Origin of the sequence: [Actinomadura] parvosata subsp. kistnae (assembly GCF_900323885.1) — a bacterium.
Classification (GTDB): Bacteria; Actinomycetota; Actinomycetes; order Streptosporangiales; family Streptosporangiaceae; genus Nonomuraea; species Nonomuraea composti.
In genome coordinates this window covers 1-56,605 of record NZ_OOHJ01000017.1, presented here as the reverse complement: position 1 = coordinate 56,605, position 56,605 = coordinate 1, and the positions used below count along the sequence as shown (strand labels likewise).

Here is a 56,605-nt window from a genome sequence, read left to right as displayed (position 1 = left end):
GCTGGCCTACTCAGCCATCCAGCAGCTCCAGGTCGACGGCGGGCGGTTCACGCCGGCGCCGAGCTACTTCGCGACCGCGATCGTGCTGCTGCTCATCGGCGCGACCTGCGACCTGTTCGACGGGCTCGTCGCGCGGCGCTTCCGCGCCTCCGCGATGGGCGCCGAGCTCGACAACCTCGCCGACGTCATCAGCTTCGGGTTCGCGCCCGCGTTCATGGTCGTGATCTGGGGCGGGTTCACGCAGCAGGTGCCGTTCACGGCGGTGCTGGCCGCGGCGGCGGCCGTGCTCGTCGCCGGTGTCGTACGCCTGGCCAGGTTCGCCTGCGTCAAGACCAAGAGCGGCGACTTCATGGGCCTGCCCATCCCGATGGGCGCCATGACCGTGATCTCCATCGTGCTGCTGTTCCAGCCGAGCATCTGGTCGCTGCTGGCCGTGCTCGGCGTGGCGTGGCTGATGGTCAGCCGCATCGAGTACCCGAAGCCGAAGGGGCAGCTCGCCGCCGTCGTCCTCGGCTGGATCATGGTGAACGTGGCGTTCCTGATGTTCTGGGTGGCCTGGCCCGAAGGGGGCGACCTGCCCATCAAGATCGGGGCGACCATGCAGATCGCGCTCGTGGCGGCCATTCCGTTGCGGGTGCTGTTCTACAAGCGCGAGCAGCGCAGGGAAGCCGAGCGCATCGGGCACTACAAAGGCTAACCGATCCGTAAGTGACGGGATTTTTCGTCATACTTCGGCTTTGATGGAGCCATGTCGGCCACGCCGCGCGAGCACACGCGCACGTACCATCTGGGCAAGCTGGCCACCGAGCTTGAGCAACGCGGGCTCACCGCCCTGCTGCGGGCCCATCCGCCCGCGTTGCGCATCAGCCACCCCGACACGCACATGCTGGCCGAGACCGTCGACTGCGTGCCCCTGTCGGAGGGGTGGTTCTACCGGTGGTCATGGGGTGAGATCGTCGGCCTGACCGACGATCCCGCCCTCGCGGCCGATCGGATCGTGCGGGTGCTGGCCGCCCGCCAGTGATCCGGACCACGCCGGTACGCGACCTCGCCGCGCAGCGGGGTCGCCGGTCGGCGGGTTCGCCGGTCAGGGCGTCGGCAGTCGGCAGCGGTGGTAGTCAGCGGCGTTGACGATCGTCAAGCGCCCTGCCCGCCAGGCGCCCTGCCCGAGAGGTGTCCTGCCCGAGAGGTGTCCTGCCCGAGAGGTGTCCTGCCCGAGAGGTGTCCTGCCCGAGAGGTGTCCTGCCCGAGAGGTGTCCTGCCCGAGGTGTTCGGCTGCGAAGGGCGCTGCTCTCCGAGGGTGAGGTGCGGGAGGCGTTCCGGCCGGGAGGTGTCCTGCTCGCGAAGGGCAAGGTTCGGGAGGGGTCCCGGGCTGGGAGGCGTCCTGCGGGTGAAGCTCGTCGCCACCCCGAGGCGTTCCGATGCGGAACGTACTGAGGGCGGTGGTGTCGTTCAGGCAGGAAGATGCGTGCGGCGCCGCCCCGTGAGGGGTGCGCCGCACGTCAGCGGACGGGCTACCAGCCCCTCGCCTTCCATTCTGGGAGGGCGGGGCGTTCCACGCCCAGGGTGGTGTCCTTGCCGTGGCCCGGGTACACCCACGTCTCGTCCGGGAGGCGGTCGAAGATGCGTTCCACCACGTCCGTGTAGAGGCGGGTGAAGCGTTCGGGGTCCTGCTGGGTGTTGCCGACGCCGCCGGGGAACAGGGAGTCGCCGGTGAACAGGTGGGTGCCGGCTTCCGGGCCGCCGTCGTACAGCAGGGCGACCGAGCCGGGCGTGTGGCCCCGCAGGTGGATGACCTCCAGGGTGACCGCGCCGACCGTGATCGTGTCGCCGTGCTCGACCGTGCGGTCGACAGGGACGGGCAGGGCGGGGGCGTCGAGCGGGTGGGCGACGACCTGCGCGCCCGTCACCTTGGCCACCTGCTCCAGGGCCTGCCAGTGGTCGCCGTGCTGGTGGGTGGTGACGATCGTGGAGACGGGCTGGTCGGCCATGAGGGCGAGCAGCCGGTCGGCGTCGGCCGCCGCGTCGATGAGCAGGCTCTCGCCGGTCTCGGTGCAGCGCAGCAGATAGGCGTTGTTGTCGTACGGGCCGACGGCGAGCTTGCAGATCGTCAGCGCGGGCAGCTCGCGCACGTCGGCGGGGCCGCCGACCTGGACGTCACCTGTGTAGGTCATGGGTAGTCCTTCGGGGGCGTCGCGGGTAGATCAGCGGGGGCCGGCATCGACAGCCACGGTGGCGGCACTGGAAGATCGACGCCCCCGGGACCTGGCACATGCGACTGCCCCGCGGGCAACAGACTAACCCCCTGTCCCTTGGACCTGCCGGTGAGCCAGGCCAGCATGTCGCGTGGCGTGCCGGTCACGGCCGGGCCGCGGCCGAGGCCGGGCCACACCTCGGCCCGCTCGCCGCCGTCGGCGTCGTGCTCCCGGAGCACGATCTGGCCGATGGTGCCGGGCTCCGCGGGCCAGGTGCGGCGGCAGTCGGCCAGCTCCCTGCGGACGAACGAGGCGGGCCAGTCCGCGGGGCCGTATCCGGCGGCCAGGTCCACGTGGTGGAAGCCGACCTCGCGCAGGCGGCGGACGAGCACGTACCAGGCGGGGTGGGGTGGCGGGCGCATGCCCTCCACCTGGACGGACCACGCGTGGGCGGGCAGGTCGCGGACGGCGGCGGCGAAGCGGGCGGCCCCGTCCTCGACGTCGGCGAGCAGCTGGGCCGCGGAACGGCGGCGAGCGGCCTCGATCTCGGCGGTCCTGGCCTCGTACGAGGGGTACTGGGGGGTGCGGACCCCGGTTCTCGCCCAGGTCAGGAGGTTGATGGAGGAGTCGGCGTTCCTGGCGAGGTGGGCCAGGACGTGACCCCTCGTCCAGCCGGGCAGGAGGGAGGGGGCGGTGACGTCGGCGTCGGAGAGGGACGCGGCCGTGGCCAGGAGCTGGTTGGTGGCCGCGGCGAGCTCGGCCTGCAACGCAGGGAGGACGGTCATGCCTGCGGATTTTCCCACCTAGGGTGGCTGGTGCCAGGGCGGGCATAAAACCGCAGGTCACGAGGTTGAATGTTGAAGGGCTCCGTCCTATGGGGAGTTGGCCGTAACCTGTGAGGGACGGATTTTCGCCGGCCCGCGATGCGGGCCGCCGAAATTGTCGGAGCCGCCGTCTACCATCCCCCGTGGACCTATCCGCCTTTCGACTTCCGGGATCGCCGTGGCAGACCGCCTCATCGTGCGTGGTGCACGAGAACACAACCTCAAGGACGTCTCGCTCGACCTGCCGCGAGACTCGCTGATCGTCTTCACCGGCCTGTCCGGCTCGGGCAAGTCGAGCCTGGCCTTCGACACGATCTTCGCTGAGGGCCAGCGGCGCTACGTCGAGTCGTTGTCGGCGTACGCCCGCCAGTTCCTCGGGCAGATGGACAAGCCCGACGTCGACTTCATCGAAGGGCTCTCGCCGGCCGTCTCCATCGACCAGAAGGCCACCAGCAAGAACCCTCGCTCGACCGTCGGCACCATCACCGAGGTCTACGACTACCTGCGGCTGCTGTGGGCGCGCATCGGAAAGCCGCACTGCCCGGTGTGCGCGCGGCCGATCGCCCGCCAGTCGCCGCAGCAGATCGTCGACCGCGTGATGGAGCTGGAGGAGGGCACCCGCTTCCAGGTGCTCGCGCCGGTCATCAGGCAGCGCAAGGGCGAGTACGCCGAGCTGTTCCGCGAGCTGCAGACCAAGGGCTTCGCCAGGGCCAGGGTCGACGGCACCGTGGTGCGGCTGGAGGAGCCGCCGACGCTGAAGAAGTACGAGAAGCACGACATCGAGGTCATCGTCGACCGCCTGTCGGTGAAGGAGTCGGCGCGGCGCCGGCTCACCGACTCGGTCGAGACCGCGTTGCAGCTGTCGGGCGGCACGATCACGCTGGAGTTCGTCGACCTGCCGGAAGACGACCCGGGCCGTGAGCGCTTCTACTCCGAGCACCTCTACTGCCCCTACGACGACCTGTCGTTCGAGGAGATGGAGCCGCGCTCGTTCTCCTTCAACTCCCCCTTCGGCGCCTGCCCCGAGTGCACGGGCCTGGGCACCAAGATGGAGGTGGACCCCGACCTGGTGGTGCCCGACCCCGAGCGCACGCTCGGCGACGGCGCCCTGCACCCGTGGTCCGGCGGCCACACCAGCGAATACTTCTCCCGGCTGATCGAGGCGCTCGGCCACGCGGTCGGGTTCACCCTCGACACGCCGTGGGACCGGCTGTCGAAGAAGGCGCAGAAGTCGCTGCTGTACGGCCACGACGAGCAGGTGCACGTCCGCTACAGCAACCGCTACGGCCGCCAGCGCTCCTACTACACGACCTACGACGGCGTCATCCCGTGGGTGCAGCGCCGGCACGCCGAGGCCGAGAGCGACGCGGCGCGCGAGCGCTTCGAGGGCTACATGCGCGAGATCCCGTGCCCGGCCTGCAAGGGGGCCAGGCTCAAGCCGGTCAGCCTCGCGGTGACGGTGGCGGGCAAGTCGATCGCCGAGGTGTCGTCGATGTCGATCGGCGAGTGCGCCAAGTTCCTGGCCGCGCTCAAGCTGTCCGACCGCGACATGCAGATCGCCGAGCGGGTGGTCAAGGAGATCAACGCCCGCATGGGCTTCCTGCTCGACGTCGGCCTCGACTACCTGACGATGGACCGCGCCGCCGCCACCCTGGCGGGCGGCGAGGCGCAGCGCATCCGGCTGGCCACGCAGATCGGCTCCGGCCTGGTCGGCGTCCTGTACGTGCTGGACGAGCCGTCCATCGGCCTGCACCAGCGCGACAACATGCGCCTGCTCGACACCCTGATCAGGCTGCGCGACATGGGCAACACGCTGATCGTCGTCGAGCACGACGAGGACACGATCGCGGCGGCCGACTGGGTCGTCGACATCGGGCCGGGCGCGGGCGAGCACGGCGGCCAGGTCGTGGTCTCCGGCACCGTCCAGGACCTGCTGTCCAGCGAGGAGTCGCTGACGGGGGCGTACCTGTCGGGACGCAGGAGCATCCCGATCCCCGCCAAGCGCCGCAAGCGCGACAAGAAGCGGCAGATCACCGTCAAGGGCGCGCGCGAGCACAACCTCAAGGGCGTCGACATCGAGTTCCCCCTCGGCCTGTTCACGGCCGTGACGGGCGTGTCGGGGTCCGGAAAGTCGACGCTGGTCAACGACATCCTCTACAACGCGCTGGCCAAGGAGCTCAACGGCGCGCGCACGGTGCCGGGGCGGCACTCGCGGATCAACGGCATGGACCAAGTGGACAAGGTCGTCCACGTGGACCAGTCGCCGATCGGCCGCACGCCGCGCTCCAACCCGGCCACCTACACCGGGGTCTTCGACCACGTGCGCAAGCTGTTCGCGGCCACGACCGAGGCGAAGGTGCGCGGCTACCAGCCCGGGCGCTTCAGCTTCAACGTCAAGGGCGGGCGCTGCGAGGCGTGCGCGGGCGACGGCACCATCAAGATCGAGATGAACTTCCTGCCCGACGTCTACGTCCCCTGCGAGGTCTGCCACGGCGCCCGCTACAACCGGGAGACACTGGAGGTCCACTACAAGGGCAAGACGATCGCCGAGGTGCTCGACATGCCGATCGAGGAGGCCCTGGGCTTCTTCGACGCGATTCCCGCGATCAAGCGGCACCTGCAGACCCTCAACGACGTCGGCCTGGGTTACGTGCGGCTCGGCCAGCCGGCCACCACCCTGTCCGGCGGTGAGGCGCAGCGCGTCAAGCTCGCCTCCGAGCTGCAGCGGCGCCAGACCGGCCGGACGATCTACGTCCTCGACGAGCCCACCACCGGGCTGCACTTCGAGGACATCCGGCGGCTGCTCGGCGTGCTCGGGCGGCTGGTCGACGGCGGCAACACGGTGATCGTCATCGAGCACAACCTCGACGTCATCAAGACCGCCGACTGGCTCATCGACATGGGGCCCGAGGGCGGCTCCCGTGGCGGCACGCTCGTGGCCAGCGGCACGCCGGAGGAGGTCGCGCTGGTGGATGAGAGCCACACGGGGCGGTTCCTGCGCAAGATCCTCGCACACTGACCGCACTGAGCGCAGCGAGCGCGCTGAGCGCACCTAGCGCACCTAGCGCACGAGCGCATTGAGCGGGCTGATCGGGCTCGTCGCGTGGCACCCGCCCGTCCCCGAGGGGCGGGCGGGCGTCAGGACGTGCGCCGGCGGCGCCGGGCGGCGGCGGTGCGCTCCAGCCACCACTCGGCGGCCAGCAGCGGCAGCGTCCAGCCGAGCCAGGCGGCCAGCGCGGCCACCGTGCTCACGTACAAGGACACGTCGCCGTGGAACGTGGTCGCGAGCTGCGGCTCCAGCAGGATCACGAACAGCACGCTGTAGAGCCGGTTGGTGATGATGGACATCGTCAGGGCGAAGCTGCGCACCATCCACCGGCGGTGATCGGCGAACCGCCGCCGCCTGGCCATCCGCCATCCCGCCAGCGTGCAGCCGAGCCACAGCAGCGCCAGCATGACGTCGCTGGCCATGGTGACCGGCCCGTACGGCGTCGCCAGCCCCACCGTCAGGCCCAGCAGCCCGCTCGGCAGGCAGCCGCCGAACACGTACACGCGGCCGATCCTGCGGTGCGCGCGCGGGAAACGGGCGCGGAACCACGGCCAGATCTGCAGGCAGCACGTGATCATCGCGATCGACCCGAACACCACGTGCAGGGACAGCACCACGAAGTGCGGCGGGAAGAAGTCGGGAGCGGGCACGCGCGACTGCGCGGGGTCCAGCGACAGGTACGGCGGCAGCGAGAACGCCAGGAACGCGGCCGCCACCACCATCAGCGGCGCCACCCAGGGCCGCCGCCACCAGCGCGGACGGGCGGGCTCGGAGGCGGGGGCGGCGGGCGGCCGTTCGGTCGAAAGAGTCATGACCGGAAGCCTGAGGTGCCCCGCTGACCACCGGCCTACCACCCGCTGACCGGACCGGGGGGTCGCGTCAATACGCTGGTAACGGCAGCACCCACGGGGGGCAAAAGGCGACACGGGGTGCGAGCACGGACGAACACGCACGATCGGGGGCGGAGCCATGTCGGAAACCGGGCTGGGACGTCGGGAGCTGCTGGGCACGGCCGGAGTGACCGCATGCGGGCTGGCGCTGACGGCCTGCGGCGCGGGCGGGGCGCAGGCCAAGCCGAGCCTCAAGGGCAAGGTGCTGGCGAAGACCGCCGAGGTGCCCGTGGGCGGCGGCAAGCTGATCGAGGACCTGAAGGTCGTGGTGACGCAGCCCGCGAAGGGCGTCTTCAAGGCGTTCAGCGCGTCGTGCACGCACAAGGGCTGCACGGTCTCCACTCCCAAGGACAACGTCATCAGGTGCGCCTGCCACGGCAGCGAGTTCGCCGCCGACAGCGGGCAGGCCACCAAGGGGCCGGCGTCCGCGCCGCTCGCCTCGTTCCAGGTCAAGGTCGAGGGCGACGGGATCGTGGTGGCCTGAACAGGTAATAGTGCGTAGTGAACCGGATTGGCCTCGGGCACGCTGAACCGGCGCGAGGGCGCTGGCCGTACCTGAAGTGAAAGCCAATCTGGGAGGACGCACCATGACGGAAACGACGCGCCGGACAGTGGTGTTCGGTGCCGGGAGCGCCGGGCTCGCGGCGGTTCTGACGGCCTGCGCGAGCTACGGCTCGCCGACCACGGACGCGGAGGTCGACGCACCCGCGGCCGAGGAGCCGTCGTCTGACGCGCCCAAGAAGAAGGGCGAGGCCAAGGGCGCCAAGGCGCTGGCCGACACCAGCGACATCCCCGAGGGCGGCGGGAAGATCTTCAAGAGCCAGAAGGTCGTGGTGACGCAGCCGACGGCCGGGGAGTTCAAGGCGTTCAGCGCGGTCTGCACGCACCAGGGCTGCACGGTCGCCACGGTGTCGAACAAGACGATCAACTGCCCCTGCCACGGCAGCAAGTTCAGCATCAGCGACGGCTCGGTGCAGGACGGCCCCGCGGGCTCTCCTCTTGAGGAGAAGCAGATCGAGGTGGACGGCGAGAAGATCAGGCTCGCCTGAGCGCCGGCCGGATCGGACAGAGGCTGACCGGCGGTGAGCAGGTCCGATGCGCCTGAGCGACGGTGAGAAGATCAGAATCGACTGAGAAAGGTCTCATGATTTTCTCACCTTGGTTCGCTTGGGTGAGCTGCATGGCAGATGACCTTCAGAGTCGCAGGGCGGTGTTCGCAAGCGTCGGAGCGGGTGGCCTGGCGCTCGCGCTCACCGCGTGCAGCGGCGGCACCGACACCGCGACGACCGCGGCACCCACCGCCGGATCCGGCGCGGAATCCAGCGCGCCGCAGTCGGGCGCGAGCACGTCAGCGTCCAGCGCACCGCAGGCAGGCGGCGCGCTGGCCAAGACCGCCGACATCCCCGTCGGCGGAGGCACGGTCTTCAAGGACCAGAAGGTCGTGGTGACGCAGCCGACGGCCGGGGAGTTCAAGGCGTTCAGCGCGATCTGCACGCACAAGGGCTGCCCGGTCGGCAGCGTCGAGGGCGACGCGATCGTGTGCCCGTGCCACAACAGCAAGTTCGCCATCACCGACGGCTCCGTCACGGCCGGACCGGCCGAGAAGCCGCTGGCCGCCCAGCAGATCAAGGTGGAGAACGACCAGATCATGCTGGCCTAGCCGGGGTGCGCCCGCCGTACGGTCGCGAAGAGTACGGCGGGCGACCTTGTCGGTAGGGGCTACTAGGCTGATTGCGTGGCGAGATCAGCGGCTAGCACCTTGAGCTTCCGGCCGAAGCCGGGCTCCATCCCCGAGTCCCCCGGGGTCTACCGGTTCAGGGACGCGCACGGCAGGGTGATCTACGTCGGCAAGGCCAAGAGCCTGCGTCAGCGGCTCAATTCCTACTTCGCCGACTTCTCCGCCCTGCACCCGCGCACCCAGACGATGCTGACCACCGCCGCCGACGTCGACTGGACGGTCGTCGGCACCGAGGTGGAGGCGCTGCAGCTCGAATACTCCTGGATCAAGGAGTTCGACCCCCGCTTCAACGTCAAGTACCGCGACGACAAGTCCTACCCTTACCTCGCAGTGACGATGGGCGACGACTTCCCGCGCGTGCAGGTCATGCGCGGAGCCAAGCGCAAGGGCACCCGTTACTTCGGGCCCTACTCCCACGCCTGGGCCATCCGCGAGACCGTCGACCTGCTGCTGCGGGTCTTCCCGGTGCGCACGTGCAGCAGCGGGGTGTTCAAGCGGGCCGGGCAGATCGGCCGGCCGTGCCTGCTCGGCTACATCGACAAGTGCTCGGCCCCCTGCGTCGGCCGGGTCACCCCCGACGAGCACCGCGCGCTGGCCGAGGACTTCTGCGACTTCATGGCGGGCAACACCGGCCGCTTCATCAAGCGGCTGGAGAAGGAGATGCGCGAGGCCGCCGCCGAGCAGGAGTACGAGCGGGCGGCCCGGCTGCGCGACGACATCCAGGCGTTGCAGCGGGCGCTGGAGAAGCAGGCCGTGGTGCTCGGCGAGGGCACCGACGCCGACGTGATCGCGCTGGCGGAAGACCCGCTCGAAGCCGCCGTCCAGGTCTTCTACGTGCGCGGCGGGCGCATCCGCGGCCAGCGCGGCTGGGTGGTCGACAAGGTCGAGGAGAGCTCGCCCGGCGAGCTGGTCGAGCAGTTCCTGCTGCAGATGTACGCCGAGGCGAGCCCCGACGCGATGCCGCGCGAGGTGCTGGTGCCCGCGCTGCCGCCCGACCACGAGGCCGTCGCCGAGCTGCTCACCGAGCAGCGGCGCGCCCGCGTCGAGGTACGCGTGCCGCAGCGCGGCGACAAGCGCTCCCTCATGGAGACCGTCGAGCGCAACGCCAAGGAGTCGCTGGCCCAGCACAAGATCCGCCGGGCGAGCGACCTGACCACCCGCAGCAAGGCGCTGCAGGAGATCGCCGACGCGCTCGGCCTCGACCAGGCGCCGCTGCGCATCGAGTGCTACGACGTCTCCCACCTCCAGGGCGAGAACGTCGTGGCTTCCATGGTGGTCTTCGAGGACGGCCTGGCGCGCAAGAGCGAATACCGCCGCTTCGCCGTCAAGACCAAGGAGGGCGACGTCGCCTCGATCCACGAGGTGATCATGCGCCGGTTCCGCCGCTACCTGGAGGAACGCTCCGCGACCGGCGAGCTGGCCGCCGACCAGGGCGGCACCGCCGAGGACGCCGCGGAGGACGCCGCGGAGGGCGCCGTGGAAGGCGAGGGCGCGCACGGCCCGATCGACCCCGAGACGGGCCGGCCGCGCAAGTTCGCCTACCCGCCCAACCTGCTCGTCGTCGACGGCGCCGGCCCGCAGGCCGCCGCCGCGCAGCGGGCGCTCGACGAGCTCGGCATCGACGACGTGTCGGTGTGCGGGCTGGCCAAGCGGCTGGAGGAGGTGTGGCTGCCCGGCGACGACCAGCCGGTGATCATGCCTCGTTCAAGTGAGGGTCTCTACCTCCTGCAACGGGTCCGAGACGAAGCACACAGGTTCGCCATCACCTACCATCGTTCCAAGAGGTCCAAGACGGTGAAGGAGAGCGCGCTCGACGGCGTGCCCGGCCTCGGGCCGGCGCGCAGGCAGGCGCTGCTCAAGCACTTCGGCTCCGTGAAGAAGCTACGCGAGGCCACTGCCGCCGAAATCTGCGAGGTTCCCGGCATCGGCCCGTCCATCGCCGAGGTCATCGTGTCGACGCTGAAGGGAGAGTCACCTTGATCTCGTCAGGATGCCAAGGTGGTCAAAGTCCGAGTGGAAGTACCTGGGTGGGGCGATGAGCACCGAGCCGGCGTTCGTCATCGTCACCGGCATGTCCGGGGCGGGGCGCAGCACCGCCGCCAAGGCGCTTGAGGACCTGGGCTGGTTCGTCATCGACAACCTGCCGCCCGGGCTGCTGTTCGCGATGGCGGAGGAGGCGGGCAAGGTCAAGCTGGCCGCCGACAAGGTCGCCGCCGTCGTCGACGTGCGCAGCCTCGCCTTCACCACCGACCTCAACGCCGCCATCGAGGAGCTCGAGGGGCGCGGCGTGCGCGTGCGCGTGGTGTTCCTGGAGGCCAGTGACGAGGAGCTGGTGCGCAGGTTCGAGAACGTGCGCAGGCCCCACCCGCTGCAGGGCGAGGGCCGGCTCGTCGACGGGATCACCCGCGAGCGGGGCATCCTGCGTGAGGTGCGCGCCAACGCCGACCTCGTCATCGACACCTCCACCCACAACGTCCACGACCTGCGCAACAAGATCGTCGCCTACTTCGGCGGCGAGGACCGGCCCGGGCTGCGGCTCAACGTCGTGTCCTTCGGGTTCAAGTACGGCCTGCCGGTCGACGCCGACCTCGTGGTCGACTGCCGGTTCCTGCCCAACCCGCACTGGGTGCCCGAGCTGCGGCCGATGAACGGGCTCGACCCGGCGGTCAGCGACTACGTGCTCGGGCAGCCGGGGGCCAAGGAGTTCCTCGACGCGTACGAGGAGGTGCTGCAGGTCGTCGCCGCCGGATACGCGCGCGAGGGCAAGAGCTACGCGACGCTGGCGGTCGGCTGCACGGGCGGCAAGCACCGCAGCGTGGCCATGGCCGAGCAGGTGGCCGCCCGGCTGCGCGACCGCGGCATGGAAGTACAGGTGAGCCACCGGGATGTGGGGCGGGAGTGACCGATGAAAGCCTCGAAGCTGCTCCGCCGCGTCCGGTGGAGAGCCGTTCGGAAGACGTGCCGCCTCCCGTAGGGGGCGGCGATGCACTGAAGGCCGCGGAGGCGCGGTGCGCCGGGCCCGGGTACGGGCCGTCGGTCGTGGCGCTGGGCGGCGGGCACGGGCTCTACGCGTCCCTGTCGGCATTACGGATGGTCACCGACCGGTTGACCGCCGTGGTCACGGTCGCCGACGACGGCGGCTCCAGCGGGCGCCTGCGCCGCGAGCTCGGCGTGCTGCCGCCCGGCGACCTGCGCATGGCGCTGGCCGCGCTGTGCGGCGACGACGAGTGGGGCAGCACCTGGAGCGAGGTCGTCCAGCACCGCTTCCGCAGCGAGGGCGACCTGCACGGTCATGCCGTGGGCAACCTCCTCATCGTCGCCCTGTGGGAGCTGCTCGGCGACCCCGTGGCGGGGCTCGACTGGGTCGGCCGGCTGCTGGGCGCGCACGGCCGGGTGCTGCCGATGGCGTCGGTGCCGCTCGACATCGTCGCCGAGGTGGAGCTCGACGGCGTCATCTCGACCATCCGCGGGCAGGTGGCGTGCGCGCTGACGCCCGGCCGGGTGCAGGCGATCTCGCTCGTGCCCGAAGACCCGCCCGCGCGGCCCGAGGCGGTCGCGGCGGTGCTGGAGGCCGACTGGCTCGTGTTCGGGCCCGGATCGTGGTTCACCAGCGTGCTGCCGCACCTGAAGGTGCCCGAGCTGGCCAGGGCGCTGCACACGACCAGGGCCAGGCGGCTCGTCACGCTCAACCTCGCCCCGCAGCCGGGCGAGACCGACGACTTCTCCCCCCAGCAGCACCTGGAAGTGCTCCGGCAGCACGCCCCCGACATGTCGATCGACGTCGTGCTCGCCGACACCGGGGTCGTGGACGACCCCGACGCGCTGGACAAGGCCGCCGCCGCGCTCGGCGCCCGGCTCGTCATGGCCGACGTCGCCGCCGCGGACGGCTCGCCGAGGCATGACCCACGACGTCTTGCCTCCGTCCTGGACGAGATTTTCCTCTCGAAGCGTTGATCCTGGTCGGCGTGGCGCGAAGGTGCGAGAGACTCGAAGGAGCCGGTCTGAATGGGGGAGAGGACTAACGCATGGCGATGACAGGTGTGGTGAAAGACGAGCTGAGCCGTCTGCCGGTGCTCAAGCCGTGCTGCCGGAAGGCGGAGGTCTCGACGTTGCTGCGGTTCGCCAGCGGCCTGCACCTGGTGGGCGGGCGCATCGTGATCGAGGCGGAGCTCGACACCAACGCCACCGCACGGCGGCTGATCAAGGACATCGGAGAGGTGTTCGGCCACAAGGCGGAGGTGCTCGTGCTCGCGCCCGCCGGGCTGCGCAAGGGCTCCCGCTACGTGGTGCGCGTCTACCGCGACGGTGAGGCGCTGGCCCGGCAGACGGGCCTGATCGACAACCACGGCCGCCCGGTGCGCGGCCTGCCCCGCCAGGTGGTCGCGGGGGCGGCCTGCGACGCCGAGGCGGCCTGGCGCGGCGCCTTCCTGGCGCACGGCTCGCTCACCGAGCCGGGCCGCTCCATGTCGCTGGAGGTCACCTGTCCGGGGCCGGAGGCGGCACTCGCGCTGGTGGGCTCGGCGCGGCGGCTGAAGATCCACGCCAAGGCGCGCGAGGTGCGCGGCGTCGACCGCGTCGTGGTGCGCGACGGCGACGCGATCAGCGCGCTGCTCACCCGGCTCGGCGCGCACGACAGCGTGCTGGCCTGGGAGGAGCGGCGGATGCGCCGCGAGGTGCGCGCCACCGCCAACCGGCTGGCCAACTTCGACGACGCGAACCTGCGCCGCTCGGCCCGGGCCGCGGTGGCGGCGGGGGCGCGGGTGCAGCGGGCGCTGGAGATCCTGGGCGACGAGGCGCCGGAGCACCTGGTGGTCGCGGGGCGGCTGCGGGTGGAGCACAAGCAGGCGTCGCTGGAGGAGCTGGGGCAGATCGCCGACCCGCCGCTGACCAAGGACGCCATCGCGGGGCGCATCCGGCGGCTGCTCGCCATGGCCGACAAGCGGGCGTCCGACCTGGGCATCCCCAACACCGAGGCCAACCTCACCGTAGACATGCTCGCCCCGTAGGGGGTTGGTGGACTTGTCTCTTTTACGGCAAGGCCACCCAAGGCCCGCCCGCCGCACGTGGCCGGGGTCTGTCCAGGGAGACGCTCCTCCGGTGGAGGTGGCGGGCCGCCGTGACGCGCGCAACGTGGGCCGTGGTCGTGGTCACCCGGCCCCGTGTGGCGCTGAGCCGAGGCGGTGGCCGATCGCGTGGCGCGGCCCGCACGTGGGTGGGGCAGGGCCGAGCGAGCATGCCTGGACAGGTCGAGTAGGCGCGGGTGTGCTGAGCTGAGCGGCCCGCCGGCGTGGTGCGGTGGTGAGGGCGGCGTGGGCGGGGTGTGCGTCAGTCGCGGGCCGGGTTGCGGGGGGTGAAGAGGTCGGCGGTCGGCTTGGGGGTGGGCTGCTGGGCGGGCTCGAACGGGGCCCGGTACTCCGGCTCCGCCTCCTGCCCGGGCTCCTGTGCGGCCTCCTGAGCGCGTTGTGCGCGGCGTACGCGGGCGACCCGGAGGGTGACCAGGGCGAAGGCGGCCACGGCCGCCACGGCGATGCACAGCCAGGCCGCCCACGTCTGCGTCAGCGTGCCCCGGTACAGCGACAGCGCGTCGCCGAGGCCGGCGTTGAGGTTGTCCAGGGTGACGTCCCCGAGTCCGGCCGGGCGGCCGGGGGCGCGCAGGGCGGCGCCGTCCATGACGGCCTTGCCGGTGACCTGGCCGGCCGCCACCGCGCCGCCTGCGTACAGGGCGGCGAAGGGGAGCAGGGCGAGGCTGCGCGGGCGGACGGCGCCGATGGCGAGCGCCACCACGACGGCGATCAGCAGCGACAGCGCGAGCGAGACGGGCAGCCCGCCCCCGAAGGACATGACGGCGCTCGGCAGGCGCTGCTGGAAGAGGATGGCCGCCCCCAGGCCGGCCGCGCAGAGGAGTGCGGCGAGCAGGCCCGTGACGAGCCCGGAGAGTAGGCCGGACCGCTTATGTGACATCTCAGCCCCCAGAGAATGCACGAATTTACTCCGACGAGTCGGGCACTTTACTCGAACCTCGCAAAACGTGTCGCCAGAACGGTGATTCGCACGGCGGGACCTGCAGTGGTCTAAACCAATTTGGGTCCGATAAGGTTCGTGGTTGAGGTTTCAGCCCGCCATCTGTTCGAGGAGATCGGTTCCCGTGAGCATCCGCGTAGGCGTCAACGGCTTCGGCCGCATCGGTCGCAACTTCTGGCGCGCTGTCGCCGCCAGCGGCAAGGACATCGAGATCGTCGCGGTCAACGACCTGACCGACACCGCGACGCTCGCGCACCTGCTGAAGTACGACAGCATTCTGGGCCGCCTGCCCTACGAGGTGAAGGCGTCGAGCGACGAGATCACCGTCGACGGCAAAGCGATCAAGGTCTTCGCGGAGCGCGACCCGGGCAAGCTGCCCTGGGGCGACCTCGGCGTCGACATCGTGCTGGAGTCCACGGGCCTGTTCACCGACGCCGCCAAGGCGAAGGTGCACGCCGACAACGGTGCGAAGAAGGTCATCATCTCCGCCCCGGCGAAGAACGAGGACGTCACCGTCGTCATCGGCGTCAACGAGAACACCTACGACCCGGCCAAGCACACGATCATCTCCAACGCGTCCTGCACCACCAACTGCCTGGCGCCCCTGGCCAAGGTCCTGCACGACACCTTCACCGTCGAGAAGGGCCTGATGACCACGATCCACGCGTACACGCAGGACCAGAACCTCCAGGACGGCCCGCACAAGGACCTGCGCCGCGCCCGCGCCGCCGCCCTCAACGTGGTGCCCACCTCCACCGGCGCCGCCAAGGCCATCGGCCTGGTCCTGCCCGAGCTCAAGGGCAAGCTCGACGGCTTCGCCATGCGCGTGCCGATCCCCACCGGCTCGGCCACCGACCTCACCGTCGAGGTCGGCCGCGAGGTCACCGTCGAAGAGGTCAACGCCGCGTACAAGGCGGCCGCCGAGGGCCCGCTCAAGGGCATCCTCACCTACACCGAGGACGAGATCGTCTCCTCCGACATCGTGACCGACCCCGCGTCCTGCATCTTCGACGCCGGGCTCACCAAGGTCATCGGCAACCAGGTCAAGGTCGTCGGCTGGTACGACAACGAGTGGGGCTACTCCAACCGGATCGCCGACCTGATCGAGCTCGTGGGCCGCGGCCTCTGAGCGCACGGCTGAACGGGAGCATGAGCATGCGCACGCTCGACGATCTCGACGTGAAGGGGCGGCGCGTGCTCGTGCGCGCCGACCTCAACGTCCCCCTCGACGGGGAGACGATCACCGACGACGGCCGCATCCGCGCGTCGGTGCCGACCATCAAGACCCTGGTGGAGCGCGGCGCGCAGGTCGTCGTCTGCGCCCACCTGGGCCGGCCCAAGGGCCAGGTCAACCCGAAGTACTCGCTCAAGCCCGTCGCCACGCGCCTGGGCGAGCTGCTCGGCCAGGACGTCGCCTTCGCCACCGACGTGGTCGGCGACAGCGCGGTGCGCACGGTCGAGGCCCTCCAGGACGGCCAGGTGGCCCTGCTGGAGAACCTGCGGTACGAGCCGGGCGAGGAGTCGAAGGACGACGCCGTGCGCGGCGAGTTCGCCGCGAAGCTGGCCGGGCTGGCCGAGTTGTACGTCGGCGACGGCTTCGGCGCCGTGCACCGCAAGCACGCCAGCGTCTACGACGTGCCCAATCTGCTGCCGCACGCGGCGGGCGGGCTCGTCGTGGCCGAGGTCGAGGTGCTGCGGAAGCTGACCGAGGACACCGAGCGCCCCTACGTGGTCGTGCTGGGCGGCGCCAAGGTCTCCGACAAGCTCGGCGTCATCGCCAACCTGCTGACCAAGGTCGACCGGCTGCTCATCGGCGGCGGCATGGCCTACACGTTCCTCAAGGCCCAGGGCCACGAGGTCGGAAAGTCGCTGCTGCAGGAGGACCAGCTCGACCAGGTGCGCGGCTTCCTCGACGAGGCGGAGCAGCGCGGCGTGGAGCTGGTGCTGCCCGTGGACGTGCTCGCGGCGGTCACCTACGCCCCCGATGCCGAGCACGACGTGGTCGCGGCCACGGCCATCCCGGCCGAGCGGGAGGGCCTGGACATCGGCCCGAAGACGCGCGAGCTGTTCGCCGCCAAGCTGGCCGACGCCAAAACCGTCTTCTGGAACGGGCCCATGGGCGTGTTCGAGTTCGACGCGTTCTCCGGCGGCACCAAGGCCGTGGCCCAGGCGCTGATCGACGCCGACGCGTTCACCGTGGTGGGCGGCGGCGACTCGGCGGCCGCCGTGCGCAGGCTCGGCCTGCCCGAGGACGGTTTCTCGCACATCTCCACCGGTGGCGGGGCCAGCCTCGAATACCTTGAGGGCAAGACCCTTCCCGGACTCGCCGCTTTGGAGGACTGACGTTGGTGCAGCGAAAGCCGCTCATCGCCGGCAACTGGAAGATGAACCTCAACCACTTCGAGGCCATCAAGCTGGTCCAGAAGCTGGCCTTCGCACTCAACGACAAGGACTTCGACAAGGTCGAGGTCGCCGTCCTGCCCCCGTTCACCGACCTGCGCAGCGTCCAGACCCTGGTCGACGGCGACAAGCTCAGGATCGTCTACGGCGCCCAGGACCTGTCCCAGTACGACGCGGGCGCCTACACCGGTGAGGTGTCGGGCGCCATGCTGGCCAAGCTCGGATGCACGTACGTGACGATCGGGCACTCCGAGCGCCGCCAGTACCACGGCGAGGACGAGGACATCGTCAACGCCAAGGTGCAGGCGGCCTACCGGCACTCGCTGACTCCCATCCTGTGCGTGGGGGAGCCGCTGTCGGTGCGTCAAGAGGGCGGCCACATCGCGTACTGTCTCGCCCAACTCGACGGCGCGCTGCGCAAAATCGCCGCCGAGCAGGCAAAATCGATAGTGGTGGCCTACGAGCCGGTGTGGGCGATCGGCACCGGCGAGGTGGCCACCCCGGAGGACGCCCAGGAGGCGTGCGGAGCGTTGCGAATGAGACTCGCTGAGCTCTACGACACCGAAGTGGCCTCCGGGATCCGTATCCTTTACGGTGGCTCGGTCAAGTCAGGCAATATCAAGGGGATCATGGCTCAGGCGGATGTCGACGGCGCTCTCGTGGGCGGTGCCAGCATCGACGCCGACGAGTTCGCGAAGATCTGCCGATTCTCCGATATGCCGGGCTAACTGAGCCGTTCTGGGGGTGCGACTTGACATCAGGTCGTACCCTCAAGAGGCAAGTCTGAATCGTCACGCGTAACAGAGCATTGAAGGAACAGGCATACCGTGGAAATCGGAATCTCCATCGCCCTCATCCTGGCGAGCCTTCTCATGATCCTGCTCGTCCTGCTTCACAAGGGCAAGGGTGGTGGCCTGTCTGACATGTTCGGCGGCGGTTTCTCGTCGAACTTCGGTGGTTCCTCGGTGGTGGAGCGCAACCTCGACCGGCTGACCGTCATCACGGGCACGATCTGGTTCGTCTGCATCATCGCTCTCGGCCTGCTCATGAGGCCCTGAGCAACAAGTTAACGCGTGACAGTGATTCTCCCCCCGTGTCCGTACGCGGGGCGATCGAGCGAGGAGTTCATCCGTGGGTAGTGGCAACGCGATCCGTGGCAGCCGAGTCGGCGCCGGCCCGATGGGGGAGGCCGAGCGCGGCGAGGCGGCTCCGAGAGTGCGGGTCTCGTTCTGGTGCGCCAACATGCACGAGACGCGCCCCAGCTTCGCCAGTGACGCAGCGGTCCCCGAGCTGTGGGACTGCCCGCGTTGTGGCCTCCCTGCCGGACAGGACGAGTCGGCGCCGCCTGCCCCGCCGAAGAACGAGCCGTACAAGACGCACCTGGCCTACGTGAAGGAGCGCCGGAGCGACAAGGACGGCAAGGCGATCCTGGAGGAGGCACTGGAGCGCCTGCGCAACAACAAGTCCCCCTGGTAGTTCTCAGGCGGTAGAGACGAGGAAGGGGCCCCGGGATTCGTGCCCGGGGCCCCTTCTTTGTGTCTAGGCCCGTTCGTGGACCGGCTCGCCGTCCACGAACGTCATCCTGACCTGGGTGGTCCAGATGTCGCCCGGCGGCAGCTCGAACGGGTCGCGGTCCAGCACCACGAGGTCGGCCGGGCGGCCCGGCTCGATGACGCCCGCGGGCGAGCGGTTGATCCAGGCCGACCCCGCCGTGTACGCGGTCATCGCCGTGGCCAGGTCGATGCGCTGGCCGGGCAGGAACGGCGTCTGCGCCGTCGGGTAGCCGGCGTGCACCGAGCCGCCCGGCTCCGTGCGGTTGACGGCCACGTGCATGCCCTGCAGCGGGTCGGCGTTCGAGACCGGCCAGTCGCTGCCCGCACAGAACCGGGTGCCGTGCGCCAGCAGGTCCGCGAACGGGTACTGCCAGGACGAGCGCGGCTCCCCGAGGTAGGGCAGGGTCAGCTCGTCCATCTGGGCGTGGTGCGTGGCCCACAGCGGCTGCAGGTTGGCCGTGACGCCCAGCGCGGCGAAGCGCGGCACGTCGGACGGCTCGATGATCTGCAGGTGGGCGATGTGGTGCCGGTTGGCCGGGTCCGTGCCCTCCAGGCTGTCGAGCGCCTCGCGCACCGCCCGTTCGCCGATGGCGTGGAAGTGCACCTGGAAGCCGTGCCGGTCCAGCTCGGCGACGTACTCCCTGAGCTTGGCGGGATCGACGTACGACAGGCCCGTGCCCCCGCACAGGCAGTACGGCTCCAGCGTCGCGGCGGTGAAGTTCTCCGTGATGCCGTCCTGCATGATCTTCACGGAGGTGGCTCTGAACCGGTCGAGCCCTTCGGCGGCGGCCCGGCGCGCCAGCAGGTCCTCGATCTGCTCGGCGCCCCGCGTGCGGTCCCACCACAGGGCGCCCACCACGCGGGCCCGCAGCCGCCCTGAGCGGGCCGCGGCCAGGTAGGTGGGGAGCTGGTCGTCGGAGCCCGCGTAGGAGCCCACGATGGCGTCCTGCCAGCCGGTGATGCCCAGCGAGAACAGGTGCCGCTGCGCGTCCGCCAGCGCGTCCTCCATGTCCTGGGGGGTCGGGCGGGGGGTGAGCAGGCCGACGAGGTCCATGGCGCCCTCGTGCAGGACGCCGGTGGGCTCGCCTGCGGCGTCGCGCTCGATGCGGCCGTCGGCCGGGTCGGGCGTGTCGCGGGTGATGCCGGCGCGGGCGAGCGCGGCGGCGTTGACCCAGGCGGCGTGGTGGTCGCGCTGGATCAGGTAGACGGGACGGTCGAGGAAGGCGAGCTGGTCGCGGTGGGGCAGCCCACCCGGGAATGCCGACATGTCCCAGCCGCCGCCATCAATCCACTCTTTATCGGGATTTCTCGTGGCATAGTCGTTGATCTTTTCTATGTACGCGTCAAGGCCGAATACCTCCGACAAATCGCACTTGGCGCGTTCGAGTCCGGCCTGGACCGGATGCAGGTGCGCGTCCGTGAAACCGGGCGTCAGCAGGCCGCCGCCGAGATCCACCGTCTCGTGCGGCTCCCGCGCCAGCTCCTTCTCGGGCCCGACGGCGGCGATCACGCCGTCGCGCACCAGCACGGCGGCGGCGCGCACGCCCTGCGGCGTGAAGACGCGCCCGCCGCGGAAAAGCAGGTCCATGGGGGGTGTATCCCTTCTAGTGTCCCGTGATCAGGTCGGCGAAGCGGGCCAGCACCGAGGTGCGCGGCATCGTCCGCTCCCGGTGGTCGGCCGCCCGGTACAGGCGGTACATCGTGTGCACGCCCAGCCACCGCAGCGGCTCCGGCTCCCACGAGCGCACCCGGCGGCCCACCCACGGCAGCGAGGTCAGCTCCGTCTCCTCGCCCAGTATCAGGTCACGCAGCGTGCGGCCGGCCAGGTTGGTGGTGGTCACGCCGTGCCCCGTGTAGCCGCCGGCCCAGCCGAGGCCGGTGGCCCGGTCCACGTGCACGGCCGAGCACCAGTCGCGCGGCACGCCCAGCACGCCGGACCACGCGTGCGCGATCGAGGAGGAGCGGGCGGCGGGGAAGAACTCGGTCAGCAGCCGCCACAGCGCCTCCACGGTCCACTCGTGGGTGTGGCCGCGGGCGTCCACGCGCGAGCCGTACAGGTAGGGGCGGCCGCGCCCGCCGAAGGCGATGCGGTCGTCGGCGGTGCGCTGGGCGTACATGTAGTAGTGGGCCATGTCGCCGAGCAGCTCGGCGCCCTGCCAGCCGACCTCGTCCCAGAACGCGGCGGGCAGGGGCTCGGTGACGATCATGGAGCTGTTCATGGGGAGCCACTGCCGGCGCAGGTGCGGCAGGCGGGCCGTGAAGCCCTCCGTCGCGCGGATCACGTGCCCGGCCGTCACCGTCCCGTACGGTGTGACGGCGCGGTGCGGGGCGATCTCGGTGACCGGGGTGCGCTCGTAGATGGGCACGCCCAGGTCGCGCACCGCCCTGGCCAGGCCCTGGGCCAGCTTGGCCGGCTGGATGCGCGCACAGTGGGGGCTCCAGGACGCCTCCAGGGCCCCGGCGACGCGTACGTGGTCCGCGGGGTCCACCAGGCGCAGATCGGCCTCCTCGATGCCCCAGGAGCGGGCCGAGGACACACTCTCGCGCAGCCGGGCGGCCTGGGCGGGGGTGCGGGCCACGTTGAGCACGCCGCCCTTGACCAGGTCGCAGTCGATGGACTCCCGCTCGCAGACCGCGATGACCTCGTCGATGCTGGCGTACATCTCGCGCTGCAGCCGCCGCGCCCCCGCGCCGTAACGCTCGTGCGAGCCCGCCAGGTCGCCGGTCAGCCAGCCGCCGTTGCGCCCCGACGCGCCGAACCCGGCGAACTCCTGCTCCAGCACCACCACGCTCAAGGACGGGCGGGCGCGCTTGAGGTAGTACGCGGTCCACAGGCCCGTGTAGCCGGCGCCCACGACGGCCACGTCGGCCTGGAGGTCGCCGTCGAGGCGGGGGCCGGGGGCGGGCAGGCCGGCGGACCGGTACCAGAAGGAGACGTCGCCGTTCACGTACCCGGACGACAAAGGAACACGCACGCTCATGGCGACATATCCTCCTATATCAGGATAAGTCGGCGCATCATGCGACGAAATACGCAATGAAACACGTCGTTAGCGGCCGTGTAACAGCCGCCGGGCATGCTCGGACGCATGGGATTCTTGCGCATCCGGACCACGGTGGACGAACGACCCGGCCGGCTGGCCTCCCTGGCCGCGGCCCTGGCCCACAGGGGCGGCAACATCCTCGGCCTGAGCGTGCAGACCGACACAGAAGGGACCGTCGACGAGTTCGTCGCCGACATCCCCGCGACCCCCGACACCGTACGGGAGGCACTCGAAGCGGCGGGGGGCCGTAACGTCACGGTCGTCCCCGCCACCGCGCACGAGCTGACCGACGAGCCCACCAGGGTCCTGCTGCTGGCCTCCCGGCTGCGCACGATGCCCTGGCGCCTGCCCGAGCTGCTGGCCGAGCTGCTGCGCGCGGACGACGCCCGCTGGGTCTATGGTGAGGCCGTGAGTGATCTTCCCGACCCGACGCTGCTCGTCGTTCCGGTCGCGCCGCGCCGGGCGGTCCGGCTGCGCCGCGCCGAGCTGCCGTTCACGCTGACCGAGGCGGCCAGGGCGGCCTCCTTCGCCCGGCTCGCCCAGCCCGCCCCCGAGGAGAGCGGCGCCGCCGACCGGGCGGTCAAGCTCGCCGACGGCGTCGAGGTCACCGTGCGGCCGCTCACCTCGATCTACCGCGAGGCCGTGCGCGACCTGCACGACCGGTGCTCCCCGGAGTCGCGCAGGTTCCGCTACTTCACCTCGATGCCGGCGCTGCCGCCGCGCGTGTTCGACCAGCTCTGCGACAGGAACAGGGGGCAGTCGCTGGTCGCCGGGCACGACGGGCAGGTCGTCGGCATGGCCAACCTCATGTTCACGAACGATCCCGGCACCGCCGAGATGGCCTTCCTGGTCGAGGACCGCTGGCAGGGGCGCGGTCTGGGCACGGCGATGGCCAGAATGCTCGTGCGGGCCGCCCGCGACCTCGGGTACGCCGAGGTCAGGGCGACGATGCTGGCCGACAACGTACGCATGCGGCGGCTGCTGCTCTCGCTGGGCGCCACGCTCGGCTACACCGAGGACCCGGGCGTCATCGAGGCCCGGCTGCCGGTCGGCGCGATGGTCTCAGCCTAGGGCCTCGTCCTCGCCGCCTTCGTCCTCCGCCTGGGCCGTGGGGGCTCGTCGCGCTGGATGCCCAGGTGGCGTTCGATGCGGTCGAGGCTCTCCTGGATCTGGGTGAGCCGCTCGCTCAGCATGGAGCCGCCGGAGAAGAACATCTCGGCCGGGCGCTCCTTGGAGCCGCGGCTCACCCGGTCCAGCACGCGCTGGCGCAGGTCGGGCAGGTCCGCCCCCGCGTCCACGAGCGCCTGGGCGGCCAGGCCCTCGCCCTCCCTGATCAGGCCGAGCAGGATGTGCTCGGTGCCGATGTAGTTGTGCCGCAGCTGCAGCGCCTCACGCAGCGACAGCTCCAGGACCTTCTTGGCACGCGGCGTGAACGGGATGTGCCCGCCGGGAGACTTGGCGCCCTGGCCGACCTCCCGCTCGATGAAGGCGCGTACGTGGTCGTACTCCACGCCGCCGCCCTCGAGCACCAGCGCGGCCAGGCCCTCGCCCTCACGGATGAGGCTGAGCAATATGTGCTCCGTGCCGATGTAGTTGTGGCTCATCGTCCGCGCCTCCTCCTGGGCGAGGACGATGACCCTGCGCGCACGGTCGGTGAAGCGTTCGAACACCGGGGGCCTCCGTTCGGCTGGGGCTGCCTCCACTATGCGCTAGGAAAGCGCGCATGTGGGGTATTTGTCCTGTGTGGATCTTGACGAGGTGGCGGACCGGCTCTACGCCCTGCCGCCGTCCGACTTCACCGCCGCGCGCACGGCCGAGGCCCGCGCCGCCAAGCAGGCAGGCGACGCGCGGCTCTCGCGCGAGATCGCGCGCCTGCGCAAGCCGACCGTGTCCGCCTGGGCGGTCAACCGGCTCGCCCGCGAGCATCCCGCCGAGCTGGCCGAGCTGCTCGACGTGGGCGAACGGCTGCGCGCCGCGTGGCAGGAGCAGGACCCCGAGGCGCTGGCCGAGCTGACCCAGCGGCGGGGCGAGGTGACCGAGAAGGTGGGGCGGCTCGCCCGGCAGGATGCCGAGCTGTCACCGGCGGCCGGCACGGAGGTGGACCAGACGCTGGACGCCGCGCTCGTGGACGACGGGGCGGCCGCGGAGGTGCGCCAGGGGCGGCTGGTCAAGCCGCTGCGCTACAGCGGCTTCGCGCCGGCCCCCGTGACGCGCGCGCCCGCCGTACGGAAGGGCAGGAGCGCCGAGGAGCGGGCCGGGGAGGAGGCGGAGCGGGCGCGGGCCCGCGAGGAGGCCGAGGCCAGGAAGGCGCGCGAGCGGCAGGAGGCGCAGGCCGCGCACCAGGAGTGGGTGCAGGCGCTGGAGGTGGCGCGGCGGGAGCACGAGGAGCGGGCGGAGAAGGTCGCCCGGCTGGAGAAGAAGCTCGGCAAGGCCCGCAGGAAGCTGGACGACGCCCGCCAGCGGCTGGAGGTGACCCAGCGGGAGGAACGCCGCGCCCGGCAACGGCTGGAACGCTGACCCGGGGCGTCAGAAGGGCGGGCGTGGCGGGGTGTCAGAAGGCGGGCGGTGGCGGACGGTCATGCGGCGGCGCGGGAGGGTGCGGCGGCGCAGCGCGAGACGGCGGCGGCGCGTCCACGACCGGGCCCGGGTCCTCTTGCTGCCCGCGATCCAGCGTGACAGCGCGAGCGGCCCGTACGCGGCCAGCACCGCGCCCACTTCGGCCGCCCGCCCGGCGGCCGAAGGCACGGCCAGGGCGGCGGCGGTCGTGAGGGCGTACACCATGGAGAAGCGGGCGGCGGAGCGGACGCGCACGGCGGCGCGCCGGAGCCGGGCGACCGTCCACCGGCGCGGGATCGCGCCGCTCACCAGGAAGGTCAGGGCGACGGCGCCGAGGTTCGTGGCGGCGGGGGACCAGGTCTCGCGCAGGCTCAGGTAGACCAGCGCGTACAGCGCGCAGGAGGCCACGTTGACGGTGGCGAACGACAGGAACGTGGCCTCGCGGAGCCGCGCCACGACCGCGTCGGGATGGCGGGGCGCCGGCTCGGGCCGCGCCACCTCCACGGCCGCGCGTCCCCTGCAGATCGACCAGGCGACCCTGGCCAGGCCCTTCAGGTCGTCCACGGCGGTCCTGACGACGCGGACGCGGGAGTCGGTGTCCTCGATCCAGTCGACGGGCACCTCGTGCACGCGCAGGCCGTTGTGCTCGGCGAGCAGCAGCAGCTCGGTGTCGAAGAACCACGAGTCGTCCTCGACCTTGCCCAGCAGCGGCCGGACCACGTCCGTCCTGGCCGCCTTGAAGCCGCACTGCGCGTCGCTGAACCGGACGCCGAAGCCGTGCCGCAGCAGCGCGTTGTAGCCGCGCGAGACGACCTCGCGGCGCAGCGAGCGGCGGGTGCGCGCGCCGGGCGCCAGGCGGGTGCCGATGGCGATCTCGGAGTGGCCGCTGGCGACCGAGGCGACCAGCGGGAACAGGGCGTCGAGGTCGGTGGACAGATCCACGTCCATGTAGGCGACGATGTCGGCCGAGCTGTCCTGCCAGGCGGCCCGCAGCGCCGCGCCCCGGCCGCGGATCTCCAGCCGGCGCGCGTGCACCCGCTCCAGCTCCCCGGACAGCGCGGCGGCGACCCGCCAGGTGCCGTCGGTGCTGCCGTTGTCGACGATGGTGATCCGCCACGGCAGCGGGAAGCCGCCGAGGTAGGCGGCCAGCGTCCGGACGCAGCCGGGCAGCGCGCGCTCCTCGTTGAGCACGGGGATGACGATGTCCACGCTGGCCAGGGCGGCCGCAGGCGCCGCGTCTCGCGCCTGCGGCCGCCGGCGGGCCGGCGCGTTGCTCACATGCCGGGCCACGGCCGGGCGGGCACGACGTAGAAGCGCTGGTTGGCGACGCCGTGGCAGCTCCACTGGACGATGGGCACGCCGTCGTTCAGGTGGCCCTCGCGCACGTCGAGGCACTTGCCGGCGGCGGTGTGGACGACGACCCGGCCCCGGCTGGCCGGCTCGAGGTGGAAGCGCTGGTTCGGGTTGCCGTGGCAGCGGAACTGGATGAGCGGCGCGCGGTCCTCGGTGCTGGCGTTCATGACGTCGAGGCACTTGCCGCTGAACGTCTGGATCGCCACGGAGCCGTCGGGCAGGTGGCGCAGTCTGAAGCGCTGGTGCGCCTTGTTGTCGCAGCCGTACTGGACGATCGGGGCGCGGTCGTCGGTGCTGGCGCCGGAGACGTCGAAGCACTTGTCGGCGTGGGTCTGGATCTCCACGACGTCGCCGCCGTACCAGGGGCCTGTGTCCGCGCCGGCGGGCGGGGCGGTGAACGTGGTGAGGGCGATCGCCGTGATGGCGCAACTCGCGGCGCCCGCGAGGGCGCGAGCGCCACGAGTGCTTCGAGCAGTGGTGCACAACCTCATAGTGGGTCCTTTTTTGTGAGGAATGCCGGTTGACGCCCGGCGACGTGAACATCGCGAATATCGCGCAGTCATGCTAACTGTGCCCCTCGCGAAAACGCCGGATGCGCACGCGTTGTATTCGTGGGTGTGTCCGGCGACGTTCCGTATAAAGCGGACATTTATCGACGTGTGCGGTCGATATGACTCTTTGCCAGGCTTTGAGGAGCCGTGTCGAGGGCCTGAGCTGCGGCAACAGTGATAATCGGTGTCGGGTCGGACGCGACGGGAAAATCTCCTGACCCGTGCAATCCGGCGACCCGTGGCCTTATCGCATCGCAATGGTGGAGAGACATGACTTGTACGGGTGCGCGCGTTCTGCGATTCGGTGAGGCGGCGAACGTGTGCGTTGATTTCCGAGATTTCCGTACGGTGTCCGGCGCCGGCGCCGTGCCGGGTCAGTGAAGGCGGTGACCGACGCATGCCGTCCCAGGAGCATCCGCCCGGCCTGAACCCGATGGGCAAGGACGACTCGGTCGCCGTCGTCTTCCCCGCGCGTCCCCGTCCCGACGACCTCGAACACGAAGTGGAGGCCCTGCTCGCCACCCTCGCCGAAGCGGGCCTGGAGCACCGCATCGTCATCGTCGGCGAGCCGCGCGGCGCCCCCGGCGCCCTCGACGCGCTCGCCTCGCGCTACCCCGACCGGGTGCTCACCGTGCGGCACGCGGGCCGGCCGGGCTCGGCGGAGGCCGAGCGGGCCGGCGTCCTGGCCGCGCTGGAGTGGACCGACATGCGCAAGCTCGTGCTGGTCGGCCCCGGCGACCGGATCGACGCCGCCGACCTGCCGGTGCTGCTGCGCGTCCAGCGCGAGGAACGGGCCGACGCGGTCGTCGGCACGCCCGAGCGGGGCCGCTCACGCTCCCGCCGCACCACCGTCCTGTCCTGGGCCGCGTGGGACCGTCTGCTGCCGCGCGGGCGCGCCCGCGGCTCCGCCTGCTCCTACCGGCTGCTCGACCGGTGGCTGCTGGAGGAGGCGTGGGGACGCGGCGGGGCGGCCGGGCCCTTGCCGATGGGCGGGCTCTCGGAAGGAGCGCTGGACGTGGCCGGGCGGCGGGACGTCCGGATCGTCGAGCTGCCGCTCTCGCGCCGCGGCGGGCACGGCCGCCCCCCGGTGCCGAGGGCCGTCTCGCGCTCCCGGGCGGGCCTCGGTCTCGGCACGAGACGCCCGGCCTGGCGGATGCCGCGCGACCGGGTGCTCGCCCTGGTGACCGTGGCGAGCGTGGTGCTGTCGATCCTCGCCTGCCTGTACCACGTCGGCCTGGGCTCCGTGCTCGCCTACAACGACAGCGGCTCGCACCTGCTCATCGCCCGCCGGGTGATCGACAGCCCGACCCCCGGCCTGGCCCAGCTCGGAGGCGTGTGGCCGCCGCTGCCGCACCTGCTGGCCCTGCCCGTCATCTGGCACGACGCGTTGTTCTACTCGGGGCTGGCCGGCTCGCTGATCTCCATGGTCTCGTACGTGGTGACCGTGCGGTACGCGTACCTGATCGCCGCCGGCATGGCGGGCACCGATCGCGCGCGCCGCGTGGCGGCCGGGCTCGCCGCGGCCGGGCTGTTCGCGCTCAACCCCAACGTGCTCTACCTGCAGAGCACCCCGATGACCGAGCTGCTGCTGTTCGCGTGCATCGCCGCGGCGGTGCACCACCTGGCGCAGTGGTGCCGCACCGGGCGCTACACGCAGCTCTCGCTCGCCTCGGCGGCCACGCTGCTCGCCACGCTGACCCGCTACGAGGGCTGGGTGCTGGCCGTGGCCATGACGGTCGTGGTGGCGTACGTGTCGGTGCGGCGCTGGCGGGGGCTCGCCCGGCTGGAGGCGCACCTGATCTTCTTCGGGTTCGTGGCCTTCGCCGGGATCATCGGCTGGGTCGCCTGGAGCTGGGTGATCTTCGGCGACTGGCTGTACTGGCACTCCGGCGAGTACGCCAAGCCGGCCCTGTGGGTCTCGCCCGACGACCCGAACATCGGCGCCCTGGGCGTCGCCTGGAGCACCTACGCCCACGCCCTGGTGCACGGCCTCGGCCTCGTCACCCCCCTCGCGGGCGCGGCGGGGGCGATCGCGTACGGCTGGCGGCGGCGGCTCCACGTCGAGGCCGTCGCCCCGTACACGCTGCTGATCTTCGTGCCGTTCTTCGTCCTCGCCCTGTACCTGGGACAGCGCCCCCTGCACGTGCCCGAGGTGCACGGCAGCTTCTACAACGTGCGCTTCGCCCTGGTGATGGCCCTGGGCGCGGCCGTCTTCGCCGGATACCTGGTGTCGCTGGCCCCGCTGCGCGCCCGCTGGGCCTGGACCGCCGCGACCGCCGCCATGGTCGCCACCGTCGTGGCGGTGCCCGGCACCGCAACCCTCGCCGAGCCGATGAACTGGCACGCCGGCCGCGACGAACGCGCCGTCACCAAGGCCGTCGCCTGGTGGCGGCAGCACTACGACGGCGGGCTCGTGCTCATGGAGAACCACGGCAACGAGATCGCCGTGTTCGACTCCCGCATCCCGCTCGACCGCATCGTCTACGAGGGCAGCTTCCGCCTGTGGGACCGGGCGCTGCGCGATCCCGCCGGCCGCGGGATCGGGTGGATCTACGCGCGTACCCTGCCCGGGCGGGAGGACAAGATCTGGCGGGCGCTTCACGACCGGCCCGAGCTGACACACGACTTCACGCTCGTCTACCGCGACGCCGTGCAGCACATCTATCGGAGGCGAGTGTGATGAGCACACCTCAACGCGCCCATCGCACCCCCGGCGCCCTTGATGAGGAGCTGAGCGCCCGGCGGCTGCTCAGCCGCGGGCAGGCCGTCTGCGCCCTCCTGGTGCCCGCCGTCATCGTCGCCGCCCTGGCCGCGCACCTGGCGTTCGGATGGGGGCCCTCGCCGCTGTGGTGGTGCCAGGCCGCCGTCGCGCTGGCCACCGCCGTCTACCTCGCCGTGCTCGTCTTCAAGACCGCCGTCGTCCTGGGCGCCTGGGAGGCCGCGGTCATCGACCTGGACGAGGCGGACCTGCACCGCCTGCCCCACGAGGCGCTGCCCGCCTACACCGTGCTGGTGCCGCTCCACCGCGAGGCGGCGGTGCTGCCGGCCCTGCTGGAACGCCTGGCCGGCCTCGACTACCCGGCCGCGTCCCTGCAGATCCTGCTGCTCGTCGAGGAGGACGACGAGGAGACCCGCGCGGCGCTGCCCGAGCTGGACGCCCCGTTCGAGGTCGTGCTCATCCCGCCGTCCACGCCGCGTACCAAGCCGAAGGCGTGCAACATCGGCCTCGCGCGGGCGCGCGGCGAGTTCGTCGTCGTCTACGACGCCGAGGACCGGCCCGAGCCGCGCCAGCTCCGCAAGGCCGTGCTCGCCTTCAGGGCGCTGCCGGGCCGGGTCGTGTGCGTCCAGGCCGAGCTGCAGTACTGGAACCCGTGGACCAACTGGCTGACCCGCTGCTTCGCCGCCGAGTACGCCGGCCACTTCAGCCTCATGCTGCGCGGGCTCGACCGCTACCGGCTGCCGATCCCGCTGGGCGGCACCTCCAACCACTTCCGCACCGACGCGCTGCTCGCCCTGGGCGGCTGGGACCCGTACAACGTCACCGAGGACGCCGACCTCGGCATCCGCATCGCCCGGCGCGGCTGGGACGTGCGCATGATGGTCTCCGTCACCGAGGAGGAGGCCAACAGCCGCCTCGGCAACTGGATCCGCCAGCGCAGCCGCTGGATCAAGGGATACCTGCAGACGTGGCTCGTCCACACCCGGCACCCGCTGCGGCTGTGGCGCCAGCTCGGCACGAAGCGGACGCTCGCCTTCCACCTCACCATGGGCCTGTCCACGGTCACCACCCTGGCCAACCCGTTCTTCTGGGGGCTGACCCTGCTCTACCTGTGCACCGGCACCCGGTACGTGCAGGCGCTGTTCCCCCCGCTCTCGCTCTACTGCGGCGCCGCCGCCATGGTGATCGGCAACTCCCTGATGGTCTACTGCATGATGGCCGGCTGCCTCGAACGCGGCCTGTTCCCCGCGGTGCGGGCCATGCTGACCATCCCGCTGTACTGGGCTCTGATGAGCGTGGCCGCCTACAAGGCGCTGTACCAGCTCGCCCGGCCCGACCGCCGGCACTTCTGGGAGCTGACCGAGCACGGCCTCGTGGACGGCGGCACCGCCGCGGACGACGACGACGATCTTCAGCCCACGCTGCGGTGATGCTAGGGTCGGCGAAACGGTCCGGTACCCCTCTGGAGTGGCGATGGCGACGTGGACCCCCTCATCCATGCCCGACCTGACCGGCAAAAGGGCGGTCGTGACCGGCGCCAACAGCGGCATCGGCCTGCCCACCGCGCTCGAGCTGGCCCGCCACGGCGCCCACGTGATCGTCGCGGCCCGCAACCCCGTCAAGGGCGAGGAGGCGGTCCGGCAGATCCTGCGCGAGGTGCCCGGCGCGCAGGTCGAGCTCGGGGTGCTCGACCTGGCCGACCTCGGCTCCGTCAGGCGGTTCGCGGCCGGCGTGGACGCCCTGGACCTGCTCGTCAACAACGCCGGCATCGGCCTCGTCCCTCGGCAGCAGACCAAGGACGGCTTCGAGCTGCAGTTCGGCACCAACCACCTGGGGCACTTCGCGCTCACCGGGCTGCTCCTGCCCCGGCTCGCCGAGAGGCCCGGCGCGCGGGTGGTGACCGTGTCCAGCGACGCGCACGCCGCCGGCCGCATCGACTTCGACGACCTCGGCCTGGAGCGCGGCTACGGCCGCATGTCCGCGTACGCGCGCTCCAAGCTCGCCAACCTGCTGTTCGCCCTGGAGCTGCAACGGCGGGCCGACCGCGCCGGCGTCGACCTCAAGAGCACCGCCGTGCACCCCGGCACGGTCGCCACGAACTTCATGCGGGTCGGGCCGCTCCAGCCGCTCGTGAGACTCCTCCTGAAGTCGCCCGCCACCGGCGCCGTGCCCTCGCTGTACGCCGCCACTTCGCCGGACGTGCGCGGCGGCGAGTACTGGGGGCCCGGGGCCAAGCCGATGCGGGCGTCGGCGACGGCCCGGTCGGAGGAGCTGGCGGCGCGGCTGTGGGAGGTGTCGGCCGAGCTGACCGGCGTCCACTTCGAGCAACTGGCCGCCCGCTGACGGACGGCCGGGCAGGACCCTACTTGACGGCGCGTGCCAGGTAGGCGCAGACGGGAAACCCCTCTCGCTCGTACGGGGCCGCGAGCCGCAGATACTCGGCCCGGACGCGCCCCGCCACCTCGGGCGGCAACTCGCCCAGCATCCCGAACCTCGGCCCGCCCGCCCCGATCACGTCCGTCCACCAGGACGCCGGATCCACCTGGTGCCGCCACCGCACGGCCTCCACCTCCGCCTCCCCGAACCCGGCCTCCTCCAGCAGCGCGAGGAACAGCGGCGGCGTGTCGTGGGCGCTGAACGGGCGGGCCGGCGGCTCGTACGGGATGCCGGCGGCGGCGATGGCCTCGGTGAAGACGCTCGTGGCCGTCATCTCGTCGGACTTCCACCAGCTCAGCGCGAGCGCCCCGCCCGGTCGCAGCACGCGCCGCAGCTCCCGCAGCGCCGCCGGGGCGTCGGGCACGTGGTTGATGACGAAGTTTCCCGCCACGCAGTCGAACCGGTCGTCCTCGAACGGCAGCTCGGGCAGCGCCGCCTCGCGGATGGTCGCGTACGGGTGCCGCCGGGCGATCAGCTCCAGCATGGCCGGGTCGCGATCGACGGCCGTGACCTCGGCCCCCAGCGCGAGCGCCGCCGCCGTCACCACACCGGTGCCGCAGCCCACGTCGAGCAGCCGCCGCGCGCGGCCGTCACGGGCCGCGGCCAGGAGGGGGCCGACGGTGTGGGAGCTGAGGTGGGCGAAGCCGCGATCGTACGCTTCGGCGTTGGTCACCGGCCCAGCCTAGGCGTTGCGGGCCCGCCCGGCCTAGCCCGCCGCCGAAACTTGACAATCTGACGTGAGATTCCCCCTGAAACCCTGTTTTTCCCCGAAATGCCAGCCTTAATGTCGTCCGCATGACCACCGACACCCACATCGACCCCTCCATCGACGCCTTCATCGACGCCCTCCCCAAAGTCGAGCTGCACGTCCACCTGATCGGCTCCGCCTCGGTCGCGACCGTGCTGGAGCTGTCGCGCCGCCACCCCGGCAGCGCCGTGCCCACCACGGAGGAGGAACTGCGCGCGTTCTACCGCTTCGTCGACTTCCCGCACTTCGCCCGCGTCTACCGGGCCGTCAACGCCCTCGTCCGCGAGCCGGAGGACGTCGCCACCCTCGTCCTCGGCCTGGCCCGCGACCTCGCCCCTCAGGGCGCCCGCTACGTGGAGCTGCAGGTCACCCCGTACGCCCACCACATGGTCGGCATGCCGATGCGCGAGGTCACCGAGGCCCTCGACCTGGCCGCCCGCCGCTCACTGACCGAGCACGGCGTCGAGATGGCCTACATCTTCGACATCCCCGGCGAGTACGGCGAGGAGGCCGCCAGGATCACCCTCGACCACGCCCTCCAGGAACCTCCCGCCGCCCTGGTAGGTTTCGGCATCGGCGGCATCGAACAGGAACGCGTCAAGTTCCGCGACGCCTATCGCTCCGCCTTCACCGCCGCCCGCGCCGCCGGCCTGCACAGCGTCCCGCACGGCGGCGAGATGACCGGCCCCGAGACGATCTGGGAGGTCATCGACGGCTACGGCGCCGAACGCATCGGCCACGGCATCAACTGCCTCGCCGACCCCCGCCTGGTCGCCCACCTCCGCGACACCCAGCTCCCCCTGGACGTCTGCCCCACCTCGAACGTCTGCACCGGCCAGATCGCCCGCATCGAGGACCACCCGCTGCCCCGCCTGCTGGAGGAGGGCCTGTACGTGACCCTCAACAGCGACGACCCGCCCATGTTCGCCACCACCCTGGCCGAGGAGTACCGGGTGGCGCACCGGGTGTTCGGGTTCGGGGTGGAGGAACTGGCGGGGTTCGCGCGGAACGGGGTGCGGGCCTCTTACTTGGGGGAGGCACGCAAGCGGGAGCTCCTGGCCGAGATCGACGCGCTGGTGGCCGCCGGCTGAGGGCCGGCTCAATCGACGGACCGGTTTCTGTGAGCAGCATGACGCGGCGGTGACGGCATGGCACAGTGAATCGGATCGAAAAACAGGCGCGGAATTGTGCGTACGACTTGGCTGGGAGGTTTTCTCATGGCTACTCGGGCCGAGTTGGTGGACGCGTTGCGCCGCGCTCAGGAATTGTCGGATCAGCACTGGCATTGCCTCGACCGGCCGCTGCTGCAGATGTCGGGCGGGCGCACGTGGACGGGGCCGGTCGCCGACGTGTTCGCCGGTGACCTCGCCCATCAGCGCGCCGAGCTGTGGAGGGGTTTGCGCGGGGTCATCGACCATCTCCATGAAACGCTCGCGCACGTCACCGTGATGAGGCCGGCCGACTGATGCCCTTTTCCTCCATAGACCCGCGCGAAATTCATCAACTCGGGCAGGGCGTACAAAATGCTGGAAAAGGGCTCGCGGAATGCGCGGTGCGGCTCCGGGCGATTCTGAACGAGGTCGAACTCGACCATCCAGGTGTCGCCGCGATCGGCCGCGTCGGGCAGTGGCTGATCGAGCAGGCGCCCGACCTCTACCGGCGGCGCGACCTGGCGTACGAGGCCGAGAAGGTCGACGTGGACGTGTTCGGCAACCCGCTGCCGGGCGCGATCGTGCCGCCCGGCGCGGTGCGCGTCGACGAGGCGCGGATCATCCCCGCCCAGGTCCGCGCGCAGGCGGCCCAGGCGGCCGGGCTGATGGAGGCCGCCGCGCGCGGTGACGCGGGCGCGGCGGACCGGCTCGCGGCCTTCGAGGAGCGGATGTCCGACCCACGGTTCGCCACCGCCCTGATCGAGAAACTCGGCCCTCAGGGGCTGGCCATCCTGCCCGCCGCCATGGGCTCGCGAGTACGCCGGGCGCTCGACGCCGCCGACGGCTCGGCGGAGGCGGTCCGGCGGCACAATGGCGACGTGCTCGCCATGCTCGGCACAGCCCTGGCCACGGCGACCGACCTGAGCAAGGGCGCGCACGTCACCCGGCGCTTCCTGGAGGAGCTGAAGAAGCAGGGCCGCGCCGAGGTGCCGGTGCCCGGCATGGGCGGGCAGCTGACGGTCCACGGCTACTGGGCGATCGGCCAGATCCTCGCGGCGGCGTCCAAGGCGCCCTACAGCGGGTCGTTCATGACCACGATCGGCCACGACATGATCCGCTGGGACCGCGACTTCCTCAAGGCCAACGGCGAGTGGCCCCTGGCCCGTGACACCGACGCCTACGACCTGCCCGCGCCCATGGACACGCGGCCGTTCCCCGGCTCCGGCGACATCGGCGTCGCCGACCCGGTCGCCGCGCTGCTGACGGCCGCCGGCACGACCAGGGAGAGCGCGCAGGCGCTCATCGGCAGCAGAGACCTCCTGACGTACCTGATGAAGGAGCGGCGCCCCCAGTGGGCGATGGGGGACCACGGCGCGTCGCTGGGAGCGGCCATGGAGGCGGCGATGAAGGGGCCGGACGCCCCGTCCAAGCGGCTGGCCGTCATGGCGACGCAGATCTGGTCCGACCTCGTCGCCCCGCACATGACGCTGAACGACGCCGGCGACGTCGAGATCGAGGACCCGTCCGAGCTCGACCGGCTCTCCGGCGCCCGCCTCGCCATGGGCCGCATCCTCGCCGAGCACACCGACGACATCGTGTTCGCACACTTCCAGCGGCCCCCGCGGCTGCCCGACGACCAGCTCGCGGGCGAGGTGGACGGCCGGGCCACCGCCCGGTTCAACTCGACGGACCTCGACCGGGTGCTGCTCGACGTGGCCGTGGACGACGAGGCGTACCAGGCACTCCTGCACGCGCAGGTCGCGCACCTGCGCGGCAAGATCGACTACGGGCTGGCGACGCGCGACCAGGATATGACCGACAACATGATCGTGCTCGACTCCGGGGCGCTCGGCCACCTGACTGAGGCGCGCAGGATGGCCCTGGTGAGCTGGGGCCAGGAGGCCGACGCGGCCGACGAGGCGCTGCGCAAGCTGGTCGAGGCAGGGGCCGGGCTGGTGCCGATCCCTTTCGCGCAGCAGGTCGGCAAGCTCGGGGTCAAGGCGGCCGACAACCTCTACGACAGCTTCGTCAGGAACGGCTACGCCAAGGCCGGCGACTGGCTGGTGGAGCAGAGCGGGCACGGCGGAGGCAAGGCGATGAGAGCCCACAGTGAGGCCGCGACGGATCACATAGCCGCCCGAGAGCTGGTGAAACAGATGCTCGCCTCATCCACCGTGGCGCACGGCGCGTATGAGCGCGTCGACCTTGATCAGCCCTTCGTGGTCGGCGACCCGCCGACAGTGAAGGACCCGCTCCTCATGAGCACAGACGAATATGAGAGTTTCGCCCACTGGATGGCGAAGAACACCACCGTACCGGCCGATCACGAGAAGGCGCAGCAGTCCGCCGCCACCGGCGCCGACACCCTCCAGGAGAACATCAAGGCGGAGATGGCCGGCGATGATTAGCCGTTCCGCGCGCCGGCTGTGCGCGGCCGGCGCGCTCGTGCTGGCCACCGCATGCACGCCGGACACACCTGTGCAGCCTCCGAAGCCGCGCCCCCTGCCCGTCCGGGGCACCGTGACCGACCGCCCGCCCTACCTCTGCTACTTCATCCCTCAGGCGGCTGTGGCGGAGCTGACCGGTTACACCGGCGCCTATCGGGCGGGTGACGACAAACGCGATCCTCAGGGCTACAGCTGCGTCATATCGAACGACGAACAAGGGATTTTCATCACCAGCTACGACGTCTCGTCCCCGCGGCGGATCATCGAGCGGTTCATGGAGTTCGCGAAGAATCGAAACCCGGCCGATCTCCCCAAGGAGCTCGGCACAGGGCTGATCAGCGACTTCGACATCCGCCTCTACCCGTACCGGACGATCGAGGCGTGGTTCCGCTGCGGATCCAAGAACGCGCTCATCGGCATCACCGTCAAACGCAACCCCGCCCGCGACCAGGACCACGACCTGGTGCAGCTCATGAAGATAGCCCAGCGGCGGTTCGCCGAGATGTTCGGATGCGATCTCGGCGAACCACCACCTCGCTGACAAGGTCAGGGTGAGGCGATCCGCCCGAGCCCCGGCGGGATCTTCCCGGCCGCCGCCCGGTCCAGGAGGAACAGGGTGCGGCCGCGGCCGCGGGCGCCGGCGGCCGGCACCTGGACGGGGCCGGACTCCGACAGGGCGAGGCGGACGGCGCCGGACTTCTCCTCGCCGGCCGCCACCACCCACACCTCGCGGGAGGCCTGGATGGCGGGCAGGGTGAGGGAGATGCGGGTGGGGGGCGGCTTGGGGGAGCCGTGGACCGCCACCACGGGGCGGGTGTCGTAGAGGGCGGGCATGCCCGGGAACAGGGAGGCCACGTGGGAGTCGGGGCCCATGCCGAGCAGCATGACGTCGAAGCTCGGCACCGGCCCGTGGTCCTCGGGGCGGGCGGCGGCGCGCAGCTCGGCGGCGTACGCGTCGGCCGACTCCTCGGCCGTCATGCCCGAGTCGGGGCCGCGCATGACGTGCACCCGGGCGGGGTCCACGTCGACGTGGTCGAGCAGGGCGGCGCGGGCGCCGGTCTCGTTGCGTTCCTTGTCGCCGTCGGGCAGGAAGCGTTCGTCGCCCCACCAGATGTCGAGGCGGCGCCAGTCGACGGCGTCTCGCGCGGGGGTGGCGGCGATGGCGGCGAGGGTGGCGATGCCGACGGTGCCGCCCGTCAGGACGATCGAGGCGGAGCCCTTGGCCGACTGGACGTCGACGAGCCGGGTGATGATCCGCGCGGCGACGGCCTTGGCCAGGACGTCGGCGTCGCGGTGCACGACGATGCCGGGAACGCTCATGGTCGTCTCCCCTTGAAGTGCCGTCATCCCTTGTACGTCCTCGCGAACCGCTTGACCGCGGCCTCGTAGATCTCGTCGGTGTCGAGCCTGCGCAGCTCCTCGGCCATCAGCTCGGAGGTCTGCCGCCGGGCGAGGGCGACGTTCCTGTCGGGCTGGCCGGGGCGGGAGAGCGTGGCCAGGCGGGCGTCGTTGCGGACGACCGCGAGCTCGCCCTCGCCGAGCTGCAGGCGCACGGCGGTCAGGCCGGGGCCGGGGGAGTCGACGACCTTGATGGTGGCGCCGAGCCGCTCCGACAGCCAGGCGGCCAGCAGCGGCGCGCTCGGGTGGCCGGCGGCGGCCTCGACGACGCCCTTGCGGACGCGGCCGACCGGCTGGTCGAACGCGGCGGCCAGGAGGCTGCGCCAGGGCGTGAGCCGGGCCCAGGCCAGGTCGGTGTCGCCGCGGGCGTAGCCGCGGGCGCGGGTGACGAGCGACTTGACGCCGCCGTCGTCGAAGCCCTTGGCGTCGGTGATGCGGCGCTGCGCCAGCGCCCCGATCGCGTCCTTGGACGGCACGTCGGGCGCGGCGCCCGGCCACCACGCCACGACCGGCGTGTCGGGCAGCAGCAGCGGGCTGACCACGGAGTCGGCGTGGTCGGTGAGCTCGCCGTACAGGCGCAGCACGACGACCTCGCCGGGCGTGTTCTCGCCGATGCGCAGCTCGGCGTCGAGCCTGATGGCCTCCTCGGGCTCCCGCTTGATCACGATGATGATGCGCGACGGGTGCTCGCGGGCCGCCTCGGTGGCGGCGCGCAGCGCGTCGTACTGGTGGCGCTCCTCGCAGACGACGACGAGCGTGAGCACCATGCCGATGGCGGGCGCGCCCATCTGGTGGCGCAGATGGGTGAGCTGGGCGGCGATCTTGCCGGCCGTGGTGTCGGTGAGCATGAAGGTCGTCATTTAGAGCCTCCTCCACACGCGGCCGTCGCGGGCCATCATCGCGTCGGCCGACTCGGGCCCCCACGAGCCGGACTCGTAGGGCTCCGGCTGCCCCTGCGTGGCCCAGAACTCCTCGATCGGGTCGAGGATGTTCCACGACAGCTCCACCTCCCGCTGGTGCGGGAACAGCGGCGGATCACCGATCATGACGTCGAGCAGCAGCCGCTCGTACGCCTCCGGCGACGACTCCAGGAACGACTCGCCGTAGGCGAAGTCCATGGACACGTCGCGCACCTCCATCGCCGTGCCCGGCACCTTGGAGCCGAACCGCACGGTGATGCCCTCATCGGGCTGGACCCGGATGACCAGCGCGTTCTGGCCGAGGATCTCGGTGTCGTCCTTGCTGAACGGCAGGTGCGGCGCCCGCTGGAACACCACGGCCACCTCGGTGACGCGGCGGCCGAGGCGCTTGCCGGTGCGCAGGTAGAACGGCACCCCGGCCCAGCGCCGGTTGGCGATCTCCAGCTTGATGGCGGCGTACGTCTCGGTGATCGACTCCGGCGAGATGCCCTCCTCCTGGAGGTAGCCGACCACCTTCTCGCCGCCCTGCCAGCCGGCGGAGTACTGGCCGCGCGCGGTGTTGAGGCCCAGGTTGGCGGGCAGCCGCACGGCCTTGAGCACCTTCTCCTTCTCGCGGCGCAGCGAGTTGGCCTCGAAGGAGGTCGGGTCCTCCATGGCGACGAGCGCGAGGAGCTGCAGCAGGTGGTTCTGGATCACGTCGCGGGCGGCGCCGATGCCGTCGTAGTAGCCGGCCCGGCCGCCGATGCCGATGTCCTCGGCCATCGTGATCTGCACGTGGTCGACGAAGCTGCGGTTCCAGATCGGCTCGTAGAGGTTGTTGGCGAACCTCAGGGCCATGATGTTCTGGACGGTCTCCTTGCCCAGGTAGTGGTCGATCCGGAAGATCGAGCTCTCCGGGAAGGCGGAGGTGGTGATCTCGTTCAGCTCGTGCGCCGACTTCAGGTCGTGCCCGAACGGCTTCTCGATGACGACGCGCCGCCACGAGCCCTCGGGCGCGTCGGACAGGCCGGTGCGCTTGAGCTGCTCCACCACCACGGGGAAGAACTTCGGCGGCACCGACAGGTAGAAGGCGTAGTTGCCGCCCGTGCCGCGGGTCTCGTCGATCTCGGCCAAGGCCATGGCCAGCGCGTCGAACGCCCCGTCGTCCGAGAACTCGCCGGGAACGAAATGGATGCCCTCGCGGATCTGCTTCCAGACCTCCTCGCGGAACGGCGTCCGGGCATGCGCCTTGACGGCGTCGTGCGTCAACTGGGCGAAATCCTGGTCTTTCCAATCGCGCCGGGCGAACCCGACCAGCGAGAAGCCGGGCGGCAGCAGCCCCCGGTTCCCCAGGTCGTAAATCGCCGGTAGCAGCTTGCGCTTGGCCAGGTCACCCGTCACGCCGAACAACACCATCACACATGGTCCCGCCACCCGCGGCAGCCGCTTGTCGCGCGGGTCGCGCAGCGGGTTGGCGGCCGCCACTTCCTCAGTGGTGGCGGTGCCCGCGACGGCCGCCGCCACGGTGGCGGCCTCCTCCGCGGGTGCTGCCGGGTCTGTCATCTCAAGCCTCCTGTGCGGCCTCGAGCAAGCGCGCGACACCCGCCGCGCGGTCGGTCAAATGCAGGCGTACGGCCGGTCGCCCGCGGGTCTCCAGCGCCCCCAGGTCCCCCAGCGCCTGGGCGAGCTGGAGCCGGCCCAGAGTGTACGGCCTGCCGGGCACGGCGACGTCTTCCGTCACCGCCCCCGTGATCTGCAGGAACACGCCGTTCTGTGGCCCGCCCTTGTGGTACTGCCCGGTGCGGTGCAGGAACCGCGGCCCCCATCCGAACGTCACCGGCCGGTCGGTGCGCAGCGCGAGCAGCGTCCGCAACGTCAGCGGATCGGCCATCATCCACGCGTCGGTCATCTGCTCGAAGTCGGCCCCGTCGGGGACGGGGGCGTCGAAGGCGGCCAGCCGGTCGAGATAAGCCGTGATCGCCAGGTAGCCGTCGCCGGGGATCGCGTGCAGCAGCTCGGCGAACAGCCCCGGCAGGTCCTTGGCCGTCGGCGCGCCGTAGACCTCGACCGGGCCGTCCACGAAGGCGGGCGCGCCGGCCGGCAGGTCGGGCAGGGCCAGCAGGGCGGCGGTGTCGTCGCCCGGCTCGGCCACGTTCGGCCGGTCGAGCGGGTCGACCTCCAGCAGCAGCGCGGCGACGGCGGCGGCGTACTCCCACACCAGGAACTGCGCGCCCAGCGGCCCGTCCACGCGCACGTCGCCGACGTCGGACTCGATGGCGACGACGAGCTCGTCGCCGGTCCTGTTGGGGTCGGCGCCGACGACCGGCAGGATGCCCCTGCCCTGCTTGCCGGTCGACTCGGCGACGAGCTGCTCGATCCAGTCGGGCAGCCCGAAGATGGGTGAGAGCTGGTCCTCCAGGACCAGCTTGTCGCGGCCGGCCAGCGCCGCGCCGCCGAGCGCCGCCCCCAGGTCGAGGCCCGGGTTGCCGCTGTCGAGCGACAGCAGCGGCAGCACCTCTTCGGCGTCGTCGAGCAGCCGCGCCACGTCGGCGCCCGCCAGCGCGGCCGGCACCAGCGCGAACGCCGACAGCCCCGAGTGGGGCAGGCCGGCGCCGGCGGGGGCGGGCACCAGCGCGAAGCCGCCGTCGGCGGCCCGCCGCGCCAGCGGCGAGCCCGGGTCGGTGACGACCACGACGCGCCCCGCCGGGTCGAGGCCCGCGTCGGCGAACAGCCGCTCGTAGATCCGCAGCTGGGCGTCGGTCTCCACGGCCGTGCCGCCCTGGTCGGCCACGACCACGACCGTGGACTCCAGGCTCTCGGTCAGCGCGCGGCGGACCTGCCCGGGGTCGGTCGTGTCGAGCACGGTGAGCGGCACGTCGCCGGTGGCGCAGATGACCTCCGCCGCCGCCGACGAGCCGCCCGTCCCGGCGAGGACCACGTTCGTGCGGCCCTCGGCGCGGGCCCTCGCCGCGAGCTCGCCCAGGGCGGGCAGCAGCTCGCGGGAGGAGCGGAGCGGCGTCAGCCGGACAGGCCGGCCGGGCGTCGCCTCCGCTTCGGCGTCCTCACCCCACACCGTGGGGTCGCCGGCGGCGAGCCGCGCGGGCACGCCGTCGGCGACGAGGCGCCCCGCGACGGAGGAGGCGGCCGAAGCCACCCCCTCCTCGCGGTAGGAGACCTCCATCACGGAACCAGGTTCTTGGTGACGCTCTCGAGCAGCTCGTTCCAGGACGCCTCGAACTTCTCCACGCCCTCGTCCTCAAGGACCTTCACCACGTCGTCGTAGTCGACGCCGGCGTCCTTGAGCGCGGCCATGGTGTTCCAGGCCTGCTCGTAGAACGGGCGGACGGTGTCGCCGGTGACGTTGGCGTGGTCGGCCGTGGCGTCGAGCGTCTTCTCCGGCATCGTGTTGACGGTGCCGGGGGCGACGAGCTGGTCGACGTACATGGTGTCGGAGTACTCGGGGTTCTTGACGCCGGTCGAGGCCCACAGCGGGCGCTGCGGGCGGGCGCCGGCGCCGCGCAGACGCTGCCAGCGCTCGGAGTTCATGACCTCCTCGAACGCCGCGTACGCCAGGCGCGCGTTGGCGATGCCCGCCTTGCCCTTCAGCTCCGGCTTGCCGAGCTTGTCGAGGCGCTTGTCGATCTCGGTGTCGACGCGGCTGACGAAGAACGAGGCCACCGACTCGATCGTGGCGAGGTTGAGGCCCTTGGCCTGCGCGGCCTCCAGGCCCGCCAGCCAGGCGTCCATGACCGCGCGGTAGCGCTCCAGGGAGAAGATCAGCGTGACGTTGACGCTGATGCCCTCCGACAGCGCCTGCGTGATCGCGGGCAGGCCCTCGACCGTGGCCGGGATCTTGATCATCAGGTTGGGCCGGTCGACCAGCCACCACAGCGCGCGGGCCTCGGCGATCGTCTTCTCGCTGTCGCGGGCCAGGCGCGGGTCCACCTCCAGCGACACGCGGCCGTCCACGCCGCCGCTGGCGTCGTAGACCGGGCGCAGCACGTCGGCGGCCCAGCGGATGTCGTACGTGGTGATCGCGCGGACCGCCTCGCCCACCTCGACGCCGCGTACGGCCAGGTCGTGGAGCTGGGTGTCGTAGGCGTCGCCCTTGCTGAGGGCGTTGGCGAAGATCGTCGGGTTGGAGGTCACCCCGACGACGTTCTTCTCGCGGATCAGCTGCTCGAGGTTGCCGGTGCGCAGGCGCTCACGGCTGATGTCGTCGAGCCAGATGGCAACGCCCTGGCCGGACAGCTTGTTGAGGATCTCGCTCATCTCTTCTTCAGTTTCCCGTCGTCTCGCCCTTGTCCTGACCCAGCTTGGCCAGGCTCGCCTTGGCCGCCGCCGCGACGCGCTCAGCCGTCAGCCCGAACTGCTCGTACAAAGTCTTGTACGGGGCAGAAGCACCGAAGTGTTCGAGGCTGACCACCTCGCCGCACTCGCCGACGTACTCGTGCCAGCCGAGCGCGATGCCCGCCTCGACCGCCACCCGAGCCCGGATCGACGAAGGCAGAACCGTCTGCCTGTATGCGGAGTCCTGCCCGTTGAACCACTCGACACACGGCATCGACACCACTCGCGTGGGGATGCCCTGCGCCTCCAGCAGCTCCTGCCCGTTCAGCGCGATCTCGACCTCGCTGCCCGTGGCGATGAGGATGACCCTCGGCTGGCCGTCGGACGCCTCGCGCAGCACGTAGCCGCCGCGGGCCACGCCCTCGGCGCTGGTGCCCTCGACGACCGGCAGGTTCTGCCTGGTCAGCGCGAGCGCGGCGGGGCGGTCGGTGTGCTCCAGCACGGCCTTCCACGCGTACGCCGTCTCGTTGGCGTCGGCCGGGCGCACCACGTCGAGGCCGGGGATCGCGCGCAGCGCCCACAGGTGCTCGATCGGCTGGTGGGTGGGGCCGTCCTCGCCGAGGCCGATGGAGTCGTGCGTCCACACGTACGTGACCGGCAGCTTCATCAGCGCGGCCAGGCGCACGGCGGGGCGCATGTAGTCGGAGAAGACCAGGAACGTGCCGCCGTAGGGGCGGGTGCCGCCGTGCAGCGCGATGCCGTTGAGGATGGCGCCCATGGCGTGCTCGCGGATGCCGAAGTGCAGCGTGCGGCCGTAGCGGTTGCCCTTGAAGTCCTTCGTCTGGAACTCCTCGGGGATGAAGGACGGCTCGCCCTTCATGGTGGTGAGGTTGGACTCGGCCAGGTCGGCCGAGCCGCCCCACAGCTCGGGCAGCACCGGGGCCAGCGCGTTGAGCACCTCGCCGGACGCCTTGCGGGTGGCGATGGAGGCGCCCTTCTCGAACGACGGCAGCGCGGTGGCCCAGCCGGCCGGCAGCTCGCGGCGGGAGATGCGGTCGAGCTCGGCGGCGCGCTCGGCGTTGGCCAGGCGCCACTCGGCGTAGGTCTTCTCCCACTCGGCGTGCTCGGCGCGGCCGCGCTGGGCGACGCCGCGGGCGTGCTCCAGCACCTCGGCCGGCACGTCGAACGACTTGGCCGGGTCGAGGCCCAGCACTTCCTTGGTGGCGGCCACCTCGGCCTCGCCCAGGGCGGAGCCGTGGATCTTGCCGGTGTTCTGCTTGTTGGGGGCGGGGTAGCCGATGATCGTGCGCAGCCGGATGAACGACGGCCGGTCGGTCTCCGCCCGGGCGGCCTGGAGGGCGTCGTAGAGGGCCTGGACGTCCTCGACGTACTCGCCGGTGGCGGTCCAGTCGACGCTCTGCGTGTGCCAGCCGTAGGCCTCGTAGCGCTTGACCACGTCCTCCGACAGGGCGATCTGCGTGTCGTCCTCGATGGAGATGTGGTTGTCGTCGTAGACGACGACGAGGTTGCCCAGCTTCTGGTGGCCGGCGAGGGAGCTGGCCTCGTGGCTGATGCCCTCCTCGATGTCGCCGTCGCTGACGAAGCACCAGATGTTGTGGTCGAACGGCGAGGTGCCCGGCTCGGCCTCGGGGTCGAACAGGCCGCGCTCGCGGCGGGCGGCCATGGCCATGCCGACCGCGTTGGCGATGCCCTGGCCCAGCGGGCCGGTGGTGGTCTCCACGCCCGCGGTGTGGCCGTGCTCGGGGTGGCCCGGCGTCAGGCTGTCCCACTGGCGCAGCCGCTTCAGGTCGTCCAGCGTCAGGCCGTAGCCCGACAGGTAGAGCTGGATGTAGAGCGTCAGGCTGCTGTGGCCGCACGACAGCACGAAACGGTCGCGTCCGAGCCAGTTGGGGTCGGTCGGGTCATGGCGCATCACACGCTGGAACAGCAGGTATGCGGCGGGGGCCAGACTCATGGCGGTGCCGGGGTGACCCGAGCCCGCCTTCTCCACGGCGTCCATGGCCAGGGCTCGAACGACGTCGACCGCCTTCTTGTCGAGGTCGGTCCATTCAAGGGCTGGCACGAGTTCGGTGCTCAAGTGCTCGATCTCCGGAATCTAGTTGTCATTGGATACGGCTGTCCCGCCCGGGCCGGCCGCGGGCGGCGGCCTGCCGCAGGTTGCGCTGCCCGCGCCATACACCGGACCATAACCGAGGGGTGCCGGTGATCGATTCCCATTACACCCTCGTGTGTCCATGCACGGCGCAAAGCCCCCCATTGGCCGGACCGGCCTCCCCTGCGACTACAGTTTGTTTGTTCGCAGGGGCGTCACCGGCGCCCGCCCATGGATCCGCTCTTATCAGAGGTTACGCGTTGACTTCCGACAGGCTGGAAGCGCCTTGACGGTGCTGACCAACAGGCAGGCGACGGCCCCATCACAGCAGGTGAAGGCGCCGCGCTCGATCGGCATGATCGTCAAGGCCTACATCGCGCTCACCAAGCCGCGGGTCATCGAGCTGCTGCTGATCACGACACTGCCGGTGATGTTCCTCGCAGCGGGCGGCCTGCCGCCGCTGTGGGAGTCGATCTGGGTCATGGTGTTCGGCACCCTATCGGCAGGAAGCGCCAACGCGCTCAACTGCTACATAGACCGCGACATCGACCAGAAGATGCGCCGCACCCGCCGCCGGCCCCTGGCCCGGCACCAGGTCTCGCCGCGCGCCGCGCTCGTCTTCGGGCTCGTGCTGGGCGTCGTCTCCACGGTGGGCCTGTGGGTGACCACCAACTGGCTGGCCTCGATGCTGTCGCTCGGCGCCATCCTGTTCTACGTCCTGGTCTACTCGCTGGTGCTCAAGCGGCGCACCGCCCAGAACATCGTGTGGGGCGGCATCGCGGGCTGCATGCCGGTCATGATCGGCTGGGCCGGCATCACCGAGCGGCTCGACTGGGCGCCGCTGGTGCTGTTCGGGGTGGTGTTCTTCTGGACGCCCCCGCACACCTGGACGCTGGCCATGCGCTACAAGGAGGACTACGCGGCGGCCAAGGTGCCGATGCTGCCCGTGGTCGCCACCGAGCGGCGGGTCATCGTCGAGTCGATCATCTACACGTGGGCCACCGTGCTGTGCTCGCTGGCGCTGTGGCCGGTGGCCGGCACCACGCTGTTCTACCCGATCGTGGCGGCCGTGCTGGGCGTGATGTGCCTGGTCGAGGCGCACCGCCTGCTCGGGCGGCTGAACGCCGGCAAGAGCGGCGTCGACCTGCGGCCGATGCGGTTCTTCCACTGGTCCAACGCCTACCTGGCGCTGCTGTTCCTGGCGGTGGCGATCGACCCGCTGCTCGCCTGACCCGCGGTGGGAGTCCCGCCGGGCTCCCCGCCCCCGGCCTCATGTCTGGACGGTGACGAGTGGCTATCCGACGCCGCAGGTCCGCACGGCCCCCGGCACCCTGATCCGTTAAAGTCACCCTATGGCGACCCGTGATCCACGCTGGGTGTTGAAGGACCGCCCGTCGTTCGCGTTGATCATCGGGCTGGTCCTCACCGGCATCTGCGCCCTGGTCTCGTTCTCCTTCGACGTCTTCAACGGCGCGCCGGTGCAGTTCTTCATCGCCCTCATGCTGGCGCTGGCCCCGGTGCCGCTGCTGCTGGCGGCCGTGCTGGCGCTCGACCGCATGGAGCCCGAGCCGCGCAGCAACCTCATCTTCGCCTTCGCCTGGGGCGCCGGCATCGCCGTGCTCGTGGCCGGCGTGATCAACTCCCTCAACCTGCACTACATCATCGACACCGCCAAGCTGTCGGAGGCCAGCGCCCGCAACCTCGCGGCCACCTTCGGCGCGCCCGTGGTGGAGGAGACGATGAAGGGCCTGGTGCTGCTGGGCCTGCTCAGGTTCCGCCGGGCCGAGCTCGACGGGCCCACCGACGGCGTCATCTACGCCAGCATGGTCGGCCTCGGCTTCGCCATGAGCGAGAACGTCAGCTACTACCTCGGCGCGCTGTCCACCTCCGGCGTCAAGGGCCTGGCCGTCACGGTGGTGCTGCGCGGCATCCTGTCGCCGCTGGCGCACCCCCTGTTCAGCTCCATGATCGGGGTCGCCGTCGCGTACGCGGCGCAGCGGCAGGGGCCCGAGCGCAGCACGTACGTGCTGGCCGGCTGGACGGCCGCGATGATCCTGCACGGGCTGTGGAACGGCCTGGCCTCCTACGGCGGGTTCCCCGGGCTCGTGGTCGCCTACCTGGCGCTGCTGGTCGTGCTGGTGGTGCTGATCGGCGTGGTGTTCCGCGACCGGCGCCGGATCGTGGCGCTCATCCAGCGCTACCTGCCGGCGTACGAGCCGACCAAGCTGGTCACCCAGGCCGACATCTACATGCTCTCGGCCTTCTCCCGGCGCCGCCAGGCCCGGCAGTGGGCCCGCGCCCACGGCGGCAAGCCGGGGCTGCGGGCCATGCGCGACTACCAGCTCGCCGCCACCGAGCTGGGCCTGCTGCACGAACGGGCGGCCCGGCACATGGTCGACGAGCACACCTTCCACGAGGAGCAGCGGGCGCTGCTGGAGTGCATGAGCACCGCCCGCGCCGACTTCCCGGTGCCGGAGGTGCACGCCCGCTCGGTGGCCAGGGGCTCACCGCCGCCCGGCTACGCGCCCGGCGCGCCCGGCTGAGCCAGGACGCGTTCCAGGGAGACCTCGCGCGGGCCGGGGAAGACCGGCTCGGAGTGCAGGATCATCGCGTCGGCGAAGGCCTTGGCGGTGGCGAGCAGCTCGCGGGCGGCGCTCGCGTACGTGGTCACGGCCCAGCGCCTGGCCGAGTCGTCGCCCGCCCCGAACGCCTCCAGCCCCGCCGTCCTGCACAGCGTGACCGCCCGTGGGATGTGGAAGTCCTGGGTGACCACCGTCACCCGCCGCGCCCCGAACACCTGGCGGGCCCGCACGCACGAGTCCCACGTGTCGAAGCCGGCGTAGTCGAGCACCATCACGGCGTCGGGCACGCCCTTGGCGCGCAGGTGGTCGCGCATGGCGGTGGGCTCGTCGTACTCGCGGCGGCTGTTGTCGCCCGACAGCACACCCCTTCTGGGCCGGGGGAGTGGCGGACACGACACCACATACCCTGGCATATCCGCTCAGACGACGGCGGCCGCTTCGGTGGGGGAGGGGCTGACGGAAGAAGACTCGGGGTCACGGGACCGCAGCGAGGTGGTGACCCGCAGCGCGGCGATCCACACCAGCGTCGAGCCGAGCACGTGCAGCAGCACCAGCGCCGCCGGCACGGCCAGGAACCACTGCGTGTAGCCGATGGCGCCCTGCAGCAGCTCCACGCCGAGCAGCGCCAGCGCCGCCCGCCTGGCCGCCCGGGGCGCCCCGGTCACGTGCAGGGCGAACAGCAGCGCGAACGTCAGCCCGACCACGACGTAGGCGATGTCGGCGTGCAGCCGGGCCACCGCCTCGATGTCGAGGTCGAAGCGCGAGGCCATCTCGTCGCCCGAGTGCGGCCCGGTGCCGCTGACGCCGACGCCGATCACCAGCAGCGCGAACACGGCCGCCAGCAGCGCGTGCCCGAGCCTGCGGACGTCGCGGTGGGTGATCAGCCGGGCCGGGCCGTCGCCCTCGCCGGCGCGGGCGTACAACATCCAGCAGGCCGCGATCAGGCCGCTGGAGATCAGGTAGTGCATGCCGACGGTGAACGGGTTGAGCATGGTGTTGACCACCAGCCCGCCCCACAGGGCCTGCGCGATGATGCCGATCGGCTGCAGCCAGGCCAGGCGCACCAGCGAGGCGCGGCGCGGCCGCATCCGCACGGCGGCCAGCCAGCAGGCGATGCCCACCGCCAGCACCAGGAACGTCAGCAGCCGGTTGCCGAACTCGACCGCCATGTTGAGCGGCGAGACCTCGGGGTGCATGACCGGGATGAAGCTGTCGGGCGTGCACCTCGGCCAGGTCGGGCAGCCCAGCCCGGACTCGGTGACGCGCACGCCCGCGCCGGTGACCGTGATGCCCGCGTTGACCACCACGGACGCCAACGCCCAGCCGCGCATCGAGCGCGTGGTCGGCGCCCAGAAGGACCGGATGAACCGCACGGCGGGGTTGGAGGTGTCGGTGGGTAGCTTCACGTCATCGATGGTAGGGGCCGATGTGGCCGGTCCCGCCACCGGGAACCGGCTTGTCCTGCCCCGGGCTTCTCAAGCCCGCAAGGTATGTGACATATTACTGATAGGAGGTGGTGATGTCCGACGTGATCGTCGTCGGCGCGGGAGTGGTGGGGGCGGCCTGCGCCTACTACGCCGCGCGGGCCGGCCTCGACGTGACCGTGATCGACCGGGGGCCCGTGGCCGGTGGCACGACGGGCTCGGGCGAGGGCAACGTCCTGGTCTCCGACAAGGAGCCGGGGCCCGAGCTGGAGCTGGCCGTGCTGTCCAACCGGCTGTGGCGCTCGCTGGCCGAACTGGGCGGGTTCGAGTTCGAGCCCAAGGGCGGGCTCGTCGTCGCCGAGACCGAAGAGGTCCAGCGGCAGCTCACCGAGCTGGCCGGCAAGCAGGGCGTCGAGCACACCCTCGTCCCGGCCCAGGAGCTGCGCTCCTTCGAGCCGCACCTCGCCGAGGGCCTGGCCGGCGGCGTGTACTACCCGCAGGACGCCCAGGTGCAGCCCATGCTCGCCGCCGCCACCCTGCTGCGGCACGGCGCCGACAGCTTCGGCCACGGCACGCTGCGGCTGCGGCTCGGCGCCACCGTCACCGGCTTCCTGCGCTCAGGGGACCGGGTGACGGGCGTGCGCACCACGCAGGGCGACGTGCTCGGCGACGCCGTCGTCAACGCGGCCGGCACCTGGGGCGGCGAGGTCGCCGCCCTGGCCGGCGCCCACCTGCCGGTGCTGCCCCGACGCGGCTTCATCCTCGTCACCGAGCCCCTGCGCGAGCCGCTCATCCGGCACAAGGTCTACACCGCCGCCTACGTCACCAACGTGGCCAGCGACTCCGCCGGCCTGGAGACCTCCGCCGTCGTCGAGGGCACCCCCGCCGGGACCGTGCTCATCGGGGCCAGCAGGGAACGCGTCGGGTTCGACCGGACGACGTCCGTGCCGGTGCTGGCACGGCTGGCCGAGCAGGCGGTCGCGCTCTTCCCCGCGCTGCGCGACGTGCGGGCCATCCGGTCCTACTGCGGGTTCCGGCCGTACTGCCCCGACCACCTGCCCGTCATCGGCGCCGACCCGCGCGTGCCGGGCCTCTACCACGCGTGCGGCCACGAAGGGGCCGGCATCGGGCTCGCGCCCGCCACCGGGCACCTGCTCGCCCAGCTCCTCGCCGGCGAGCGGCCCGACCTCGACCTGCACCCCTTCCGCCCCGACCGCTTCCCCGCCGCCGAGGAGGCCGCATGACCTTCCACATCACCGTCGACGGCCGGCCCGTGCCGGTCGTGCCCGGCCAGACGATCGGCGCGGCCCTGCACGCCGCCGGGGTCCGGTCGTGGCGCACCACCCGCTTCGGCGGGCGGCCGCGCGGGCTGTTCTGCGGCATCGGGGTCTGCTTCGACTGCCTGATCTCCGTCAACGGGCGGCCGCCCGAGCGGGCGTGCCTCCTGGAGGCCGAGCCAGGGGACGAGGTGAGCACGGCATGACGTCCGGAGCCATGCCTCACGACAGCGGGCCCCACGGCCCCGAGCCTTACGATCTTGTGGTGGTCGGCGGTGGGCCCGCCGGCGTGGCGGGCGCGCTCACGGCGGCGCTGGCCGGGCTGCGGGTGGCCCTCGTGGACTCCGGGCCGAGGCTCGGCGGCCAGTACTTCCGCCACCCCGCCGTGCCTGGGCGCGCGGCCGGGCTCGACCGGTTCCTGCGGCAGGCGCGGGCCCTCGACGCGCGCGCCGACGTGCTGCTGCGGCACCAGGTGTGGGCCGCGTCCCGCGAGCCGGACGGCGACCTCCTGATCCACTGCGCCACCCGGCACGCCGCCGCCCCGACCCGGTACGCCGCCACCCCGACCCCGAACCCGAGCGCGACGCTCCGCGACGCAGGCGCGATGCGCCGGGACGGCGGTGCGATGCGCGAGCAGGCCGGCGCGACCCACAGGGACGCCGCTGCGGCGGCCGGAGGTGCCGCTGGGGCGGGCCGGGAGGAGCGGGCGGTGGTGCTGCGGGCGCGGCGGCTGCTGATCGCGACCGGCGCGCACGACCGGCCGCTGCCGTTCCCCGGGTGGGACCTGCCCGGGGTGCTCACCGCCGGCGGCGCGCAGGCGCTGCTCAAGGGCGGCGGCGTCGTCGCCGGGCGGCGGATCGTCGTGTCCGGCACCGGGCCGTTCCTGCTGCCCGTCGCCTCCGGGCTGGCCGGGGCGGGCGCGCGGGTGCTCGGCGTGTACGAGGCGAACGGCGGTCTCGGGCTGGCCCGGCACCCGCTGCTGGCCCTGGGCAAGGCCGGGGAGGTGGCCGGGTACGCGGCGGCGCTGGCCCGGCACCGGGTCCCGTACCGGACGCGCCAGGCGGTCGTCGCCGCCCACGGGGAGCGCGAGGTGGAGGCCGTCACCGTCGCCCGCCTCGACCGGGACTGGAACGTGACCGCCACGCACGTCGTCGAGTGCGACACCCTCGCCGTGGGGTACGGCTTCGTGCCGCAGATCGAGCTGGGCACCCAGCTCGGCTGCCAGACCCGCCACGACGTGGACGGCAGCCCCGTGCTCACCGTGGACGCCACGCTCCGCACCACCGTGCCGGGGGTGTGGGCGGCGGGCGAGCCCGTCGGCGTGGGCGGCTGGCGCCTGGCCGAACTCGAGGGCCGCCTCGCCGGCCGCGCCATCGCCGCCGACGCCCGCACCGCCGGCATCCACGGCACCGCTCGCACCTTCCGCACTGCCGGCACCGCCGCGACCTCGGGCATCGCGAGCACCGCCGACACCTCGGGCATCGCGAGCACCGCCGACACCTCGGGCATCGCGAGCACCGCCGACACCTCCGGAATCGCCGGCGCGCTCCCCACCGTCGACGCCGAGCCGAGCGGCGCGCCCGCGACCAGCGGTGTGCCCGCGACGGGCGCCGACGTCGGTGGTGCGCGCGCGGCCGGTGCCGGAGTGGGCGGCGGAGGGGTGGTGGCGGTCGTGCCGCCGGTGTTCGCGCGCAGGCGGGAGCGGTGGCGGGCGTTCGGGGAGGCGCTGCAGCGCGCGTACCCTGTCAAGCCCGGCTGGCAGGGGTGGCTGCGGGACGACACGCTCGTGTGCAGGTGCGAGGAGGTGCCGCTGGCCCGGGTACGTGAGGCGCAGGCGCTCGGCGCCACCGACGCGCGCTCGGTCAAGCTGCTGGCCCGCCCCGGCATGGGCTGGTGCCAGGGCCGCATCTGCGGTTACGCCGTGTCCTGCCTGGCAGGGGAGCAGCCCCAGCCGCCTCGCCGCCCGATCGCCCAGCCCGTGACCCTCGGCGCCCTGGCCTCGCTCGCCGCCCCCGACGACCATCCCGCTCACTGAACCCCCCGCACACCTGGAGGACATCCCCATGGATCACCGCAGCAAGCCCTGGCAGGGCGTCATGGTCGCCACCGCGCTGCCCCTGCGCGAGGACCTGTCGGTCGACTACGACGGCTACGCGGAGCACTGCCGCTGGCTGGTCGCGAACGGCTGTGACGGCGTCGTGCCGAACGGCTCGCTCGGCGAGTACCAGACGCTCACCCCGCAGGAGCGCACCAGGGTGATCGAGACGGCCGTCGAGGCCGTGGGCGGCGCGAACGTGATGGCGGGGGCGGGCGCGTACGGCGCCGCGGAGTCGCGCCGCTGGGCGGAGCAGGCGCGCGAGGCGGGCTGCGGCTCGGTGCTGCTGCTGCCGCCGAACTCCTACCGGGCCGACGAGCGGGCCGTCGTGGAGCACTATCGCGAGGTGGCCAAGGCGGGCCTGCCGGTGGTGGCCTACAACAACCCCTACGACACGAAGGTGGACCTGACTCCCGCGCTGCTGGCCAGGCTGCACGAGGAGGGGCTGATCGTGGCGGTCAAGGAGTTCAGCGGCGACGTGCGCAGGGCGTACGAGCTGGCGGAGCTGGCACCGGGCCTGGACCTGCTGGTCGGCTCCGACGACGTGCTGCTGGAGCTGGCCGTGGCCGGCGCGGTGGGCTGGATCGCCGGCTACCCGAACGCGTTGCCCGCCTCCAACTCCGCCCTCTACCGTGCCGCCGTGGCGGGCGACCTGGAGACGGCGCTGCCGCTGTACCGGACCCTGCATCCGCTGCTGCGCTGGGACTCCAAGACGGAGTTCGTTCAGGCGATCAAGCTGTCCATGGACGTGGCGGGACGCCACGGCGGCCCGTGCAGGCCGCCCAGGCAGCCCCTGACCGGCGAGCAGGCGGCTATTGTGCGTGCGGCGACCGAGAAGGCACTGGCGGAAGGGCTGCGATGAGGACCAAGCGCGTTTTCCACGCCGTCGACTCCCACACCGAGGGCATGCCCACCCGGGTCATCACGGGCGGCATCGGCGTGATCCCCGGCGCGAGCATGGCGGAGCGGCGCGTCTACTTCCGCGACCACCTCGACCACATCCGCACGCTGCTGATGACGGAGCCGCGCGGCCACTCGGCCATGAGCGGCGCCATCCTGCAGCCGCCGACGAGGCCGGACGCCGACTACGGGGTGCTGTTCATCGAGGTGTCGGGGCTGCTGCCGATGTGCGGGCACGGCACGATCGGCGTGGCGACGGTGCTGGTCGAGACCGGCATGGTGGAGGTGGTCGAGCCGGTCACGACCGTGCGGCTGGAGGTGCCGGCCGGGCTCGTCGAGGTGGACGTGGCCGTCGAGGACGGCATGGCCAGGTCGGTGACGCTGCGCAACGTGCCCTCGTACTGTGACCGGCTGGACGCGAAGGTGAGCGTGCCGGGGTTCGGGGAGATCCCGTACGACCTCGCGTACGGCGGCAACTTCTACGCCATCGTCAACCTCGACCACTACGGCCTGCCGTTCGACCGCAAGGCCAAGAACGAGATCATCGCGGCCGGCCTGGCGACCATGGAGGCCATCAACGCCGCCGACGAGCCCGTGCACCGGGAGGACTCCCGCATCCGCGGCTGCCACCACGTGTATTTCGCCGCCCCCGGCTCCGACGCCCGCCACTCGCGGCACGCGATGGCGATCCACCCGGGCTGGTTCGACCGCTCGCCGTGCGGCACCGGCACCAGCGCCCGCATGGCGCAGCTGCACGCCAGGGGCGAGCTGCCGCTCGGCCAGGACTTCACGAACGAGTCGTTCATCGGCACCCACTTCGTCGGCCGGCTGCTGGAGGAGACCACGGTGGGCGGGCGGCCGGCCGTGCTGCCGTCGATCACCGGGCGCGCCTGGATCACCGGGACCGCCCAGTACTTCCTCGACCCGCGCGACCCGTTCCCGGCCGGGTTCGAGCTCTGATGCTGACGACCGTCGACTACCACACGGCGGGGGAGCCGTTCCGGGTCGTGACGGGCGGCGTGCCCGACATTCCCGGCGCCACCGTGCTCGACCGGCGCACCGCCGCGATGGCCGAGCTCGACGGCGTGCGGCGGCTGCTGTGCAACGAGCCGCGCGGGCACGCCGACATGTACGGCTGCTTCCTCGTGCCCCCGGACGACCCGGGGGCGCGCTTCGGCGCGCTGTTCTGGCACAAGGACGGCTTCTCCACCGCCTGCGGGCACGGCACGATCGCGCTGGGCGTGCACGCGGTCCGCGAGGGGCTGGTCGAGGCCGCCCCGGACGGCGTGACGGACGTGGTGATCGACGTGCCGTCGGGACGCGTCACGGCCCGGGTGCGGCTGGCCGGAGGCCGGATCGAGGGCGTCACGTTCGTCAACGTGCCCTCGTTCGTGCTGGCGAGAGACGTGCCGGTCGCGGGCGTGCGCGCCGACCTCTCCTACGGCGGCGCGGTCTACGCGTCCGTACGCGCGGCGGACCTCGGCCTGGCGGTCGAGCCCGCGCACGTGAACGCGTTCATCGGGCACGCCCGGCGGATCAAGGCGGAGCTGGCCGGGCACCCGGCGGCCCGGCACCCGTCCGACGAGCGGCTGTCCGGCGTGTACGGGGTGATCTTCCACGACGACCTGCCGGACGTGGACGGGGTCAGGCGGCAGCGCAACGTCACCGTGTTCGCCGATGGCGAGGTGGACCGCTCGCCGTGCGGCTCGGGCACCGCCGCGCGGATGGCGCTGCTGCACGAGGACAAGGTGATGCAGCTGGTCCATGAGGGCATCGTGGGCGGCGTGTTCACCGCCCGCGTGCGGGAGGAGACGGATGCGGGCGTGATCGTGGAGGTCGACGGCATGGCGTACCGGACCGGGAGGCACGTCTTCGAGCTCGACCCCGGCGACCCGTTCCCGGCCGGGTTCACCCTGAGATGAGCGGGTCGATGAGCGGGGCGATGAGCGGGGCGATGAGCGGGCTCGCCTACTTCGACGCCGCGACGGTGGAGCGGCTGGTGCCGATGGGCCGGGCCGTGACCGTGCTGGAGGAGGCGCTGCGGGCCGGGCTCGACCCGGAGGCGACGCCGCGGCGGCCGATCGTCGACCTGCCCGCCGGGCAGCTGCTGCTCATGCCCGCCGCGACGCGCTCGTACGCGGGGGTCAAGGCGGTCACCATCGCGCCGGGGAACGCGACGCGGGGGCTGCCCCGGATCCAGGGCACGTACCTGCTGTTCGACGGTGAGACGCTGGCGCCGCTGGCGGCCATGGACGGGATCGCGCTCACCTCGCTGCGCACGCCCGCCGTCTCCGCGCTCGCCGTCCGGCACCTGGCCGAGCCGGACGCGCGGCGGCTGGTGGTGTTCGGGAGCGGGCCGCAGGCGTACGGGCACGTGCTGGCGCTGCGGGAGGTGCGGCCGGTGCGGGACGTCACGGTCGTCGCCCGCGACCCGGGCCGCGCCGAGGCGCTGGCCGCCCGCTGCCGCGATCTGGGCCTGACGGCCCGCGCCCTGCCGGCCGGGCAGCCGGAGGCGGGAACGGCCGAGCAGCCGGCAGCGTTCGCGGAGGCCGTGGCGGCGGCCGATCTGATCGCGTGCTGCACCACCGCGAGGCACCCCCTGTTCCCCGGTAAGCTCGCCCGCGACGGCGTCACCGTCGTCGCGGTCGGCTCGCACGAGCCCGACGCCCGTGAGCTGGACGGCGACCTGGTCGCCCACGCCACCGTGGTCGTCGAGTCGAGGGCGTCCGCCCTGGAGGAGGCCGGTGACGTCATCGTGCCGATCCGCCAGGGTACGATCACTTCTCATCATCTCGCCGGTAACCTCGCCGACCTGATAGCCGGAAGGGTAGGGGCCGGTCCGGGACCGCGCGTGTTCAAGAGCACGGGTATGGCGTGGGAAGACCTCGTGGTCGCGGCCGCCGCTTACGAGGCGCGCACATGAGAGCGGACAGAGAAGGGGATGGGCCGATGGCTGCCGAGGACCGGCTCGACCTGCCGATGGTGGGAGAGCGGCAGAGCCTGCGCGAGCAGGTCGCGCACGCGTTGCGAGCCGCGCTGATCACCGGCGAGATGCGGCCGGGGGTGGTCTACTCCGCGCCGGTGCTGGCCGCCCAGTTCGGCGTCTCGGCCACGCCCGTGCGCGAGGCGATGCTCGACCTGGCCAAGGAGGGCCTGGTCGAGGCCGTGCGCAACAAGGGCTTCCGCGTCACGGAGCTGTCCGATCGCGACCTCGACGAGCTGACGGAGATCCGCCAGCTCATCGAGGTGCCGACGGTGGCCCGGCTCGCCGACAGCGCGCGGGCGGAGGAGTTCGAGCGGTTGCGGCCCATCGCGGAGGAGATCGTCTCGGCCAGCGAGCGGGGCGACCTGCTCGCGTACGTGGACGCCGACCTGCGCTTCCACGTGGAGCTGCTGTCGCTGTGCGGCAACGCCCACCTGGTCTCGGTGGTGCGCGACCTGCGCAACAGAGCCAGGCTCTACGGCCTGTCGCAGCTGTCGGAGCGCGGCACGCTGGGCGACTCGGCCAGGGAGCACCTGCAACTGCTGGACGCGCTCAAGAGCGGCGACGGAGCCGCCGTCGGGCACCTGATGGCCGAGCACATCGGCCACGTCCGCGGCATCTGGGCCGAGCACTGACCTTCCGCGTCTCTGGTCCGAACGTTTCTGGTCCGGACGTTTCTGCTCCGAACACTGAGCGCAAGTTCCGACATTCAGGGATCGGGCACTCCCGGATGGCGGTAATCTCGATGCGGACCTGCCGAGCGACGCCTTGAGGCGAGCGCCGGCGGCCCTGCCATCCCGGTCCGCCATCGGCGGATCATGCGGCATCATGCCTGGTCAAGCGGACACCCGCACTCCGCTGACCTCCATGGGCTCGGCACACCCCGCCCACCGAGCCGAGCCCACCGCCGCGCGCCCGAGACCCCATCCCACGGGCGCGCGGCGGCCCTCATGACCGCTTGCGACGCGG

51 protein-coding genes and 1 pseudogene (1 of these 52 cut by a window edge) are annotated in these 56,605 nt (G+C 71.9%); 34 read left to right on the top strand and 18 right to left on the bottom strand.

The window, feature by feature from the left end:
• Together pssA and KIS93_RS20160 are read left to right on the top strand one after the other, a co-directional pair.
• Window positions 1–697: the 3' portion of a CDP-diacylglycerol--serine O-phosphatidyltransferase gene (gene pssA / locus KIS93_RS20165; RefSeq protein WP_080037052.1), read on the top strand. It extends 137 nt beyond the left edge of the window; only the last 697 of its 834 coding nucleotides appear in the window; the start codon falls outside the window, past its left edge; it ends in the stop codon at window positions 695–697.
• A gap of 51 nt (window positions 698–748) precedes the next feature.
• Window positions 749–1,024 (top strand): hypothetical protein, encoded by a 276-nt coding sequence (locus KIS93_RS20160; protein ID WP_080037053.1) that lies wholly within the window; start codon window positions 749–751, stop codon window positions 1,022–1,024.
• Window positions 1,025–1,514: 490 nt separating this feature from the next.
• Here the strand turns inward: KIS93_RS20160 and KIS93_RS20155 are convergent, their stop codons facing one another.
• Window positions 1,515–2,174 carry an MBL fold metallo-hydrolase gene (locus KIS93_RS20155; protein WP_080037054.1) on the bottom strand — a complete coding sequence of 220 codons (660 nt, stop codon included), beginning with the start codon at window positions 2,172–2,174 and terminating at the stop codon, window positions 1,515–1,517.
• Window positions 2,171–2,980, bottom strand: a complete 810-nt coding sequence (locus tag KIS93_RS20150) for a maleylpyruvate isomerase family mycothiol-dependent enzyme (protein WP_080037055.1) — start codon at window positions 2,978–2,980, stop codon at window positions 2,171–2,173. Before KIS93_RS20150 ends, KIS93_RS20155 begins: the two co-directional genes overlap by 4 nt.
• A 217-nt stretch (window positions 2,981–3,197) precedes the next feature.
• Between KIS93_RS20150 and uvrA the strand changes: the two genes are divergently transcribed.
• Window positions 3,198–6,038 carry an excinuclease ABC subunit UvrA gene (uvrA, locus tag KIS93_RS20145; RefSeq protein WP_080037056.1) on the top strand — a complete coding sequence of 947 codons (2,841 nt, stop codon included), beginning with the start codon at window positions 3,198–3,200 and terminating at the stop codon, window positions 6,036–6,038.
• 119 nt (window positions 6,039–6,157) lie between these two features.
• Here the strand turns inward: uvrA and KIS93_RS20140 are convergent, their stop codons facing one another.
• A complete protein-coding gene (locus KIS93_RS20140) occupies window positions 6,158–6,880 on the bottom strand; it encodes a DUF2306 domain-containing protein (protein WP_080037057.1) in 723 nt (240 codons plus the stop codon).
• A gap of 157 nt (window positions 6,881–7,037) precedes the next feature.
• On the opposite strand from KIS93_RS20140, the gene KIS93_RS20135 reads away from it, so the two are divergent.
• The 7 genes from KIS93_RS20135 (at window position 7,038) to whiA (ending at window position 13,702) form a co-directional block, all read left to right on the top strand.
• The gene (locus KIS93_RS20135; protein ID WP_080037058.1) at window positions 7,038–7,442 is read left to right on the top strand and encodes a Rieske (2Fe-2S) protein; all 405 of its coding nucleotides are present in this window, start codon (window positions 7,038–7,040) and stop codon (window positions 7,440–7,442) included.
• 103 nt (window positions 7,443–7,545) lie between these two features.
• Window positions 7,546–8,007 carry a Rieske (2Fe-2S) protein gene (locus KIS93_RS20130; protein ID WP_080037059.1) on the top strand — a complete coding sequence of 154 codons (462 nt, stop codon included), beginning with the start codon at window positions 7,546–7,548 and terminating at the stop codon, window positions 8,005–8,007.
• A gap of 161 nt (window positions 8,008–8,168) precedes the next feature.
• A complete protein-coding gene (locus tag KIS93_RS20125) occupies window positions 8,169–8,618 on the top strand; it encodes a Rieske (2Fe-2S) protein (RefSeq protein ID WP_230466009.1) in 450 nt (149 codons plus the stop codon).
• A 99-nt stretch (window positions 8,619–8,717) separates the two neighbouring features.
• Window positions 8,718–10,676, top strand: coding sequence for an excinuclease ABC subunit UvrC (gene uvrC / locus KIS93_RS20120; RefSeq protein ID WP_080037061.1), 1,959 nt, complete (start codon window positions 8,718–8,720; stop codon window positions 10,674–10,676).
• Between the two features lie 55 nt (window positions 10,677–10,731).
• Window positions 10,732–11,598: an RNase adapter RapZ gene (gene rapZ, locus KIS93_RS20115; RefSeq protein ID WP_080037062.1), complete on the top strand. Its 867-nt coding sequence runs from the start codon at window positions 10,732–10,734 to the stop codon at window positions 11,596–11,598.
• A gap of 188 nt (window positions 11,599–11,786) precedes the next feature.
• Complete coding sequence (locus KIS93_RS20110; RefSeq protein WP_230466449.1) at window positions 11,787–12,650, top strand: gluconeogenesis factor YvcK family protein; 864 nt, start codon at window positions 11,787–11,789, stop codon at window positions 12,648–12,650.
• Window positions 12,651–12,721: 71 nt separating this feature from the next.
• The gene (whiA, locus tag KIS93_RS20105) at window positions 12,722–13,702 is read left to right on the top strand and encodes a DNA-binding protein WhiA (RefSeq protein WP_026214667.1); all 981 of its coding nucleotides are present in this window, start codon (window positions 12,722–12,724) and stop codon (window positions 13,700–13,702) included.
• A gap of 319 nt (window positions 13,703–14,021) precedes the next feature.
• On the opposite strand, the gene KIS93_RS20100 is transcribed toward whiA, so the two are convergent.
• Entirely contained in the window at window positions 14,022–14,657 is a 636-nt protein-coding gene (locus tag KIS93_RS20100) for a hypothetical protein (protein ID WP_080037063.1), read from the bottom strand.
• A 184-nt stretch (window positions 14,658–14,841) separates the two neighbouring features.
• Here KIS93_RS20100 and gap point away from each other — a divergent pair, with 184 nt between their 5' ends.
• The 5 genes from gap (at window position 14,842) to KIS93_RS20075 (ending at window position 18,593) form a co-directional block, all read left to right on the top strand.
• Window positions 14,842–15,846, top strand: a complete 1,005-nt coding sequence (gap, locus tag KIS93_RS20095; protein WP_080037064.1) for a type I glyceraldehyde-3-phosphate dehydrogenase — start codon at window positions 14,842–14,844, stop codon at window positions 15,844–15,846.
• A gap of 26 nt (window positions 15,847–15,872) precedes the next feature.
• Window positions 15,873–17,060 carry a phosphoglycerate kinase gene (locus KIS93_RS20090; RefSeq protein WP_281261974.1) on the top strand — a complete coding sequence of 396 codons (1,188 nt, stop codon included), beginning with the start codon at window positions 15,873–15,875 and terminating at the stop codon, window positions 17,058–17,060.
• A 2-nt stretch (window positions 17,061–17,062) separates the two neighbouring features.
• Window positions 17,063–17,845 (top strand): triose-phosphate isomerase, encoded by a 783-nt coding sequence (gene tpiA, locus KIS93_RS20085; protein WP_080037066.1) that lies wholly within the window; start codon window positions 17,063–17,065, stop codon window positions 17,843–17,845.
• A 99-nt stretch (window positions 17,846–17,944) separates the two neighbouring features.
• Complete coding sequence (secG, locus tag KIS93_RS20080; RefSeq protein ID WP_080037067.1) at window positions 17,945–18,175, top strand: preprotein translocase subunit SecG; 231 nt, start codon at window positions 17,945–17,947, stop codon at window positions 18,173–18,175.
• Window positions 18,176–18,248: 73 nt separating this feature from the next.
• Window positions 18,249–18,593, top strand: a complete 345-nt coding sequence (locus KIS93_RS20075) for an RNA polymerase-binding protein RbpA (RefSeq protein ID WP_080037068.1) — start codon at window positions 18,249–18,251, stop codon at window positions 18,591–18,593.
• 63 nt (window positions 18,594–18,656) lie between these two features.
• Here the strand turns inward: KIS93_RS20075 and KIS93_RS20070 are convergent, their stop codons facing one another.
• Both KIS93_RS20070 and KIS93_RS20065 read right to left on the bottom strand, forming a co-directional pair.
• Window positions 18,657–20,258, bottom strand: a complete 1,602-nt coding sequence (locus KIS93_RS20070; RefSeq protein ID WP_080037069.1) for an amidohydrolase — start codon at window positions 20,256–20,258, stop codon at window positions 18,657–18,659.
• Window positions 20,259–20,274: 16 nt separating this feature from the next.
• Window positions 20,275–21,651: an NAD(P)/FAD-dependent oxidoreductase gene (locus KIS93_RS20065; protein WP_080037070.1), complete on the bottom strand. Its 1,377-nt coding sequence runs from the start codon at window positions 21,649–21,651 to the stop codon at window positions 20,275–20,277.
• Between the two features lie 108 nt (window positions 21,652–21,759).
• Here KIS93_RS20065 and KIS93_RS20060 point away from each other — a divergent pair, with 108 nt between their 5' ends.
• Window positions 21,760–22,785: a GNAT family N-acetyltransferase gene (locus KIS93_RS20060; protein WP_080046517.1), complete on the top strand. Its 1,026-nt coding sequence runs from the start codon at window positions 21,760–21,762 to the stop codon at window positions 22,783–22,785.
• Between the two features lie 146 nt (window positions 22,786–22,931).
• On the opposite strand, the pseudogene KIS93_RS20055 reads toward KIS93_RS20060, so the two are convergent.
• Window positions 22,932–23,384 (bottom strand): annotated as a pseudogene (locus KIS93_RS20055) (Clp protease N-terminal domain-containing protein); the annotation flags it as partial.
• Window positions 23,385–23,457: 73 nt separating this feature from the next.
• Here KIS93_RS20055 and KIS93_RS20050 point away from each other — a divergent pair.
• The gene (locus KIS93_RS20050) at window positions 23,458–24,231 is read left to right on the top strand and encodes a hypothetical protein (RefSeq protein WP_080037072.1); all 774 of its coding nucleotides are present in this window, start codon (window positions 23,458–23,460) and stop codon (window positions 24,229–24,231) included.
• Window positions 24,232–24,240: 9 nt separating this feature from the next.
• Here KIS93_RS20050 and KIS93_RS20045 read toward each other — a convergent pair whose 3' ends face one another.
• Entirely contained in the window at window positions 24,241–25,479 is a 1,239-nt protein-coding gene (locus KIS93_RS20045) for a glycosyltransferase (protein ID WP_230466010.1), read from the bottom strand.
• 65 nt (window positions 25,480–25,544) lie between these two features.
• Window positions 25,545–26,114, bottom strand: coding sequence for an RICIN domain-containing protein (locus tag KIS93_RS20040; RefSeq protein WP_186404352.1), 570 nt, complete (start codon window positions 26,112–26,114; stop codon window positions 25,545–25,547).
• Window positions 26,115–26,571: 457 nt separating this feature from the next.
• On the opposite strand from KIS93_RS20040, the gene KIS93_RS20035 reads away from it, so the two are divergent.
• Genes KIS93_RS20035 through KIS93_RS20025 form a run of 3 tightly spaced genes read left to right on the top strand, consistent with a single transcriptional unit; the run spans window position 26,572 to window position 31,236 of the window.
• Window positions 26,572–28,854 carry a hypothetical protein gene (locus KIS93_RS20035; RefSeq protein ID WP_080037073.1) on the top strand — a complete coding sequence of 761 codons (2,283 nt, stop codon included), beginning with the start codon at window positions 26,572–26,574 and terminating at the stop codon, window positions 28,852–28,854.
• Window positions 28,854–30,323 carry a glycosyltransferase gene (locus KIS93_RS20030; protein ID WP_080037074.1) on the top strand — a complete coding sequence of 490 codons (1,470 nt, stop codon included), beginning with the start codon at window positions 28,854–28,856 and terminating at the stop codon, window positions 30,321–30,323. The genes KIS93_RS20035 and KIS93_RS20030 overlap by 1 nt, the downstream gene beginning before the upstream one ends.
• Window positions 30,324–30,366: 43 nt before the next feature.
• Window positions 30,367–31,236, top strand: a complete 870-nt coding sequence (locus tag KIS93_RS20025) for an oxidoreductase (RefSeq protein WP_186404351.1) — start codon at window positions 30,367–30,369, stop codon at window positions 31,234–31,236.
• A 19-nt stretch (window positions 31,237–31,255) separates the two neighbouring features.
• Here the strand turns inward: KIS93_RS20025 and KIS93_RS20020 are convergent, their stop codons facing one another.
• Window positions 31,256–32,002 (bottom strand): class I SAM-dependent methyltransferase, encoded by a 747-nt coding sequence (locus KIS93_RS20020; RefSeq protein WP_080037076.1) that lies wholly within the window; start codon window positions 32,000–32,002, stop codon window positions 31,256–31,258.
• Between the two features lie 122 nt (window positions 32,003–32,124).
• Between KIS93_RS20020 and add the strand changes: the two genes are divergently transcribed.
• From add to KIS93_RS20000, 4 genes are all read left to right on the top strand, one after another.
• Entirely contained in the window at window positions 32,125–33,168 is a 1,044-nt protein-coding gene (gene add, locus KIS93_RS20015) for an adenosine deaminase (protein ID WP_080037077.1), read from the top strand.
• Window positions 33,169–33,294: 126 nt separating this feature from the next.
• A complete protein-coding gene (locus KIS93_RS20010) occupies window positions 33,295–33,543 on the top strand; it encodes a hypothetical protein (protein WP_080037078.1) in 249 nt (82 codons plus the stop codon).
• A gap of 86 nt (window positions 33,544–33,629) precedes the next feature.
• Window positions 33,630–35,636, top strand: coding sequence for a hypothetical protein (locus KIS93_RS20005; RefSeq protein WP_080037079.1), 2,007 nt, complete (start codon window positions 33,630–33,632; stop codon window positions 35,634–35,636).
• Between the two features lie 112 nt (window positions 35,637–35,748).
• Window positions 35,749–36,216: a hypothetical protein gene (locus KIS93_RS20000; RefSeq protein ID WP_186404349.1), complete on the top strand. Its 468-nt coding sequence runs from the start codon at window positions 35,749–35,751 to the stop codon at window positions 36,214–36,216.
• Between the two features lie 5 nt (window positions 36,217–36,221).
• On the opposite strand, the gene pgl is transcribed toward KIS93_RS20000, so the two are convergent.
• The 6 genes from pgl to tkt are packed head-to-tail and all read right to left on the bottom strand — an operon-like array spanning window position 36,222 to window position 44,282.
• Entirely contained in the window at window positions 36,222–36,995 is a 774-nt protein-coding gene (pgl, locus tag KIS93_RS19995) for a 6-phosphogluconolactonase (RefSeq protein WP_080037081.1), read from the bottom strand.
• Window positions 36,996–37,018: 23 nt separating this feature from the next.
• Window positions 37,019–37,933, bottom strand: coding sequence for a glucose-6-phosphate dehydrogenase assembly protein OpcA (locus KIS93_RS19990; RefSeq protein WP_080037082.1), 915 nt, complete (start codon window positions 37,931–37,933; stop codon window positions 37,019–37,021).
• Complete coding sequence (gene zwf, locus KIS93_RS19985) at window positions 37,934–39,535, bottom strand: glucose-6-phosphate dehydrogenase (protein WP_080037083.1); 1,602 nt, start codon at window positions 39,533–39,535, stop codon at window positions 37,934–37,936.
• Between the two features lies 1 nt (window position 39,536).
• Window positions 39,537–41,153: a glucose-6-phosphate isomerase gene (locus KIS93_RS19980; protein ID WP_080037084.1), complete on the bottom strand. Its 1,617-nt coding sequence runs from the start codon at window positions 41,151–41,153 to the stop codon at window positions 39,537–39,539.
• Window positions 41,153–42,244: a transaldolase gene (gene tal / locus KIS93_RS19975; RefSeq protein WP_080037085.1), complete on the bottom strand. Its 1,092-nt coding sequence runs from the start codon at window positions 42,242–42,244 to the stop codon at window positions 41,153–41,155. The genes KIS93_RS19980 and tal overlap by 1 nt, the downstream gene beginning before the upstream one ends.
• Window positions 42,245–42,251: 7 nt before the next feature.
• Complete coding sequence (gene tkt / locus KIS93_RS19970) at window positions 42,252–44,282, bottom strand: transketolase (RefSeq protein WP_230466450.1); 2,031 nt, start codon at window positions 44,280–44,282, stop codon at window positions 42,252–42,254.
• A gap of 379 nt (window positions 44,283–44,661) precedes the next feature.
• Here tkt and KIS93_RS19965 point away from each other — a divergent pair, with 379 nt between their 5' ends.
• Window positions 44,662–45,606: a heme o synthase gene (locus KIS93_RS19965; protein WP_080037087.1), complete on the top strand. Its 945-nt coding sequence runs from the start codon at window positions 44,662–44,664 to the stop codon at window positions 45,604–45,606.
• A gap of 121 nt (window positions 45,607–45,727) precedes the next feature.
• Window positions 45,728–46,918, top strand: a complete 1,191-nt coding sequence (locus KIS93_RS19960; protein WP_080037088.1) for a PrsW family intramembrane metalloprotease — start codon at window positions 45,728–45,730, stop codon at window positions 46,916–46,918.
• Here the strand turns inward: KIS93_RS19960 and KIS93_RS19955 are convergent.
• Together KIS93_RS19955 and KIS93_RS19950 are read right to left on the bottom strand one after the other, a co-directional pair.
• Entirely contained in the window at window positions 46,894–47,319 is a 426-nt protein-coding gene (locus tag KIS93_RS19955; protein WP_246005331.1) for a SanA/YdcF family protein, read from the bottom strand. The genes KIS93_RS19960 and KIS93_RS19955 overlap by 25 nt on opposite strands.
• 57 nt (window positions 47,320–47,376) lie before the next feature.
• The gene (locus tag KIS93_RS19950; RefSeq protein WP_080037089.1) at window positions 47,377–48,363 is read right to left on the bottom strand and encodes a COX15/CtaA family protein; all 987 of its coding nucleotides are present in this window, start codon (window positions 48,361–48,363) and stop codon (window positions 47,377–47,379) included.
• A 113-nt stretch (window positions 48,364–48,476) separates the two neighbouring features.
• On the opposite strand from KIS93_RS19950, the gene KIS93_RS19945 reads away from it, so the two are divergent.
• The 8 genes from KIS93_RS19945 to KIS93_RS19905 are packed head-to-tail and all read left to right on the top strand — an operon-like array spanning window position 48,477 to window position 56,271.
• The gene (locus KIS93_RS19945) at window positions 48,477–49,625 is read left to right on the top strand and encodes an NAD(P)/FAD-dependent oxidoreductase (protein WP_080037090.1); all 1,149 of its coding nucleotides are present in this window, start codon (window positions 48,477–48,479) and stop codon (window positions 49,623–49,625) included.
• Window positions 49,622–49,864, top strand: coding sequence for a (2Fe-2S)-binding protein (locus KIS93_RS19940; RefSeq protein WP_080037091.1), 243 nt, complete (start codon window positions 49,622–49,624; stop codon window positions 49,862–49,864). Before KIS93_RS19945 ends, KIS93_RS19940 begins: the two co-directional genes overlap by 4 nt.
• A gap of 59 nt (window positions 49,865–49,923) precedes the next feature.
• Window positions 49,924–51,693, top strand: a complete 1,770-nt coding sequence (locus tag KIS93_RS65455; RefSeq protein ID WP_230466012.1) for an FAD/NAD(P)-dependent oxidoreductase — start codon at window positions 49,924–49,926, stop codon at window positions 51,691–51,693.
• Window positions 51,694–51,721: 28 nt separating this feature from the next.
• The gene (locus KIS93_RS19925) at window positions 51,722–52,615 is read left to right on the top strand and encodes a dihydrodipicolinate synthase family protein (RefSeq protein ID WP_080037093.1); all 894 of its coding nucleotides are present in this window, start codon (window positions 51,722–51,724) and stop codon (window positions 52,613–52,615) included.
• Window positions 52,612–53,613 (top strand): proline racemase family protein, encoded by a 1,002-nt coding sequence (locus KIS93_RS19920; RefSeq protein ID WP_080037094.1) that lies wholly within the window; start codon window positions 52,612–52,614, stop codon window positions 53,611–53,613. The genes KIS93_RS19925 and KIS93_RS19920 overlap by 4 nt, the downstream gene beginning before the upstream one ends.
• The gene (locus KIS93_RS19915; RefSeq protein WP_080037095.1) at window positions 53,613–54,575 is read left to right on the top strand and encodes a proline racemase family protein; all 963 of its coding nucleotides are present in this window, start codon (window positions 53,613–53,615) and stop codon (window positions 54,573–54,575) included. Before KIS93_RS19920 ends, KIS93_RS19915 begins: the two co-directional genes overlap by 1 nt.
• Before the next feature lie 8 nt (window positions 54,576–54,583).
• Window positions 54,584–55,576 carry an ornithine cyclodeaminase family protein gene (locus tag KIS93_RS19910; protein WP_230466013.1) on the top strand — a complete coding sequence of 331 codons (993 nt, stop codon included), beginning with the start codon at window positions 54,584–54,586 and terminating at the stop codon, window positions 55,574–55,576.
• A 26-nt stretch (window positions 55,577–55,602) separates the two neighbouring features.
• Window positions 55,603–56,271, top strand: a complete 669-nt coding sequence (locus tag KIS93_RS19905) for a GntR family transcriptional regulator (protein WP_080037097.1) — start codon at window positions 55,603–55,605, stop codon at window positions 56,269–56,271.
• Window positions 56,272–56,605: the final 334 nt, after the last annotated feature.

Bases quoted from the DNA above. Each gene is read 5' to 3' on its own strand.
- KIS93_RS20160 (WP_080037053.1), top strand. From the start codon at position 749: ATGTCGGCCACGCCGCGCGAGCACACGCGCACGTACCATCTGGGCAAG.
- KIS93_RS20155 (WP_080037054.1), bottom strand. From the start codon at position 2,174: ATGACCTACACAGGTGACGTCCAGGTCGGCGGCCCCGCCGACGTGCGC.
- KIS93_RS20150 (WP_080037055.1), bottom strand. From the start codon at position 2,980: ATGACCGTCCTCCCTGCGTTGCAGGCCGAGCTCGCCGCGGCCACCAAC.
- KIS93_RS20140 (WP_080037057.1), bottom strand. From the start codon at position 6,880: ATGACTCTTTCGACCGAACGGCCGCCCGCCGCCCCCGCCTCCGAGCCC.
- KIS93_RS20135 (WP_080037058.1), top strand. From the start codon at position 7,038: ATGTCGGAAACCGGGCTGGGACGTCGGGAGCTGCTGGGCACGGCCGGA.
- KIS93_RS20130 (WP_080037059.1), top strand. From the start codon at position 7,546: ATGACGGAAACGACGCGCCGGACAGTGGTGTTCGGTGCCGGGAGCGCC.
- rapZ (WP_080037062.1), top strand. From the start codon at position 10,732: ATGAGCACCGAGCCGGCGTTCGTCATCGTCACCGGCATGTCCGGGGCG.
- KIS93_RS20110 (WP_230466449.1), top strand. From the start codon at position 11,787: ATGGTCACCGACCGGTTGACCGCCGTGGTCACGGTCGCCGACGACGGC.
- whiA (WP_026214667.1), top strand. From the start codon at position 12,722: ATGGCGATGACAGGTGTGGTGAAAGACGAGCTGAGCCGTCTGCCGGTG.
- KIS93_RS20100 (WP_080037063.1), bottom strand. From the start codon at position 14,657: ATGTCACATAAGCGGTCCGGCCTACTCTCCGGGCTCGTCACGGGCCTG.
- KIS93_RS20090 (WP_281261974.1), top strand. From the start codon at position 15,873: ATGCGCACGCTCGACGATCTCGACGTGAAGGGGCGGCGCGTGCTCGTG.
- KIS93_RS20070 (WP_080037069.1), bottom strand. From the start codon at position 20,258: ATGGACCTGCTTTTCCGCGGCGGGCGCGTCTTCACGCCGCAGGGCGTG.
- KIS93_RS20065 (WP_080037070.1), bottom strand. From the start codon at position 21,651: ATGAGCGTGCGTGTTCCTTTGTCGTCCGGGTACGTGAACGGCGACGTC.
- KIS93_RS20060 (WP_080046517.1), top strand. From the start codon at position 21,760: ATGGGATTCTTGCGCATCCGGACCACGGTGGACGAACGACCCGGCCGG.
- KIS93_RS20040 (WP_186404352.1), bottom strand. From the start codon at position 26,114: ATGAGGTTGTGCACCACTGCTCGAAGCACTCGTGGCGCTCGCGCCCTC.
- KIS93_RS20035 (WP_080037073.1), top strand. From the start codon at position 26,572: ATGCCGTCCCAGGAGCATCCGCCCGGCCTGAACCCGATGGGCAAGGAC.
- KIS93_RS20030 (WP_080037074.1), top strand. From the start codon at position 28,854: ATGAGCACACCTCAACGCGCCCATCGCACCCCCGGCGCCCTTGATGAG.
- KIS93_RS20025 (WP_186404351.1), top strand. From the start codon at position 30,367: ATGGCGACGTGGACCCCCTCATCCATGCCCGACCTGACCGGCAAAAGG.
- add (WP_080037077.1), top strand. From the start codon at position 32,125: ATGACCACCGACACCCACATCGACCCCTCCATCGACGCCTTCATCGAC.
- KIS93_RS20010 (WP_080037078.1), top strand. From the start codon at position 33,295: ATGGCTACTCGGGCCGAGTTGGTGGACGCGTTGCGCCGCGCTCAGGAA.
- pgl (WP_080037081.1), bottom strand. From the start codon at position 36,995: ATGAGCGTTCCCGGCATCGTCGTGCACCGCGACGCCGACGTCCTGGCC.
- KIS93_RS19990 (WP_080037082.1), bottom strand. From the start codon at position 37,933: ATGACGACCTTCATGCTCACCGACACCACGGCCGGCAAGATCGCCGCC.
- zwf (WP_080037083.1), bottom strand. From the start codon at position 39,535: ATGACAGACCCGGCAGCACCCGCGGAGGAGGCCGCCACCGTGGCGGCG.
- KIS93_RS19980 (WP_080037084.1), bottom strand. From the start codon at position 41,153: ATGGAGGTCTCCTACCGCGAGGAGGGGGTGGCTTCGGCCGCCTCCTCC.
- tal (WP_080037085.1), bottom strand. From the start codon at position 42,244: ATGAGCGAGATCCTCAACAAGCTGTCCGGCCAGGGCGTTGCCATCTGG.
- tkt (WP_230466450.1), bottom strand. From the start codon at position 44,282: ATGGACGCCGTGGAGAAGGCGGGCTCGGGTCACCCCGGCACCGCCATG.
- KIS93_RS19960 (WP_080037088.1), top strand. From the start codon at position 45,728: ATGGCGACCCGTGATCCACGCTGGGTGTTGAAGGACCGCCCGTCGTTC.
- KIS93_RS19945 (WP_080037090.1), top strand. From the start codon at position 48,477: ATGTCCGACGTGATCGTCGTCGGCGCGGGAGTGGTGGGGGCGGCCTGC.
- KIS93_RS19940 (WP_080037091.1), top strand. From the start codon at position 49,622: ATGACCTTCCACATCACCGTCGACGGCCGGCCCGTGCCGGTCGTGCCC.
- KIS93_RS19925 (WP_080037093.1), top strand. From the start codon at position 51,722: ATGGATCACCGCAGCAAGCCCTGGCAGGGCGTCATGGTCGCCACCGCG.
- KIS93_RS19920 (WP_080037094.1), top strand. From the start codon at position 52,612: ATGAGGACCAAGCGCGTTTTCCACGCCGTCGACTCCCACACCGAGGGC.
- KIS93_RS19915 (WP_080037095.1), top strand. From the start codon at position 53,613: ATGCTGACGACCGTCGACTACCACACGGCGGGGGAGCCGTTCCGGGTC.
- KIS93_RS19910 (WP_230466013.1), top strand. From the start codon at position 54,584: ATGAGCGGGGCGATGAGCGGGGCGATGAGCGGGCTCGCCTACTTCGAC.
- KIS93_RS19905 (WP_080037097.1), top strand. From the start codon at position 55,603: ATGGCTGCCGAGGACCGGCTCGACCTGCCGATGGTGGGAGAGCGGCAG.